Raw genomic sequence first — 57,671 nt, forward strand, 5'->3', positions numbered from 1 at the left:
ATGTGGGGGACGACCGGGGCGCGCAGCGGCTCGACCGTGCCGGGCCACTCGTCGAGGCCCTCGGTCTCGACGCCGTGCTCGATGCCGCGCTCGAAGAGGATCTGCATGCCCACGCAGATGCCCATGACGGGGCGGCCGCCGGAGAGCCGGCGGCCGATGATCCAGTCGCCGCGGACGTCCTTGAGGCCCCGCATGCAGGCGTCGAAGGCTCCTACGCCGGGGACGAGGAGGCCGTCCGCGTCCATGGCCTTGTCGTAGTCGCGGGTGATCTCGACGTCCGCGCCGACGCGCGCGAGGGCGCGCTCGGCGGAGCGGACGTTGCCGAAGCCGTAGTCGAAGACGACGACCGTCTTGGTGGGGCGGGCTGCGCTCATTCCCAGATTCCTTGGATTCGCAGGACTCCGGCGGCGAGACACATCGCGGAGCCGATGGCGAGCAGGATGACGACCGATTTCGGCATCTGCTGCTTCTGGAAGGAGTAGACGCCGCCGGCCAGGAACAGGCCGACGACGATCAGGATGGTGTTGAGGCCGTTCACGACTAGAGGGCGCCCTTCGTGGAGGGCAGGATCCCGGCCGCGCGCGGGTCGAACTCGGCGGCGTAGCGCAGGGCCCGGGCGAGGGCCTTGAACTGGCACTCCACGATGTGGTGGGCGTTGCGGCCGTACGGGACGTGGATGTGCAGGGCGATCTGGGCCTGCGCCACGAAGGACTCGAAGATGTGCCGCGTCATCGTCGTGTCGTACGAGCCGATCATCGGCGCCATGTTCTCGGGCTCGGTGTGCACGAGGTACGGGCGGCCGGAGAGGTCGACGGTCACCTGGGCGAGGGACTCGTCCAGCGGGACGGTGCAGTTGCCGAAGCGGTAGATGCCCACCTTGTCGCCGAGGGCCTGCCGGAAGGCGGCGCCGAGCGCGAGGGCGGTGTCCTCGATGGTGTGGTGGGTGTCGATGTGCAGGTCGCCGTCGGTCTTGACCGTGAGGTCGAAGAGGCCGTGGCGGCCGAGCTGGTCGAGCATGTGGTCGTAGAAGCCGACGCCCGTCGAGACGTCGACCTTGCCGGTGCCGTCGAGGTTTATCTCGACGACGACCGAGGTCTCCTTCGTGGTGCGCTCGACCCGTCCGATGCGGCTCATGCCTGCTGCTCCTTCTTCAGTGCGCGAACCGCTTCCAGGAACGCGTCGTTCTCTGCCGGGGTGCCCGCGGTGACCCGCAGCCAGCCGGGTACGCCGTTGTCACGGACCAGGACGCCCTGGTCGAGGATCTTCTGCCAGGCGGTGTGCGCGTCCTCGAACTTCCCGAACTGGATGAAGTTCGCGTCGGACTCGGTGACCTCGTAGCCGATGGCCCGCAGCTCGGCGACGAGGCGGTCCCGCTCGGCCTTGAGCTGCTCCACGTAGCCGAGCAGGGTGTCGGTGTGCTCCAGGGCGGCCAGCGCGGTCGCCTGGGTGACGGCCGACAGGTGGTACGGCAGGCGCACCAGCTGGACGGCGTCGACCACGGCGGGGTGCGCGGCCAGGTAGCCCAGGCGCAGTCCGGCGGCGCCGAAGGCCTTGGACATGGTCCGGGAGACCACCAGGTTCGGGCGGCCCTCGATCAGCGGGAGGAGGGAGTCCCGGTGGCTGAATTCGACGTACGCCTCGTCGATGATGACCAGGGAGGGTTTGGCCGCCTGCGCGGCCTCGTAGAGGGCGAGGACCGTCTCCGCCTCGACCGCGGTGCCCGTGGGGTTGTTGGGCGAGGTGATGAAGACGACGTCGGGCGCGTGCGCGGCGATCGCCTGCTCCGCCGCCTCCACGTCCACGCGGAAGTCCTCCCGGCGCGGGCCGGAGATCCAGTCCGTGCCGGTGCCGCGCGAGATCAGCGCGTGCATGGAGTACGAGGGCTCGAAGCCGATCGCGGTCCGGCCGGGCCCGCCGAAGGTCTGGAGCAGCTGCTGGATGATCTCGTTGGAGCCGTTGGCGGCCCAGACGTTCTCCGTCGCCACCGGGTGCTTGCCGGTCCGGGTGAGGTAGGCGGCCAGCTCGGTCCGCAGCTCGACCGCGTCCCGGTCGGGGTAGCGGTTGAGGGTGCGGGCGGCGTCGGCGACGCGCTCGGCGATGCGGCGCACCAGCTCCTCGGGGAGCTCGTACGGGTTCTCGTTGGTGTTCAGCTGGACGGGCACGTCGAGCTGCGGGGCGCCGTACGGGGTCTTGCCCCGGAGTTCCTCGCGGATGGGGAGGTCGTCGATGCCGGTCATGACCGCGGGACCTTCCATCCGAAGCGCGCCTTCAGGGCGGCGCCGTGCGCGGGCAGGTCCTCGGCCTCGGCCAGGGTGACCACGTGGTGGGTGACCTCGGCGAGGGCGTCGCGCGTGTAGTCGACGATGTGGATGCCGCGCAGGAACGACTGGACGGACAGGCCGGAGGAGTGGCAGGCGCAGCCGCCGGTGGGCAGCACGTGGTTCGACCCGGCGCAGTAGTCGCCGAGCGAGACGGGGGCCCACGGGCCGACGAAGATCGCGCCGGCGTTGCGCACCCGGGCGGCCCAGGCGGCGGCGTCGGCCGTCTGGATCTCCAGGTGCTCGGCGCCGTACGCGTCGACGACCTTGAGCCCGGCCTCCAGGCTGTCGACCAGCACGATCGCGGACTGCTTGCCCGCGAGCGCCGGCTTGATCCGGTCCTCGACGTGCTTGGTGGCCGCGACCTGCGGCTCCAGCTCGCGCTCGACGGCGTCCGCGAGCTCCGCGGAGTCCGTGACGAGGACGGCGGCGGCCAGCGGGTCGTGCTCGGCCTGGCTGATCAGGTCGGCGGCGACGTGCACCGGATCGGCCGTGGCGTCCGCGAGGACCGCGATCTCGGTGGGGCCGGCCTCGGTGTCGATGCCGATCTTCCCGGTGAAGTAGCGCTTGGCGGCGGCGACCCAGATGTTGCCGGGGCCGGTCACCATGTTGGCGGGCGGGCACTCTTCGGTCCCGTACGCGAACATCGCCACGGCCTGGGCCCCACCCGCCGCGTACACCTCGTCGACCCCGAGCAGCGCGCACGCGGCGAGGATCGTCGGGTGCGGCAGGCCGCCGGCCGGGTCTCCTTCGAAAGCGGGCTTCTGCGGCGGGGACGCGAGCGCGATCGACTCGACGCCCGCCTCCTGCGCCGGGACGACGTTCATGACGACCGACGACGGGTACACGGAACGGCCGCCCGGGGCGTACAGCCCCACGCGCTCGACCGGAACCCACTTCTCGGTCACGGTGCCGCCGGGGACCACCTGGGTGGTGTGCTCGGTGCGGCGCTGCTCGCGGTGCACGATCCGGGCCCTGCGGATGGACTCCTCCAGGGCGGCGCGGACGGCCGGGTCCAGCTCTTCGAGGGCGGTCTTCAGCGCCTCGGCGGGCACCCTGACCTGCTCCAGCTCCACCCCGTCGAACTTCCGCGCGTACTCGATCAGCGCCGCGGTGCCACGATGATGGACGTCCTCGCAGATGGGCCGCACCTTCTCCAGGGCAGCTTCTACGTCGAACTCGGCACGGGGCAGCAGATCGCGCAGGGCGCCGCCCTCGGGGAGGGCGTCACCGCGCAGGTCGATACGAGAGATCACCTCCCAATTCTCTCAGACCGCCTCGCGCCACCGTCCGCCCGTATCACTGGCTGATACACGCCCCGGGTGTCACTGCCGCCCGTTAGCGTTCCCGTACACGCAGGTGGAGCGGAGGGGGGCCGCGATGACCGAGGCGCGCGCGGGCGAGGAACCGGCGGACCTCACGGACGCCGAGCGGCTGATGTGGCGCTCGTACCGGACCGGTGACGTCTGCGACCTCACCGCCCGGGAACGGGAGCGCGGCGGCGCGGCGGACCGCGACCGGAGCCCGGAGGCCGACGATCCGCATGGGCCGCGGGTCTGGGGGCCCGAGCGCGCCGTGCGCGCCCGCGTGGTCGCGCTGCTGCTGCTCCACGGCCCGCCGCCGGTGCCCGGCCGGGTGGCCTCGCTGAAGCTGCGAGGTGTGCGGATCAGCGGGAGGCTCGACCTGTCCGGCGGCACGGTCCTGCCGTACGTGGAGTTCCAGTCCTGCCGCTTCGACAGCGAGATCCAGCTGTCCGAGACCCGGTTCGCCACCCTGCGGATGGTGAACTGCGCGATACCCCGGCTGGACGCGGCCCGGCTGCACACCGAGGGCGACCTGCACCTGCCGCGCTGCCGGGTGGCGCGCGGGATCCGCCTCACCGACGCGCAGATCGGCACGGACCTGCTGGTCAGCCAGGCCCAGGTGCGGCAGGACGGCAAGGGCCGGGCGATCGCCGCCGACGGCCTGTCGGTCGCGCAGGACTTCCAGGGCGAGCTGCTGGAGACGTACGGGGAGATCAGCCTGCGCGGGGCGAGCGTCGGCGTGTCGATGAACCTGCGCGGGGCCCGGCTGCGCAACCCGGGCGGGCGGCGCGCGCTGAACGCCCCGCAGCTGACCGTCGGGCGGACCCTCTACCTGACCTCCATCGCGATGGACTACGTACCCGGTGGCTCGGGCTCCTCCACTCCTCCGTACGGGATCACCCAGACCCCGGTGCCCGGGCAGCGGACCCAGCGCTTCGAGTGCCGGGGCGGGCTGCGCCTGGACGACGGCCGGTTCGGCGACGCCGTCGACTTCTACGGGGCCCGGTTCACCCTGGCGCAGGAGCAGGAGGTGTCGCTGCGCCGGATCCAGACACCGGAGCTGCGGTTCGTGGGCGAGCGGCCCGAGCGGGGCCGGGTGGTGCTGTCCGGGGCGAAGGTCGTCAAGCTCGTGGACACCTCCACGAGCTGGCCGGGCCCGGGCGGGGTCTCGATCGAGGGATTCGCCTACGAGAACCTCGCGCCCCGGGGACACTTCCCGCTGGCGCGCCGGGTGGCGTGGGTGGAGGCGGCCACGCCCGAGTACTCCCCGGAGCCGTACGAGCGGCTCGCGGCGGTGCTGCGGGCCAGTGGCGAGGACGCGGACGCCCGCGAGGTGCTGCTCGCCAAGCAGCGCCGTCGGCGGGCGACGCTGCCCCCGGCGGCGAGGGCGTGGGGCCACCTCCAGGACTGGACGGTGGTCTACGGCTACCGCCCGGGGCGGGCCGCGCTGTGGATGGCGGTGCTGTGGGCGGCGGGGTCCCTGCTGTTCTCCCAGTACGACCCGCCGCCGATCAAGGCGGACGAGCACCCGCGGTGGAGCGCGGCGCTGTTCGCGCTGGACCTGCTGCTGCCGGTGATCGATCTGGGGCAGGAGGGCCAGTGGCGGCTGGAGGGCGGCTGGCAGTGGGGCGCGGCGGCCCTCGTCCTGCTGGGGTGGATCCTGGCCACGACGGTGGCGGCGGGAGCCTCACGGCTGCTGAGGCGGGGGTGACGGGGTCCGGGTCCTGGCCATTACCCTGTGCCTCGTGACCACCGTTCGCCTGCCCCTCTTCCCGCTGAACCAGGTGCTGTTCCCGGGCCTCGTGCTACCGCTGAACATCTTCGAGGAGCGTTATCGCGCCATGATGCGCGAGCTGCTGAAGGCGGGCGAGGACGAGCCGCGGCGTTTCGCGGTCGTCGCCATCCGCGACGGCCGGGAGGTCGCGCCGACCGCGCCCGGCCTGCCCGACCCGACGGCGCTGCCCGAACGCGGGCCGGCGGCGGGCTTCGGCGCGGACCCGATCCAGGCCTTCCACCGGGTGGGCTGCGTCGCGGACGCGGCGGCGATCCGCGAGCGCGAGGACGGCAGCTTCGAGGTGATGTCGACGGGGACGACGCGGGTCCGCCTGCTCTCCGTCGACGCGTCGGGCCCGTTCCTGGTGGCCGAGCTGGAGGAGCTGCCCGAGGACGCGGGCGAGGGCGCGGGCGCGCTCGCCGAGGGGGTGCTGCGGGCGTTCCGCACCTACCAGAAGCGGCTGGCGGGGGCCCGTGAGCGGTCCCTGGCGGGCACCGAGCTCCCCGACGAGCCTTCGGTCGTGTCGTACCTGGTGGCGGCGGCGGCCGTGCTGGACATCCCGGCGAAGCAGCGGCTGCTCCAGGCCCCGGACACGGCGACCCGGCTGGCGGAGGAGCTGAAGCTGCTGCGCGCGGAGACGGCGGTGATCCGCCACCTGCCGTCCCTGCCGGCGGTTGACCTGACGCGCACACCGACGAGCCCGAACTGATGGCGAAGAAGAAGCAGCCGGCGGGCACCCCGGCGATCGTGGCGCTGACCGCAGCCGCGGCGGAGTTCACGGTCCACGCGTACGAGCACGACCCGGCGCACCCCTCGTACGGCGAGGAGGCGGCGCAGGCGATGGGCGTCTCCCCCGACCGGGTGTTCAAGACCCTGATCGCGGAGGTGGACGGGGCGCTGGTGGTGGCGGTGGTCCCGGTGTCGGGCAGCCTCGACCTGAAGGCGCTGGCGGCCGCGGTCTCCGGGAAGCGGGCGGCGATGGCCGATCCGGCGCTGGCGGAGCGCACCACGGGTTACGTCCGTGGCGGGATCTCCCCGCTGGGGCAGCGCAAGCGGCTGCGTACGGTCCTGGACGCGTCGGCGGCCGCCCACCCGACCATCTGCGTCTCGGCCGGCCGCCGGGGCCTGGAGGTCGAACTCCCCCCGGCCACCCTGGCGGCCCTCACCTCGGCCACGACGTCCCCCATAGCCCGCCCCTAGCCTGGCCGGCTCCCAAGCGTCCGAGGCGCAGCCCCGGATGATTCAGCCTCGCCGGCGTTTGAGGCGCGGGTCCGGGCAGGGCCCGGCGAACGGTGGAAGGGCGGGGAGGGGACAGCCCCGCGCAGCGGCGGGTCCCGGGCGGGAGCACCCCGACGGCACCCTCGCGGGGTCAGTCCTGCGGAGGCCGCGGCAGGAGGCCGTCCGGGGTGGTGTAGGCCCCGGCCCAGGGCTCGGCATCGGCGGCCGGCGGGTCCTTCGGACCCCAGACGGCCGTGAGCCCCAGGTGCACCAGGATCGCCACCATCGGCCACCCCAGCAGCACCCCGTACGCCAGCAACTGCATCGGCGCGTCGAAGGGCACCCCCTTGCCCGCCTTCCCGGCCGCCACCACCAGGTCGGACGTCGGGCCGAGCCACAGCCCCACCCGCCACCCCACCAGCGCGGCGAACACGGAGCCCACCCCGAGCCCGATCACCAGCGGCACGCCCCCGCGGCGCCGCCACAGGAACACGGCCACCGCGCTCAGCGCGCCCAGTCCGGCCGAGAGCATCAGGAACGTCCCGTCGGACCCGATCCGCCCCTCGCTCTCGGTGTTCCGCAGGAAAACGGCCTCCCCGTTGGAGACGTACTGCACCCGCGGCGCGAGCCACACCCACAGCGCCCCGAGGAGCACCCCGGCGACACCCACCAGCAGGGCCACGGCGGCCCCGTCGCGGATGTCCGCGGGAGTGATCGCGTTCTCGGCGGAGGCGGAGCCAGCGGCGGAGTCAGAGCCGGAGTCGGCGGCGGAGCCGCCCGGCTTCTCGGGCGGCAACGCCTCCGACGGCGGGTCGGACGGAGAAGGAGACGGCGGGGTCACGGCTTCGGTCACTCCCACATCGTGCCAGGTGTTCGGGGCGGCGGGTCTGCCGGCATCCGCGTCAGCCGACCGCCGCCCGCCGGTAGGCCCACGTGGCGACGGCCAGGGACAGTACGCCCACGGCCCCGCAGACCCCGAGGTCGAAGGCGACCGTCGCCCAGTCCGGATGCGGCGCGAAGGTCCGCGCGAACGCCTCCACCCCGTACGTGGACGGCAGCAGGTCCCGCGCCCATACGATCACGCCCGGCATCCGCTCCGGCGGCAGCACGCCCAGCAGCAGCGCCGCCGACATGCCCAACTGCCCGGCCAGCGTGGCCAGCTCCTGCCGCGGCGCCAGCAGGCCCAGCGCCGCGCCCAGCCCGGCCAGCGCGGCCCCCGCCAGCGGCACCACCGCGGCCAGGATCCACAGGCCGCCCATCGGCAGCCCGAACAGCAGGCACCCGAAGACGGCCGTCACCAGCGTCCCCGGCAGGGTGAAGGAGGCGTACGCGGCGGCCGCGCCCAGCACCACCGACGCGGGCGGCACCGGCAGGGTCGCGTAGTGGTCGAGCCCGCCGCTCGCCCGCAGCTGCCCGAAGTACTGGGCGAGCAGGTTCAGCGCGACGAACGCGACGACCAGGACCGACGATCCGGCGACGACGGCCCGCGCCTCCGAGCCCCCGTCCACGACGCCCCGCATCAGGATCATGATCCCGACGGACTGGAAGGTCGCCACGAACAGCAGCGGGATCCGCGCGACCCGCGCCCGGGACAGCTGTGCCCGGTACACGGCCGCCAGCGCGGGGAAGAAGCGCGCCCGCGGGGCGAGCTCGGCAACGGCAACGGCACCGGCGCTCACGCCTTGACCAGCCCCTTCATCCGGCCGCCCAGTGCGAGGTACACGTCCTCCAGGCTGGGCGTGGCCAACGTGAAATCGTCGAGCGCGGCGAACGCCGGGCCCCCCGTGACGGCCGCCACGGCCGCCCTCGCCTCGTCCGGCGGCAGCCGCAGCACCCACCGGCGCCCCGACGCGACGGCCAGCGGGGCCAGCGCCGCGACCTCGGGCACCTCCCGGGGCGCGCCGGTCCGCCACACCAGTTCCAGCCGGACCTCGCCGGAGACCTTGGCCTTGAGCCCGGCCGGGGTGTCGCAGGCGATGACCTTGCCCTGGTCGACGACGGCGACCCGGTCGAGGACGGTCTCGGCCTCGATGACGTTGTGGGTGACCAGCAGGACCGTGGCCCCGTGCCGCTCGCGCCGCCGGTCCACCGCCGACCAGACGGCGCGCCGTGCCACGGGGTCCATGCCGGTGGTGGGTTCGTCGAGGACGAGGACGGGCCGTTCGCCCACCAGCGCGGCGGCGAAGCAGGCCAGCCGCCGCTGCCCGCCGGAGAGTTTCTTCAGGGGCCGCCCGGCGATCTCGGTCAGTCCGAGTTCCTCCAGTACGGCGTCCCGCGCGGCCCGCGCCTGCCGGGCGCCGAGCCCGCGCAGCCGTCCCGTGGTCTCGGCGGCCAGCGCCACCGTGAGCTCGTCCAGGGCTGTGGACTCCTGCCCCAGGTACGCGAGCAGCCGGGACGCCCGCTCGGGGTGGCGTACGAGGTCGTGGCCGAGCAGGGTCACGGAGCCGGTGTCGGGCCGCAGCAGCCCGGTGAGCTGGCGGACCAGGGTGGACTTGCCGGCGCCGTTCGGGCCGAGCAGGCCGAAGATCTCGCCGCGCCGGACGTCCAGGGAGATCCCGTCGGTGGCGCGGGTCTCGGGCATGGCCGGAGCCCCCCGCCGGCCCCGTACGGCGGGGTAGGTCTTGACCAGGTCACGTACCGCGCAGACCACGTCCGAGGCCGCTTCCGCGGCCGCTGCCGTGTGCTGATCCGCTGGTGCTGTGCCCGTACTCACGAGGGAGCAGCCTACGCGTCTTCCACCCTCACCCGGCCGCCGGGGTCTCCCGGCACTCCGGGTACGGGGGCCGGTGCACCACCCACGTGCTCGGCCGCGGCACGGACGTCGATCTCCCGCCAGAACCCGGCGCGGATGGCGTAGCGGTCGTGTTCGTCGATCTGGTCGTCCTTGTGCGCGAGCAGCCCGAAGCGGGCGGCGTAGCGCAGCAGCTCCCCGTCGATGCGGTGCGGGATCCGCGGGTACATCGTGGCCAGTTTCTGCAGGTGGACGGTCTCCGGGAGGCGTTCCATCCAGCGCCTGGCGAACACCTGCCCGACCTCGAACGGGTCACCGCCGACGGTGGTGATGTCCTCCTCGCGGTCGGCCCAGCGCTGCTCGGCGCTGGTGAGCTGGGCGAGGGTGGGCAGGGAGGCGGTCTCGGCGGGCTCTCCCAGCGGCCCGGCCCGGTCGATCCAGCCCTTGTCGGAGGACCACCGCAGGGCGCTGCTGCCGGCCGGGGCGTGGGAGGGCTGCGCGGGGGTGAGCGGCTGCCCGGGCGCGCGCAGGGTGGCGAGGTCCTTGGGGGTGGGTACGGGCTTGGCCCCCTCGTTCGCGGGCGCCGGTACGGGGGTCCCGTGCTCGGTGGTGTCCGGCGCGGCCTGGGCGGAGGAGCCGTTGCGGGCGGCCTCGGCCAGCGCGGCCTCGGGGAGCGGGGCGGAGAGGATGGCGGCGATCTCGGGACGGGGCGCTGGCGGCGGCGGGCAGAGCCCGGCGAGGTCCTTGGCGCGGACGGCCCGGGTGATCCAGGCACGGTCCAGGACCCGGCGTTCGTCGGCTTCGGCGACGAGGTCCTCGGACTGGTTGTAGTCCCCGTCGGCGGCCTGGACGGCCCAGAGGTGGACGGCGACCCCGTGTTCCTTGGCGGACATCAGCCCGGGGAGCAGGTCCCCGTCGCCGGTGACGAGCACGACGTCGGAGCAGGCGCGGTTGCGGGCCAGTTCGGTGAGCTCGGCGTGCATCGCGGCGTCCACGCCCTTCTGCGCCCAGCGGCCGTCGCTGCGGGTCAGGGCGCCGAGCCGGACGGTGACGCGGGGCATGACGCGCAGCCGCCGGTGTTCGGGCTGCGGTACCCGGTCGGGGGCGCCGTCGAACCAGTAGATCCGCAGCAGCGGCTGCTCGGTGTCGGCCTCGGCCCGCTCGCGCAGGCCCTGGATGAGGGCGGCATGGTCGACTGTGATGCGGGAGCGTGAGGGCTCCCCCGCGAGAAGGCTTGCGGCGGCGCCCAGCAGATAGCCGGCGTCCACCAGGACGACGCAGCGGTCCACGCGTTCCACCCTCTTCCGTGGGGGTCCTCTGGTTTTCCCCGAGTCTGCCCGACCGCAAGGGTGTTGACGGCCGGAACTCGATCATCGGCGTGGCGGATCTCACGACGGGGCCGGGAAGAGTCCCTCGGCTACGCGCAGTAATGATCCAAAATGCGCGTTTTGTGGTGCTGTGTGAGTGTGAAGGCGGTCCTGGCACCTAGACCCTCACGGAGGCTCCACCATGGCCAAGAACAAGAACCGCCAGCAGCCCGCGAAGCAGCAGCCGCGCTCCGCGCAGGAGCCGGCCAAGGGTTCGACGGAAACCGAGTCGATGTCCTCGTCGACGTCGCCGAGTCCCATGGACATGGCCCACAAGCGCAAGGAAAAGAAGTTCGGCCACAACTGACCTTCCCCCGCACGAGCACGGAAGGGCGCACCCGGCTGCCGGGTGCGCCCTTCCGTGGGTGCGACGACATGTGCGAAGGCCGTGCGACGGCTGCCGTCGTGGCCGCTATCCGGCCAGGCAGGACGGTCCGAGGAGCACCTTGAGGTCACCGAACAGCGCCGGGTCGGGCTGCACCCGGTGCCGGTCGAGCCGCAGCACGGTCGTGGTCCGGGGCCCCTGGAGCTTGATCCGCACCTCGGTGTTGCCCTTGTGGTGGCGCAGGATCTCCCCCAGTCGGGTCACCATCGGCGGAGTGACCTTGACGGTCGGGATGGTGAGCACCACGGGGGCGTTCGTTCCGGCCGACGAGAGGTCGGGGACCATCATCTCCATGGCGACCAGGCGGGGCACGTCCTCGCGCTTGTCGAGGCGGCCCTTGACGAACACGACGGTGTCCTCGACGAGCTGGGTGGAGACGAGCTGGTAGGTCGCCGGGAAGAACATGCACTCGATGGAGCCGGCCAGGTCCTCGACGGTGGCGATGGCCCAGGCGTTGCCCTGCTTGGTCATCTTGCGCTGGAGGCCGGAGATGATGCCGCCGATGGTGACGACCGCGCCGTCGGAGTGCTCGCCGCCGGTGAGCTGGGAGATACCGGCGTCCGTCTTGTCGGACAGTACGTGCTCCAGGCCGAACAGCGGGTGGTCCGAGACGTACAGGCCGAGCATCTCGCGCTCCTGGGCGAGCAGGTAGGACTTCTCCCACTCCACGTCGGAGAACTCGACGTCGAGCCCGAAGCCCGGCTCGTCGCCGCCGGCCTCGTCGCCCATCGCGCCGAAGAGGTCGAACTGTCCCTCGGCCTCCTTGCGCTTGACCGCGACCACGTTGTCGATCATCGGTTCGTGGTGGGCGACCAGGCCCTTGCGGGTGTGGCCCATCTCGTCGAAGGCGCCGGCCTTGATCAGCGACTCGACGGTCCGCTTGTTGCAGACCACGGCCTCGACCTTGTCGAGGAAGTCGGGGAAGGACGAGTACTTCCCCTTGGCCTTCCTCGTCTTGATGATCGAGTCGACGACGTTGTTGCCGACGTTGCGGACGGCGGTGAGGCCGAAGAGGATCACGTCGTCGCCCTGGGCGGCGAAGTTCGGCTCGGACTCGTTCACGTTCGGCGGGAGCACCTTGATGCCCATGCGGCGGCACTCGTTCAGGTAGATCGCGGACTTGTCCTTGTCGTCCTTGACCGAGGTCAGGAGCCCCGCCATGTACTCGGCCGGGAAGTTCGCCTTGAGGTAGGCGGTCCAGTAGGAGACCAGGCCGTACGCCGCCGAGTGGGCCTTGTTGAAGGCGTAGCCGGCGAAGGGCACCAGGACGTCCCACAGGGCCTGGATGGCCTTGTCGTTATAGCCGTTCTTCCGGGCGCCCTCCTGGAAGATGGTGAAGTTCTTCGCCAGCTCCTCGGGCTTCTTCTTGCCCATCACGCGGCGCAGGATGTCGGCCTCGCCGAGCGAGTACCCGGCGATGATCTGGGCGGCCTTCTGCACCTGCTCCTGGTACACGATCAGGCCGTAGGTGACCGCGAGCACCTCTTCGAGGGGCTTCTCCAGATCCGGGTGGATCGGGGTGATCTCCTGCTGCTTGTTCTTGCGCAGGGCGTAGTTCGTGTGCGAGTTCATGCCCATCGGGCCCGGCCGGTACAGGGCCGAGACGGCGGAGATGTCCTCGAAGTTGTCGGGCTTCATCAGGCGCAGCAGGGAGCGCATGGGCCCGCCGTCGAACTGGAAGACGCCGAGGGTGTCGCCGCGGCCGAGCAGTTCGAAGGTCTTGGGGTCGTCGAGCGGGAGGCCGAGGAGATCGATGTCGATCCCCTTGTTCGCCTTCACCATCTTGACGGCGTCGTCCATGATCGTGAGGTTGCGCAGGCCGAGGAAGTCCATCTTCAGCAGGCCGAGCGACTCGCAGCTCGGGTAGTCCCACTGGGTGATGGTCACCTGGTCCGTGTGCCGTACCCAGACGGGCACGTGGTCGGTGATCGTCTCGCTGGACATGATCACGCCGGCGGCGTGCACGCCCATCTGGCGGACCAGACCCTCGACGCCGCGCGCGGTGTCGATGACCTTCTTGACGTCCGGCTCGTTCTCGTACATCCCGCGGATCTCGCCGGCCTCGCCGTAGCGGGGGTGCTGCGGGTCGAGGATGCCGGAGAGGGGGATGCCCTTGCCGAGGACGTCGGCGGGCATGGCCTTGGTGAGCCGGTCGCCCATGGCGTACGGGTAGCCCAGGACGCGCGCGGAGTCCTTGATCGCGTTCTTGGCCTTGATCGTGCCGTAGGTCCCGATCATGGCGACCTTGTCCTGGCCGTACTTCTCGGTCACGTACCGGATCACCTCGACGCGCCTGCGCTCGTCGAAGTCGATGTCGACGTCGGGCATGGAGACGCGCTCGGGGTTCAGGAAGCGCTCGAAGATCAGACCGTGGGTGAGCGGGTCGAGGTCGGTGATGCCCATGGCGTACGCGACGATCGAACCGGCCGCGGAGCCTCGGCCCGGGCCCACCGCGATGCCCTGGTTCTTGGCCCACATGATGAAGTCGGCGACCACGAGGAAGTAGCCCGGGAAGCCCATCGAGATGATCGTGTCCATCTCGTACTCGGCCTGCTTCAGCCGGTCGTCCGGGATGCCTCCGGGGTAGCGGCGGTGCATGCCGCGCATGGTCTCCTCGCGGAACCAGCTGACCTCGGTGTGGCCCTCCGGGATGTCGAACTTCGGCATCAGGTTCCGGAACTTGAACATGCCCTCGGTGTCGATCTGGTCCGCGACCAGCTTCGTGTTGGCGCAGCCCTCCTGCCAGGCGTCCGAGGAGTCGATGGCGTACATCTCGTCCGTGGACTTCAGGTAGTAGCCGGTGCCGTCGAAGCGGAAGCGGTCCGGGTCCGAGAGGTTCTTGCCGGTCTGGATGCAGAGCAGGGCGTCGTGGGCGGTGGCCTCGCTCGCGTACGTGTAGTGCGAGTCGTTCGTGACCAGCGGCGGGATGCCGAGCTTCTTGCCGATCTCCAGCAGCCCGTCGCGGACCCGGCGCTCGATCTCGATGCCGTGGTCCATCAGCTCCAGGAAGTACCGGTCCTTGCCGAAGATGTCCTGGTACTCGGAGGCCGATTTCAGGGCCTCGTCGAACTGGCCGAGGCGCAGCCTGGTCTGGAGCTCGCCGGAGGGGCAGCCGGTGGAGGCGATGAGCCCCTCGGACCACTGGCTGATGGTCTCCTTGTCCATGCGGGGCCACTTCGTGAGCCAGCCCTCGGCGTACGCGTCGGAGGACAGCCGGAAGAGGTTGTGCAGGCCGGTGGAGTTCGCCGCCCAGATCGTCTTGTGGGTGTAACCGCCGGAACCGGAGACGTCGTCCCGCTTCTGGTGGGGCTGGCCCCACTGGATGCGCCGCTTGTTGCGCCGGGACTCGGGGGCGACGTACGCCTCGATGCCGATGATCGGCGTGACGCCCGACTTCTGCGCGGTGTGGAAGAAGTCGTACGCGCCGTGCAGGTTGCCGTGGTCGGACATGGCGATGTGCGTCATGCCCATCTCGTTGCACGCGTTGAACATGTCCTTCAGCCGCGCGGCACCGTCCAGCAGCGAGTACTGGGTGTGGACGTGCAGGTGCGTGAACGGCGTCTTGGTCACGGTGGGAGTCCTCCGGCGGGGAGAGAGGGGGGGCAGCCCCGAAGTCTACGTCGGGCGAGTGACAGGAACCGGGCACCGACGGGTACGGTCATCCGTTGCAGACCCAAGGACACCTGTCCGGAATCCGGTCAGCAGAAGATCCAGACAAGCGCCACCAGGAGGCACCCGCCATGGCGGTTCCCGAGACGTCGAACGAACAGCGCGCCGAGCAGATACTCGATGTGTTCAACACCGCTTTCGGTGAGCTGTTCGCCGCCGACCCCGCTGCCTTCCAGGTCAAATTCCGCAAGATGGCGGCCTCCGCGTTCGCGTTCTACCGCGGTACGGCCTGTCTGTTCTACGCCGACCTGGAGCACGACCGGCACGGCGGCCCGTACCTGGACGAGCGGACCGGCCGGGTCTGGATCCACGGCGATCTGCACGCCGAGAACTTCGGCACGTACATGGACTCCAACGGCCGGCTGATCTTCAACGTCAACGACTTCGACGAGGCCTACGTCGGCCCGTTCACCTGGGACCTGAAGCGCTTCGCCGCCTCCGTCGCCCTGATCGGCTACACCAAGGCCCTCAGCGACGAGCAGATCAGCGAGCTCGTGCGGATCTACGCGGCCGCCTACCGGGAGCGGATCCACGCCCTGGCCACCGGCGCGGGGGACCGCTACGAGGACGCGGTGCCCTCCTTCACCCTGGACACCGCCGAGGGCCCGCTGCTGGGGGCGCTGCGCTCGGCCCGCTCCCGCACCCGCTTCGCCCTGCTCGACTCGATGACGGAGATACGGGACTACGAGCGCCGCTTCGCCTCGGGCGGCGGCGCCATCGAGCTGGACGCGGCGACCCGGTACAAGGTGCTGGCCGCCTTCGACGGGTACCTGGAGACCCTGCCGGAGGAGTCGCTGGTCCGCCCCGACTCGTACCGGGTCAAGGACGTGGTGGGCCGCCGGGGCATCGGGATCGGCTCGGCCGGCCTGCCCTCGTACAACATCCTGCTGGAGGGGCACAGCGACGCCCTGGAGAACGACGTCGTGATCTACCTCAAGCAGGCGCAGACCCCGGCGGTGTCCCGGCACATCACCGACCGGGCGGTCCGGGAGTACTTCCAGCACGAGGGACACCGCACGGTGATCTCCCAGCGGGCCCTGCAGGCGCACGCGGACCCGTGGCTGGGCTGGACGGAGCTGGACGGCTCCGGGCAGCTGGTGGCCGAGGTCTCCCCGTACGCGGTGGACCTGGACTGGTCGGACCTGGACGACCCGGAGGAGATAGCGACCGTGGTCGCGGACCTGGGCCGGGCGACGGCGACCATGCACGGCGCGGCCGACGCGGCGGAGAGCGGGCAGACGCTGGTCCCGTTCTCCACCGAGCGGGCCATCGACGCGGCGATCGCGGCCGACGAGGCGGGCTTCGCGGAGCTGCTGGTGGACTTCGCCCACGCCTACGGGGCCCGGGCGCGCGCCGACCACCAGATCTTCGTGGACCTGTTCCGCAACGGCCGGATCATGAACGAGCGCGCCCTGGCGTGATTCCGTGGCCCTCCGGGGCCCAGGGCCGGGTTTCACAGGGAGTCATGGCACACTCGCGGCGATGGACATATCAGCTGTAGGGCTTCGGGGGCTGCGGGCCGCGCTGTTCGGCGCGCTCGTCGTGCTGCTCTCGGCCGGCTCCCACGTGCTGATGTCCCAGGCACCGCTGCCGCCCGCCATGGTGGGCGGGGCCTTCGCCGGGGTGTTCCTGATCGCCTACGCGCTGGCCGGCCGGGAGCGGGGCTTCGGCCCGATCGCCGGGCTGCTGGTGCCGCTGGAGCTGGCGGCCGACACCGTCTTCACCGCCGGGCAGCACGTCTGCTACGGCCCCGCGGGCGGCCCGGTCTCCGGCCCGCTGCGCGCCCTGGGCCTGGCGGAGCTGTGCGGCGGTACCCCGGTGGGCGGCCCGCTGACGGCCCCGGCGGGCGGTCCGGCGGCCGCGCTGGCGGTCGCGCCCGGGCCGTGGACCCCCTGGCTGCTGCTGGGGGCGCACGTCTCGGTCGGGCTGCTCGCGGCGCTGTGGCTGCGGCACGGGGAGCGGGCCCTGGGCCGGCTGGTGCGCGCGGTGGCCGCCTTCGCGTTCCGGCCGCTGCTGCTGGTGGCGGCCTCGGTGACGGCGGCCGCGGGCCCGGCGCGGCGGATGCCGTCGCCGGTCCGCCCGGGCGCGGGGGCCCGTACCCGATTCCCCGCACACTCCGTGGGACGGCGGGGACCTCCCGTACGCGCGGCGCTCGCGAGCGCCTGAGACGCGTACGTACGGCAGTCCCCCTCTTTCACACGTCACGGAGATCACCATGAGTTCACGCAACAGCCAGGCGAACAAGGCGGCGGCCCGCGACAAGCTGCGCGCGGAGCGCGAGCGGCAGGCCAAGAAGGACCGGGTGCGCCGCCAGGTCATCGTGGCCGGCGCGGGTGTCCTGCTCCTGGCCGTGGTCGGCGGCGTCGCCTACCTGGTCAAGCAGGCCAACGAGCCCACGTACTGGGAGAAGGCCGCCAAGGCCGAGCTGGTCAAGCCGAAGAACACCACGGGCGACGACGGCACCACCGTCGTGCTCGGCAAGGCCGACGCGAAGAAGACCCTGGAGCTGTACGAGGACTCGCGCTGCCCGGCGTGCGCGGCGTTCGAGCAGGCGGTGGGCGAGCAGGTCAAGAAGGACGTCGACGCGGGCAAGTACAAGCTCCGGTACATAGGCGCGACCTTCATCGACAACGCCGCCAAGGGCGAGGGCTCGAAGAACGCGCTGAGCGCGCTCGGCGCGGCGCTGAACGTCAGCCCGGAGGCCTTCCTCGACTACAAGGCGGCCCTGTACTCCAAGGAGCTGCACCCCGAGGAGACCGTCGACACCTTCGCCAAGGACGACTACCTCATCAAGGTCGCGGACACCGTCCCGGCGCTGAAGGGGAACGCCGAGTTCAAGAAGGCCGTCGAGGACGGCACGTACGACCGGTGGGCGATGGAGATGTCGAAGTCCTTCGACAAGTCCGGGGTGACGGGTACTCCGACGCTGAAGATGGACGGCAAGAAGATCGACACCCCCTCCACCCCCGACGCCTTCACGACGGCGATCGACGCGGCCCTGAAGGGCTGACCGGCGCCGGACGCTGACGGCCCGCCAGGGACCGTCTTCCGGCCACCGCTTCACGGGCGGGCGAACTCCCAGAGTTCGTCCGCCCGTTGCCTTCCCAGGGATGTACCGGCGGTTATACCCGGCAGTAATATCATCGCCCGTGACCAGTCATCTCTCCCCCGTTCCGGCCAACCCGGCGGCTCCGCGCCGCCGTACGGTCGTCCTGGCCGCCGCGGCCACGGCCGCGCTGGCCCCGCTCGCCGGACTCGGCGCCTCGGCCGCCCACGCGGCGGCCGCCGCCCCCGCCCCCGCCTTCCTGCACGGTGTCGCCTCCGGCGACCCGCTGCCCGACGGGATCCTGCTGTGGACCCGCGTCACCCCGGTTCCCGAGGCGGCGCCGGGCTCCGGCCTCGGCCCGGCCACCGAGGTGGCCTGGGAGGTCTCCGAGGACAAGGCCTTCTCCCGGGTCGTCGCGCGCGGCTCGGTGACCGCGACCGCCGCCGCCGACCACACGGTCAAGGCGGACGTGCGCGGCCTGCGCCCGCAGACCCCGTACTGGTACCGCTTCACCGCGGGGGACACCGTCTCCCCTGCCGGGCGCACCCTGACCGCCCCGGCCCACGACGTGAGCACCGCCGGGGTCCGGTTCGGCGTGGTCTCCTGCGCCAACTGGGAGTCCGGCTACTTCTCGGCGTACCGCCACCTGGCCGCCCGCAGCGACCTGACCGCCGTCCTGCACCTGGGCGACTACATCTACGAGTACCAGAGCGGGGGTTACCCGGAGGCGAAGTACGTCGTACGCCAGCACGAGCCGAAGCACGAGATCGTCTCGCTGGCGGACTACCGCGTCCGGCACGGCAAGTACAAGACGGACGCCGACCTCCAGGCGCTGCACGCGGCCCACGCGATCATCGCCATCTGGGACGACCACGAGTTCGCCAACGACGCCTGGGCGGGCGGGGCGGAGAACCACACCCCCGGCGCCGAGGGCGAGTGGGCGGCCCGCGCGGCCGCCGCGAAGCAGGCGTACTTCGAGTGGATGCCGGTGCGGCCCTCCGTCGCCGGCACCGTCTACCGGCGGCTGCAGTTCGGCACCCTCGCCGACCTGCACCTGCTGGACCTGCGCAGCTTCCGCTCGCAGCAGGCCAAGGTGGGCAGCGGCTCGGTGGACGACCCGGAGCGCACCATCACCGGGCGCGCCCAGCTGGACTGGCTCAAGTCGGGCCTGGCGAGCTCGAACGCGGCCTGGAAGCTGGTCGGCACCTCGGTGATGATCTCGCCGGTGGCGTTCGGCTCGCTGCCCGCGCACCTGCTGAAGCCGCTCGCCAAGCTGCTCGGGCTGCCGGAGGGCGGCATCGCGATCAACGTGGACCAGTGGGACGGGTACACGGACGACCGCAAGGAGCTGCTGGGCCACCTGAAGGACCGGAACATCAAGAACACGGTGTTCCTGACGGGTGACATCCACATGGCGTGGGCCAACGACGTCCCGGTGAACATGGCGACCTACCCGGGCTCGGGCACGGCGGCGACCGAGTTCGTCGTCACCTCGGTGACCTCCGACAACCTCGACGAGATGCTGCACGTCCCGGCGGACACCGCCTCACTGGTGGCCGAAACGGCCATCAAGGCCGCGAACTGGCACGTGAAGTGGCTGGACATGGATGCCCACGGGTACGGCGTCCTGGACGTCACGGCCGAGCGTTCGCAGATGGACTACTACGTGGTCTCGGACAAGCGCCGCCAGGACGCGACGGCCGCGTGGGCGCGCTCGTACCGCACGCTCAGCGGCACGCAGAAGGTGGAGCGGGTGACTCAGCCGGTGCGCTGACATACCGTCAATTTCGCTGCGAGAAGGGGCGTTTGGTTCACACCAGACGCCCCTTCAGTCACTTCGGCAACAAATCTTTTACCTACGAGATCTTGCCAATCGGCTGACATGGACACGTAAGCTTCGCGCCAGCGTGAGGAGAACCTCACCCCCCACACCACGCTTCGCGAGGAGTCAACGTGCGCGCTTCCGCCCGCATATCCCCCCTGCTCCGCCGCCGCCTCATGGGTACGGCCGTCCTGGCCGGAACCCTGGCGTTCGCCCCGATCGCGGCCCCCACGACCGTGGCCGCGGCCAAGACCCCCGCCGAGGTCTGCAACGAACAGGCCGCCACGGCCTCCACCTCCGCCGCCGCGCGCGTCGCCCGCCCCCAGGGCACCACCGCCGCCGACCCCAACGAGGTGACGGACGCCCAGGTCAAGGCCATGGACGCCGACCTGAGCAAGAAGCTCGGCCAGATCGGCCCGCAGAGACTCATGCGCGCCGGCGAGAGCGCCGCCGCGACGAGCATCCCGGTGTACGTCCACGTCATCCACTCCGGCAGCACCGGCAAGCTGACGGCCACCGACATCAGCAAGCAGCTGACCGTCCTGAACGCCGCGTACGGCGGCCAGGGCAGCGGCAACGTTAACTCCGGCTTCCAGTTCACCCTGGCCGGCACGGACTACACGGACAACGCCGCCTGGTACAACCTCTCGGACGGCACCAAGGCCGAGAAGGACATGAAGACCGCCCTGCGCAAGGGCGGCAAGAACGCGCTGAACCTCTACACCGCCAACCTCGGCGGCGGGCTGCTCGGCTGGGCCACCTTCCCCAGCTCCTACGCCTCGCAGCCCAAGATGGACGGCGTGGTCGTGCTCAACACCTCGCTGCCGGGCGGCTCCGCCGCCAACTACAACCAGGGCGACACCGCCACCCACGAGGTCGGCCACTGGCTCGGCCTGTACCACACCTTCCAGGGCGGCTGCACGGGCAGCGGTGACTCCGTCGCCGACACCCCGGCCGAGAAGACCGCCGCGTTCGAGTGCCCGACCGGCCGCGACTCCTGCACCGCCCAGTCCGGGGTCGACCCGATCCACAACTTCATGGACTACACGTACGACTCCTGCATGTACCAGTTCACGGCCGGCCAGGTGTCCCGCATGAAGACCATGTGGAGCTCCTACCGCGCCTGACGCGCACGCACGAACGCACGAACGCATCAACGCACGAGGGCGCGGCCCGGCGAATCCGCCGGGCCGCGCCCCGTTTCCCGCTCCGGCTACAGGCTGTCCAGGAAGCCGAGCGCGACCTTCCAGGTCTGCTCGGCGGCCTCCGCGTCGTAGTCGTCGAGGTCCGGGTCGGTGAACAGGTGCCCGGCGCCCGGGTAGCTGTGGACCTCCACGTCCGCCCCGGCCCGCCGCATCCGCAGGTACCAGGCCGTCAGCCAGTCGTGCGGCTCGAACTGGTCGGGGTCCGCGATGTGCAGCTGCACCGGGAGCTCGTCCGCCGAGGCGTTCTCCTCCAGGTCCGACGTGCCGTGCAGGAGCAGCAGCCCGCGCGCCTTCTCGTCGTGCAGGGCCAGGTGCTGCGCGACGGACGCGCCGAAGGAGAAGCCCGCGTACACCAGGCCCCGGTCCGAGTAGGGGGCCGCGGCCAGCACCGCGCGCCTGAGCAGCTCGTCGCGGCCGATCTCGTCCCGGTGGGCCATGCCCTCCTCGACGGTCTCGAAAGTGCGCCCCTCGAAGAGGTCCGGTACCTGGACCTGGTGTCCGGCCGCGCGCAGCCGGTCGGCCGCCGCGTGCACCGCGGGCCGCAGCCCGTACGTCGAGTGGAAAAGCATGATGTTCATGGACCCCATCGTGCCAGTTTCCGGACTCCCCTTCCGGTTACGTTCATACCCATGGAGATGGAGTCCGTCCTGCGCCCGCTGACCGTCATCGGCGGCTCGGTCGTCGTCACGCTGCTCGCGGCATGGCTGCTCGACCTGCTGTTGCGCCGCGCCGACGCCCGGCACAGCGAAACCCCGCTGTGGGGGCTGCTGCGCCGGTGCCGCCTGCCCTTCCAGGTCACCCTGTGCACGTTCCTGCTGAGAGGCTCGTACCGCCAGGCGCGGGTGCTGCCGGACCATCCGGTCGGCGTCGCCCGCGCCCTCACCCTCGTCCTGATCGCCGGAACGGCCTGGCTGCTGGTGCGGATCGCGGCGGCCGTCGTCGACTCCGCGTACGCGCGCTACGCCGCCGGCGCCCTCGATCCCGCCCGCGTCCGCCGGGTCCGCACCCAGGTCGCGCTGATCCAGCGGGCGGTGACGGCCGCCGTGGCCGTGGTGGCGGTGGCCGCGATGCTGCTGACGTTCCCCGCGATGCGGGCGGTCGGCGCCTCGATGCTGGCTTCCGCCGGCGTCCTCGGCATCGTGGCGGGCATCGCCGCCCAGTCCTCGCTGAGCAACCTGTTCGCCGGGCTCCAGATCGCCTTCGGCGACACCGTCCGGATCGGCGACACGGTGGTCGTGGACAAGGAGTGGGGCACCGTCGAGGAGATCACCCTGACCTTCCTGGTGGTGCGCACCTGGGACGAGCGCCGCATCACGATGCCCGTGTCGTACTTCACGAGCAAGCCGTACGAGAACTGGTCGCGCGGCGGCGCCGAGCTGACGGGCACGGTGTTCGTGCACCTGGACCACTCGGCGCCGGTCGCGCTGCTGCGGGAGTGGCTGGCGGACCTCCTGAAGGAGACCCCGGAGTGGGACGGCCGCGCCGCCGGCCTGGTCGTCACGGACACCACCCCGAACACCATGCAGATCCGGGCGATGGTCACCGCGAAGGACGCCGACGACCTCTGGACCCTGCGCTGCCTGGTCCGCGAGCGCATGATCGCCTGGCTGGTGGAACACCACCCGTACGCCCTCCCCCGCGTCGCCACCTCGGAAGCCACCCGCCCGCCCCGCGTGTGACGAGAATCACCCGCGACCGGGGTCAGCTGCGCAGGCTGCGCACGTCCAGGTGGCGCAGCACCCGGTCCACGATCTCCGGGTCCGCGCCGGGTTCGCTGCGCGCCGAGAGGACCTCGTGGCGGGCGGCCGACATCATCTCCCGCTGGATGCGCTGGATGTCCCGGATCCGCTCCACCCGCTTCGCGTACGCCTCGCGGCGCTCCTCGTCCACCATCTCGGGGCTGATCCTGGCCCCCACGTCGTACGCGCGCCGGTACAGGGTCTCGACCAGGTCCTCCGGAAGGTCCTCCACCCCCTCGATCTCCTTCAGCCGCCGCTTCGCGGCCTTGGCGGCGCGGATCGCCAGCTGCCGCTCGGTCTCCCGGTCCGCGTCCACGTCGGCCTCGACGCCGAGCCGCCCCACCAGCCAGGGCAGGGTCAGCCCCTGGCACACCAGGGTCACCATGATCACCGCGAAGGCGATGAACACCATCTGGTCACGGCCGGGGAAGGGGTCCCCGGCGTCGGTGCGCAGCGGGATGGCCAGCGCCAGCGCCACCGAGGCCACGCCGCGCATCCCGGCCCACCACATGACCACCGACTCCCGCCAGCTCAGCGGGATCTCCTCGTCGTAGTCGCGCCGGTCGTGCAGCTTCTTCGCCAGCCAGCCGGCGGGCAGCAGCCACACCAGCCGGACGCCGACCACCACCGCGACCACGATCGCGGCCCACCCGGCCATCTCCCACTCCCGGCCGCGCGCGACCCCGAAGACGTGGTGCAGCTCCAGCCCGATCAGGCCGAACGCGACCCCGGTGACCAGCATGTCGACGATCTCCCAGAAGGTGTGCCCGGCGAGGCGCCCGAGGACGTCGTCCGCGTCGTTGGCGTACTCGGCGAGGAACAGGGCCGTCGTCAGCACGGCCAGCACCCCCGACCCCTGGAGCTCCTCCGCCACCACGTAGGCCACGAACGGCACGAGCAGCGTCAGCCCGATCTGCAGGGTGGCTTCGCCGAGCCGCCCCATGAGCCGGTTCGTGGCCCAGCCGAGGGCGAGGCCGACGGCGACGGCGACCACGGCCGACAGCACGAACTCCACGAGGGCGCCGGGCCAGGAGAAACTCCCGCTGACGGCGGCGGCGATGGCCACGTGGTAGAGCACGATGGCCGTGACGTCGTTGAAGAGGCCCTCGCCCTCCAGGATCGACACCATCCGCCGCGGCAGCCCGAGCGATCCGGCGACGGCCGTGGCGGCGACGGGGTCGGGCGGCGCGACGAGCGCCCCGAGCGCGACGGCGGCGGCGACGGGCAGCCCGGGCACGACGGCGTTCGCGGCGAAGGCGACGGCGGCGGTGGTCACGAAGACCAGCGCGACGGCGAGGAGCAGGATCGGCCGGACGTTCGCCGCGAACTGGCGCCAGGAGGTGCGCTGCACCGAGGCGTACAGCAGCGGCGGCAGTACGAGCGGCAGGATGTACTCGGGCGGGATGTCGACGTTCGGCACCGCGGGGAGGAGCGCGAGCACCACCCCGCCGATGGTCATGAGCACCGGCGCGGGCAGCCGGAGCCGGTCCCCGAGCGGGACGGTGACGACCGCACCGAGCAGCAGTACGAAAAGCAGAGCGAGCTGATCCACTCCACCACCCTGCCGTACCACCGGCCGCGGGCACCAACGCCCCGCCGCTTCCAGGGGCTCCGCCCCGCGCCCCGGACCCCGCGCCGGCAGCGCCGGCGGGCCCGTCGATCAGCCGGCGAGGGCTACGGCAGGCGCCGCCGCATCGCGCGGTGCGGGATGCCCGCGTCCTGGAACTCCGGCCCGTAGGCCTCGTACCCGAGGCGCTCGTAGAAGCCCAGCGCATGCGTCTGCGCGCCGAGGTCGACCGCGGCCAGCCCCAGCCGCCCGGCCTCCGCCTCGATCGCCCGCACCAGCGCCACTCCGACGCCCAGCCCGCGCGCGGCCTTGGTCACGGCCAGCCGGCCCAGCGATCCGACCTCGGGGGACCCCGTCTTGGCCAGGGCCCCCGGCCCGTACAGCAGCCGGCCGGTGCCCAGCGGCGTCCCGTCCGGCCCCTCGGCCAGCACGTGCACCGCCACCGCGTCGTACGCGTCGTACTCGATCGACTCCGGCACCGACTGCTCGATCACGAACACCTCGGTCCGCACCGCGAAGCACGCCGCCCGGTCGGCCTCGCAGACCGCGACCCTGACGGTGAAGGCGGTCACTCGCTCTCCGCCCGGATCACATCCAGCGCGTGCTGAAGGTCGGCGGGGTAGGTGCTCTCGAACTCCACCCAGCTGCCGTCCGCGGGGTGCTCGAAGCCCAGCCGCACCGCGTGCAGCCACTGCCGGGTCAGCCCCAGCCGCTTCGCGACGGTCGGGTCGGCGCCGTAGGTGAGGTCACCGACGCACGGGTGCCGGTGCGCGGACATGTGCACGCGGATCTGGTGCGTGCGCCCGGTCTCCAGCTTGATGTCCAGCAGCGAGGCCGCGCGGAAGGCCTCGATCAGGTCGTAGTGGGTGACCGACGCCTTGCCGTCCTGGGTCACGGCCCACTTGTAGTCCGCGTTCGGGTGCCGCCCGATCGGCGCGTCGATGGTGCCGCTCATCGGGTCCGGGTGCCCCTGCACCAGCGCGTGGTAGCGCTTGTCCACGACCCGCTCGCGGAACTGGTTCTTCAGCGAGGTGTACGCGCGCTCCGACTTGGCGACCGCCATCAGACCGGACGTGCCGACGTCGAGGCGGTGCACGACGCCCTGGCGCTCGGACGCGCCGGAGGTGGAGATCCGGTAGCCGGCGGCGGCCAGGCCACCGATGACGGTGGTGCCGGTCCAGCCGGGGCTCGGGTGGGCGGCGACGCCCACCGGCTTCATGACGACGACGATGTCGTCGTCGTCATGGACGATCTCCATGCCGGGGACGGGCTCGGCGACGAGCTCGACCGGCCGCGGCGGCGCGGGCATCTCGACTTCGAGCCAGGCGCCGCCGTGCACCCGCTCGGACTTCCCGACGACACTGCCGTCGACCGACACCTTCCCCGCGGCCGCGAGTTCGGCCGCCTTCGTCCGGGAAAATCCGAACATACGGGCGATGGCGGCGTCGACGCGCTCGCCCTCAAGGCCATCGGGAACGGGCAGGGTGCGGATCTCGGGAATCGTACTCACCTGTCGAGTATGCAGGACTCGACGGAGGAGCCGTCCCGCTCAAGGCCCGCTCAAGGCCCGCGATCAGTCCTTGTGGACGGTGCCGTCCGGGTCCAGGCCCTTGAAGGAGAGCAGGACGATCAGGATCCCGCCGCACACGATCGCCGAGTCCGCGAGGTTGAAGACGGCGAAGTGGGCCGGGGCGATGAAGTCCACGACCGCGCCCCGGAACACGCCCGGCGAACGGAAGATCCGGTCGGTCAGGTTGCCCAGCGCACCGCCGAGCAGCAGACCGAGCGCGATCGCCCACGGCAGGCTGTACAGCTTGCGGGCCAGCCGGACGATCACCACGATCACGCCGGCCGCGATGCAGGTGAAGATGATCGTGAAGGCCTCGCCGAAGCCGAACGCGGCGCCCGGGTTGCGGACCGCCTCGAACTTCAGCAGGTCGCCGATGATCTCGATCGGCGCCTGGTGCTCCAGCTTCGCGACGACCAGCATCTTGCTGCCGAGGTCCAGCAGGTACGCGAGGACCGCGACCACCAGCAGCGCCACGATCCGCCGCCGCCCCTTGGGCAGCGCGGGCTCCGGCTCCGGCTGGGTGTCGTCCCCGACCTCGGGCGTACCGATGATGCGCTCCGCCTCTGCCACGTGAGTCCCTCGAACTAGCTCGAACCAGGTTGCCGAAGTCAGCCGTGCCAGGTTCCTGGACCCTGACGAGACACGAGAGTACGTCAGGCCGCCCGGCCGGCGCCTGCCCAGTACCCCGCCGCCCCGCCCGCGCTGGGGCCTGTCTTTCGGATCATGCCGGGCTCGCGGGTCCCGGCACGCACGCTCGCCGCGTTGTCGTCGGTCGCCAACGCTCCGCGTCGACTCCCTCCTCCGCCTTGCGATCGCACGCACCAGACCCCGCTCCCTGATCCGGCCCGATCCGATCCGAGGGGCAGGCCCTAATGGCGCCGCTCCTGCTTCTGCTTGCAGTCCACGCACAGCGTGGCCCGCGGGAAGGCCTGCATCCTGGCCTTGCCGATGGGCTGCCCGCAGTTCTCGCAGAGCCCGTACGTGCCCGCGTCCAGCCGCTCCAGGGCCCGCTCGGTCTGCTCCAGCATCAGCGTGGCGTTCGCGGCGAGGGCCAGCTCCGACTCCCGGGTGATGTTCTTGGTGCCCGTATCGGCCTGGTCGTCGCCCGCGCCGTCGCCCGAGTCCCGCATCAGGCCGGCGATGGCCTGCTCCGAGGCGTCCAGTTCGGCGCGCAGCCGCAGCACCTCGCTGTACAGCTCGGTACGGGCCTCCGTGACCTCCGCCGGGGTCCAGGGGTCCTCCCCGGGCCGTACGGCGAGCTCGCCGGGCGCGAGGCCCGCCGTCGCCGCCTTGCCCGCGGTCTTGCCCGCGGCCTTGCCCGCCGTCTTGGGCAGCCCGCTGGTGGCGACCGCCGCCGTCTTCCTGGCCGTGCCCGTGCTCTTCTTGGCAACCACTTTCCCGGCTCCCGTCTCTTGCGCGGCCTGGGCCGCCCCCTCGGCCCAGGCCGCCTTGGCCGTGACCTTCCCCGCGGTCGTCCTGCCGACGGCGGTCGCCTTCTTCTTCGCGGCCGGCGCCTTCTTCGCCGGGGCCTTCTTCGCGGCGGCGGCCGTCTTGGCGGGCGCCGCCTTCCCGGCCGCGGCCTTGGCGGCCGGGGCCTTCTTCGCCGCCTTCTTCGGCGCGGCCCGCTTCGCCGCGGTCTCCTGCGCCACGATCTCCTTCACCACGGTCTCCTTCACCGCGGCCGGAACCCCGGTGGGCTCCCCGTCAGCCTTCCCGACGGCCTTCCTGGCAGTCCTCCCGGCAGTACTCCCGGCGGTCTTCTTCGCCACCATGGCCGCGGCCCCTTCACATACTGTGATATTGCTCGCGAATCGTGCCGGAACGATAAATCGCCTCCGGCCCGGCGGCAACGGGGCACGCGTCCCTCACCATCAACCTGCATCCGTTGTGCCCAGCGGGAAGCCCGGTAACCCGCCCCACCGGCCCCACCGGATCCCGTACCGGCCCGTCGGCCCATTCGGGTCACGGCGCGGCCCGGCCCGCGCCACGCCCGCGGCGCCGGGAAACCGGTCTGCCGAGCGGCGCCCCGGCCCGTACACTGGCCCCAGCGAAAGGCATGGATGGGGACGAGTAGCCTCGTACGCGGCCAGGAGCGACCCGGGGACGGTGAGAGCCCGGGGGCGAGCGCGATGTGAAGGATCACCCCGGAGCCGCCGGAAGAAAGCCCGTACGGAGTCCCGTCGGGCGAGTAGAACCGGCTTCGCGCCCCAATGAGGGGGCCCCCGGACCCGTCCGGAGGCCAAGGAGGGTGGTACCGCGGGAGCAGCACGTCCCTGATCGGGGGCGGCTCTCGTCCCTCCGGACGGAAGTGACATCCCGCCGGAGGAAGAGTTCAGCCTCATGACCACACCGCCGCAGTACCGCCCGGTACCCGCCCAGGTCGACCTGCCTGCCCTTGAGCACGCCGTCCTCGACTTCTGGCGGGAGAGCAAGACCTTCGCCAAGACCCTGGAGCAGTCCGAGGGCCGCCCCGAGTGGGTCTTCTACGAGGGCCCGCCGACCGCGAACGGCATGCCCGGCGCGCACCACATCGAGGCCCGCGTCTTCAAGGACGTCTTCCCCCGGTTCCGCACCATGCGCGGCTACCACGTGGCCCGCAAGGCCGGCTGGGACTGCCACGGCCTGCCCGTCGAGCTCGCCGTCGAGAAGGAACTGGGCTTCAACGGCAAGCAGGACATCGAGGCGTACGGCATCGCCGAGTTCAACGCCAAGTGCCGCGAGTCCGTGACCCGCCACACCGACGCGTTCACCGATCTCACGACCCGGATGGGCTACTGGGTCGACCTGGACGACGCCTACCGCACCATGGACCCCGAGTACGTCGAGTCCGTGTGGTGGTCGCTCAAGGAGATCTTCAACAAGGGCCTGCTGACCCAGGACCACCGCGTCGCCCCCTGGTGCCCCCGCTGCGGCACCGGCCTCTCGGACCACGAGCTGGCGCAGGGCTACGAGACGGTCGTGGACCCCTCCGTCTACGTCCGCTTCCCGCTGACCTCCGGCCCCCTCGCGGGCGAGGCCGCCCTGCTGGTCTGGACGACGACCCCCTGGACCCTGGTCTCCAACACGGCCGTGGCCGCGCACCCGGGCGTCACGTACGTCGTCGCGCGCCGTACCGGCGTAGCGGACTCGGAGAAGCTGGTCGTCGCCGAGCCGCTGCTGGAGAAGTCCCTGGGCGAGGGCTGGGAGGCCACCGGCCAGACCTTCACGGGCCAGGAGATGGAGCGCTGGACGTACGAGCGTCCGTTCTCCCTCGTCGAGTTCCCCGAGCCCGCCCACTACGTCGTGAACGCCGAGTACGTCACGACCGAGGACGGCACCGGTCTGGTCCACCAGTCCCCCGCCTTCGGCGCCGACGACCTCGCGGTCTGCCGCGCGTACGGCCTGCCGGTCGTGAACCCCGTCCGCCCCGACGGCACCTTCGAGGAGGACGTCCCGCTGGTCGGCGGCGTCTTCTTCAAGAAGGCCGACGAGAAGCTCACCGCCGACCTGGACGCGCGCGGCCTGCTCTTCAAGCACATCGCCTACGAGCACAGCTACCCGCACTGCTGGCGCTGCCACACCGCGCTGCTGTACTACGCGCAGCCGTCCTGGTACATCCGCACCACCGCCGTCAAGGACGCGATGCTGCGGGAGAACGAGAAGACGAACTGGTTCCCGGACTCGGTCAAGCAGGGCCGCTTCGGCGACTGGCTGAACAACAACATCGACTGGGCGCTCTCCCGCAACCGCTACTGGGGCACCCCGCTGCCGATCTGGCGCTGCGAGGAGGACCACCTCACCTGTGTCGGCTCGCGCGCGGAGCTGAGCGAGCTGTCCGGCACGGACCAGTCCGCCCTGGACCCGCACCGCCCGTACATCGACGACGTCACCTTCCCCTGCACGCACGAGGGGTGCTCCCTGACGGCCGTCCGCGTGCCGGAGGTCATCGACGCCTGGTACGACTCGGGCTCGATGCCGTTCGCGCAGTGGGGTTACCCGTACAAGAACAAGGAGATCTTCGAGAAGCGCTACCCGGCGCAGTTCATCTCGGAGGCGATCGACCAGACCCGCGGCTGGTTCTACACCATGATGGCGGTCGGCACGCTGGTCTTCGACAAGTCCTCGTACGAGAACGTCGTCTGCCTGGGCCACATCCTGGCCGAGGACGGCCGCAAGATGTCCAAGCACCTGGGCAACATCCTCCAGCCGATCCCGCTCATGGACCAGCACGGCGCGGACGCGGTGCGCTGGTTCATGGCGGCCGGCGGCTCCCCGTGGGCGGCGCGCCGCGTCGGCCACGGCACGATCCAGGAAGTGGTCCGCAAGACCCTCCTCACGTACTGGAACACGGTCGCCTTCCAGGCGCTGTACGCCCGTACGTCGAACTGGGCGCCGTCCGCGGCCGACCCGGCCCCGGCGGACCGCACGGTCCTGGACCGCTGGCTGCTGTCCGAGCTCCACACCCTGGTGGCCGAGGTCACCGAGGCCATGGAGTCGTACGACACCCAGCGCGCCGGCAAGCTGCTGTCCTCCTTCGTGGACGACCTGTCCAACTGGTACGTCCGCCGCTCGCGCCGCCGCTTCTGGCAGGGCGACGCCTCGGCGCTGCGCACCCTGCACGACGTGGTCGAGACGGTGACCCGCCTCATGGCCCCCCTCACCCCCTTCATCACGGAGCGGGTGTGGCAGGACATGGTCGTCCCGGTGGCCCCGGACGCCCCGGAGTCGGTGCACCTGTCGTCCTGGCCGGAGCCGGACGCCGCGCAGGTGGACCGCGAGCTGTCCCGGGACATGCTGCTGGTGCGCCGCCTGGTCGAGCTGGGCCGCGCGACGCGTGCGGAGTCGGGCGTCAAGACCCGCCAGCCGCTGTCGCGCGCGCTGGTCGGCGCGGTGGGCTTCGACGCGCTGTCGCCGGAGCTCCGGTCCCAGATCACGGAGGAGCTCAACGTCTCCTCCCTGGCCTCGCTCTCCGAGGTCGGCGGGTCCCTGGTGGACACGACCGCGAAGGCGAACTTCCGGGCGCTGGGCAAGCGGTTCGGCAAGGGCGTGCAGGACGTGGCGAAGGCGGTGGCCGCGGCCGACGCGGCGGCGCTGTCCCTGTCCCTGCGCGGCGGCTCCGCCGAGGTCCAGGTGAACGGCGAGGTCGTGACCCTGACCCCGGACGAGGTCATCATCACCGAGACCCCGCGCGAGGGCTGGTCGGTGGCGTCCGACTCGGGCGCGACGGTCGCGCTGGACCTGGAGATCACCCCGGAGCTGCGGCTGGCGGGCCTGGCCCGTGACGCGATCCGTCTGATCCAGGAGGCCCGGAAGAACTCCGGCCTGGACGTCGCGGACCGGATCGCGCTGCGGTGGTCCGCGTCGGACCCGGAGCTGGTGACGGCCCTGACCGACCACGCGACCCTGATCGCGGACGAGGTCCTGGCGACCGACTTCGCCGCCGGCGACGCCGACGCCGCCTACGGCGACCCGTTCACGGACGAGCCCCTGGGCCTCACCTTCCGCCTCCGCAAGGCGTAAGCCCCGGCCCCGTGGCCCGGCCCCTCCCCACCGGAGGGTGCCGGGCCACAGCTGTTTCCGCTCCCCCCCGCCCCTTCCCGAAACCGGGGCTCCGGCCCCAGACCCCGCGCCTCAAACGCCGGCGGGGCTGGCCTTACAGCCCCGCGACCGGGGCCCGGGTACGGGAACGGGCCGGGCCCGGCACCCCCGAAGGGGAACCGGGCCCGGCCCGAACTGCTGCTGCCGCCGACAGGCGTACGGCGCTTAGTTGTCGTCCTCGTCGATCAGGAAGCCCCGCATCGGCGACGGCGCCTGCATCGGCTGCGGCGCGGCCGGCCGGACCGGAGCCATCGGCTGGGTCATCGCCGGGGACATCTGCTGCTGGCCACCGTAGGAGGGACCGGCGCCCATCGGCGACGGGCCACCCATCGGGGACGGACCACCCATCGGCGACGGAGCGCCCATGGAGTGCCCCATCGCACCGGCCGGAGCCATCGACGGGGTCGGCGACGGCGGCAGCGCCGGGCCGGCCGGGTTCCGCGGCGGAGCCAGGGAGTCGTCGGCCTGGGTCTCCAGCTGGCGCAGCTGCGACTCCAGGTAGGACTTCAGACGCGTACGGTACTCGCGCTCGAAGCCCCGCAGGTCCTCGACCTTGCGCTCCAGCGTGGCGCGGGCGGACTCCAGGGAGCCCATCGCGACGCGGTGCTTCTCCTGCGCGTCCCGCTCCAGGGCGTCGGCCTTGGCGCGGGCGTCCCGCTCCAGACCCTCGGCACGGCTGCGCGCCTCGCCGACGATCTTGTTGGCCTCGGAACGGGCCTCCGCGATCGCCTGGTCGGCGGTCTGCTGCGCGAGCGAGAGGACACGGGCGGCGCTGTCGCCACCGGGGCCCTGCTGCGGGAGCTGCGGCTGCTGCATCTGCTGCTGCTGCATCTGCTGGCCCATGGGCTGCATCTGCTGCCCCATCGGCTGCATCTGCTGGCCCATCGGCTGGCCGAGCTGGTTCTGGCCACCCATGGACTGCTGCTGCATGCCCTGCTGCTGCTGCATCCCCTGCTGCATACCGGGCTGGCCGCCCATGGTGTGCTGCTGCATGGGGCCACCCATCGGGCCCTGACCCTGCGGTCCGAGTCCGCCGGGGCCGGGGGGGAGCTGCGGCTGGCCGCCGGGCAGCTGGGGCGGGCCCATCTGCGGCTGCTGCTGCTGCGGCGGGCCGGATATGGCGGCGGGCACCGGGGCGCCGGGCCCACGCTGGTCCTGGGGCTCGGGCTTGCGCATGCCCTGCTGCTGCTGCTGCTGCTGGTTCTGCGCGGCCGCGCGCGTGGCGGCTGCCAGCTTGGCGCGCAAGTCCTCGTTCTCGCGCAGCAGGCGCGTCAGTTCGGACTCGACCTCGTCGAGGAAGGCATCGACCTCGTCCTCGTCATAGCCTTCTCGAAGGCGGACGGTCGTGAACTGCTTGTTCCGCACGTCCTCGGGAGTCAGCGGCATGTCTTCTTCACCTCTACGTAGTCGTCGGCAGTCGGCAAGACCGTATCGGGACTGTCCCCGCGCCCGCGGGGAAGCACATCGTTCACACGCTTCTCGCAGCGGTGCTCACGAAACTGATGAGGATGTAAACGATGATCATCAGAACGAAGAAGGACAGGTCGAGTGCCACGCCCCCGAGACGCAACGGCGGGATGAACCGCCGGAGAAGCTTGAGCGGTGGATCGGTAAGAGTGTAGGTGGCCTCCAGAACGACCACCATCGCCTTGCCGGGTGTCCATGAACGTGCGAACTGGAACACGTAGTCCATGACCAGTCGGAAGATCAGCACGATAAGGAAGCACATCAGCGCGATGTAGACGACCTGTAGTGCGACACCCATCCCGCGCTTCCCTCTCCCCTGACCCTCGTTCTGTCCCGGCCCCGTATCTGACGGATCGGTCTAGCTTTGGTTGAAGAACCCGCCCTCCGCGATGCGGGCCTTGTCCTCCGCCGTGACATCGACGTTAGCAGGCGACAGCAGGAACACCTTCTGTGTCACCCGTTCAATGCTGCCGTGCAGACCGAACACGAGCCCGGCTGCGAAGTCGACGAGACGCTTCGCATCCGTGTCGTCCATCTCCGTGAGGTTCATGATCACCGGAGTGCCCTCACGGAAGTGTTCCCCGATGGTACGGGCCTCGTTGTAGGTCCGCGGGTGCAGCGTCGTGATGCGGTACGGCTCCCGCTCGGAGACGACCTTGGGCATGATCACGGGGGCGTTCTTCTCCAGGTTTGTGCGGTCAGGTGTGATGGATGCCACGGGGGCGATTCGCGCCGGACGTCCGTTTTCCACCGGCATCGGGGTGGGTTCCCGTTGCGCTGGGGGCTGGGGGACTCGTACCGGTTCGTCCGGTACGGGCGATTGATGCACGGGCTGCTGTCGCCGGCGATCCCGCTCCGGCTCCGGCTCGGGCTCGAACTCGTCGTCGGGGTCGTACCCCGGGTTGTCGTACCGGTCGTCCTCCACGAGGCCGAGGTAGACCGCCATCTTGCGCATCGCGCCGGCCATTCTCCGAGTCCTCCGCTCTGTGGTGGATCGCCCTGCCGCAGGTGTGTCGCCGTGTCACCAAAGTCACCAACTGCCCGCGATCCACGTGGTCTGCCCGCTCATCGACGGGAATGACCATATTTTCTGCTGTGGTCCGACTTTCTTCGCGACGTTACCCGAGCCGGGGTCTCGCGCCGAGTACCGCAGTGCCGACGCGTACATGTGTCGCACCGGCCGCAACGGCCTGTTCCAGGTCTGCGCTCATCCCGGCCGACACCATCGTGGCAGCCGGATGGTCCGCGCGCAGGCGGGATGACAATTCCACCAGCCGCTCGAAAGCGGCCTGTTCGCGGCCCGCGTACGGACCGGCCAGCGGGGCGACGGTCATCACGCCGTCGATCCGCAGTCCGGGAGCCGCGGCCACGAGGTCCGCCAACTCCGCGAGCTGCTCCGGCGCCGCCCCGCCGCGGGTTCCGCGCCCGCCGGACTCGGCGTCCAGAGCGATCTGGACGAGGCAGCCGAGTTCGCGCCCGGCGCCCGTCGCCGCCGCCGAGAGCGAGGTGACCAGCTTCGGCCGGTCGACCGACTGCACCACATGCGCGTATCCCGCCACGGAACGGACTTTGTTCGTCTGCAACTGGCCCACGAAGTGCCAGCCGAGCGGCAGATCCGCGCAGGCCGCGGCCTTGGGGGCGGCGTCCTGGTCACGATTTTCCGCAACATGACGGACACCCAGCTCCGCCAGTAGTCGTACGTCACTCGCGGGGTAGGTCTTGGTGACCACGATCAGGGTCACCTCGTCCCGCGCGCGCCCCGCGGCCGCGCAGGCCGACGAGATGCGTTCCTCCACCCGCGCCAGGTTCTCCGCGAGTTCCGACTTACGATCCGTCATTCCCTAGTCCAACCAGACATATCCGGCAAGCCGCCCGGTCACCCGGTCACGGCGGTACGAGAAGTGGTCCCGCGACTCCAGTGTGCAGACAGGGGAGCGGTGCGCGTTCGTCACCCCCGCCTCCGCGAGCTGGGCGTGCACCCCGGCGACCACGTCGACGGCCGGCGTCCCCCAGCTGGTTTCGGAGTACGCGGCCGGAACCACCCCCGCCACCTCGTCCCGCATCCCGGCGGGCACCTCGTAGCAGCGGCCGCAGACGGCCGGTCCGGTGCGGGCGACGATCCGCCCGGGCTCCGCCCCGAGGCCCGCCATCGCCTCGACCACCGCGGGAACCACCCCGGCGACCAGCCCGGGCCGCCCCGCGTGGGCCGCGCCCGCGACCCCGGCGACGGGGTCGGCCAGCAGGACCGGGGTGCAGTCCGCGGTGAGCACCGCGAGGGCGAGTCCGCGACGGGTGGTCACCACCGCGTCCACGGAGGGGACCTGTCGGCCGGCGCCCCAGGGGCCGTCGACCACCGCGACGTCCCGCCCGTGCACCTGGTTCATCCAGACCACCCGGTCCGCGTCGATGCCCAGGCCGGCGGCGGCGGCCGCCCGGTTCGCGAGAACGGCGGCCGGGTCGTCTCCGACCGCGCCGCCGAGATTGAGCTCCTCGTACGGAACGGCGCTCACCCCGCCCCACCGGTCGGTGAAGGCGAAGTGGGCGCCGTTCTCGCTGTGCTGCCCCAGTGTCACTTCAAGAAGTCCGGTACATCCAGCTCTTCGGCCGGGCTGTCCTGGTACGGACGGGCCGTCGGAACCTGCGGGGGCGCCGGGATCGCGGCCTCGGCCGGGGCCTGCTCGACCGGGATCTGGATGTCCTCGCGCGGGGTGACCGAACCGAGTCCGCCGAAGGCCGGGCGGACCGGCTCGGGCGCGCGGGCCGGCGCCGGGGCCGGCTCCTCGCGCTTGGTGGACGCGGCGCCGATGACGTTGTCCCGGCGGGCCGGGGGCTGTCCGCCGTCGAACCCGGCCGCGATGACGGTGACCCGCACCTCGTCGCCGAGCGCGTCGTCGATGACGGCGCCGAAGATGATGTTCGCCTCGGGGTGCGCGGCCTCGCTCACCAGCTGCGCGGCCTCGTTGATCTCGAAGAGACCGAGGTCCGAGCCACCGGAGATGGAGAGCAGCACGCCGCGGGCGCCGTCGATGGACGCCTCCAGCAGCGGCGAGGAGATCGCCATCTCGGCGGCGGCCACCGCGCGGTCGTCGCCGCGGGCCGAGCCGATGCCCATCAGGGCCGAGCCGGCCTCGGACATCACGGACTTGACGTCGGCGAAGTCGAGGTTGATCAGACCCGGGGTGGTGATCAGGTCGGTGATCCCCTGGACGCCCGAGAGCAGGACCTGGTCGGCCGACTTGAAGGCGTCGAGCACGCTGACCTGGCGGTCCGAGATGGACAGCAGTCGGTCGTTGGGGATGACGATGAGGGTGTCGACCTCTTCGCGGAGCTCGGCGATGCCGTCCTCCGCCTGGTTCGCGCGACGCCGGCCCTCGAAGGTGAACGGCCGGGTGACCACACCGATCGTCAGGGCGCCCAGCGAGCGCGCGATGTTGGCGACGACAGGTGCGCCGCCCGTGCCGGTGCCGCCGCCCTCACCGGCGGTGACGAAGACCATGTCGGCCCCCTTGAGGACCTCCTCGATCTCCTCGCGGTGGTCCTCTGCCGCCTTGCGACCGACGGCCGGGTTGGCTCCGGCGCCGAGGCCCCGGGTGAGTTCGCGGCCGACGTCGAGCTTGACGTCGGCGTCGCTCATCAACAGCGCCTGGGCGTCCGTGTTGATGGCGATGAACTCGACGCCCTTGAGACCGACCTCGATCATTCGGTTGATGGCATTGACACCACCGCCGCCGACACCGATGACCTTGATGACTGCGAGGTAGTTCTGCGGTGCTGCCACGTCGAAGGCCTCTCGCCTCGAGTTACGTGTCGCCGCCTCGCGGGCCTGCGTTGCGACGACTGATGCCGAAATAGGGACGGTCCGAACGCGCCGACCCGAACCCTAACCCTGAAGTTTAGGGTTAAGTATGTGTCTGTTCCTTGGACTCTCCGAACAGGACACTAAGTCGACAAGTAGCGCGTGTTCAACGAACACGCCGAACCTCCCGTTTTTCTTTTCACCCTATGTGATCACCCGTATCGCTGGCCAACCAGGGTGCTTCGGTGTTGGATCCGGCGTCAACTCCCGGACACCGACGGGGCGGTGGGGACGCTCACGTCAAAGTGGTCAGCCTTGGGCGCGGCTTTCAGCAGGGCGGTCAGCGCTCGGCCTTTTGCCTCGCCCAGTTCGCCGCTGCCCCACACCACCGTCCGGCCCTTGGTGAGCTCCAGTACCACCGAATCGTACGACCGCACCTTGACCTGCACGGTTTCCTTCGCGACCGGCGCCGGGAGGCCGCCGGCGATGCGCACCGCCTCGTGCAGCAGCCGGTCCTCGTCGAAGCGGCGGCCGCTGGGCGACCGCTCGGCGTCCAGTTCGAGGACCGGAACGCCCCCGGGTGCTTTCGCGACCGTGTCGAATCGCACACCGGTCGCGTCCACTTCGACGAACTCGGCGCCCTTCTTGACCAGAAGGACGGGTTTGCGCTCCGTCACCTTCAGCCCGATCCCGTGCGGCCAGGCCCGCACCACATCGACCGAATCGATGCGGGGCAGCCTGCCGCGCAGCCGGGCGGCGATCTCGTCGGTGTCGACGCTCACCAGCGGGGCCCCGAGCGGTACGGCCGCGGCGGCCAGCACCTGCTCGGAGGTGAGCACCTCGGTTCCGTCGGCGCTGACCTTCTCCACGCGGAGCCAGGAGGACCCGTAGAGCACCCAGGTGACGCCGGCGCCGAGCAGCAGCACGGCGACGGCGAGCAGGGCCAGCGCGGGGCCCCGGCGCAGGCGTACGCCGGGGCCCCGCGGGCCGGAGCCCTTCGACGACTTCGGGGGCTTGGCGGAGCCGGAGCCCTTGCGGGCCGCCCCGGGTCCGCCGCGCTGCGCTGTCGTCGCTCCGGCCACTGCTGTGCCTCCTGGGCTGTGCTGTCCCGACTCAGCGGGCTCTGTTGGCCGCGATCGCCTCGTACACCAGGCCGACGAGCAGGTCGTCGGCGTCCCGGCGGCCGAACTCGGCGGCGGCACGGGACATCTCGTACAGGCGGTGCGGGTCGGCGAGCACCGGGAGGACCTGGCCGAGCACCCAGTCGGGCGTCAGTTCCGCGTCGTCCACGAGCAGGCCGCCGCCGGCCTTGACCACCGGCTGGGCGTTGAGCCGCTGTTCGCCGTTGCCGATCGGCAACGGTACGTAGGCGGCGGGCAGCCCGACGGCGGAGAGTTCGGCGACGGTCATCGCGCCCGCGCGGCACAGCATCATGTCCGCGGCGGCGTACGCGAGGTCCATCCGGTCCACGTACGGTACCGGCACATACGGTGGCATCCCGGGCATGTTGTCGACACGCGGCAGTTCGTTCTTCGGCCCGACGGCGTGCAGGATCTGGATCCCGGAGCGCTGGAGGGTCGGAGCGACCTGCTGGATGACCTCGTTGAGGCGCCGGGCGCCCTGCGAGCCGCCGGAGACCAGCAGCGTCGGCAGGTTGGGGTCCAGACCGAAGGCGGCGCGCGCCTCGGGGCGGACGGCGGCCCGGTCGAGGGTGGAGATCGACCGCCGCAGCGGGATGCCCACGTAGCGGGCGCCGCGCAGCTTGCTGTCGGGGGTGGAGACCGCGACGGCGTGCGCGTACCGGGAGCCGATCTTGTTGGCCAGCCCGGGCCGCGCGTTGGCCTCGTGGACGATGATCGGCACCCCGAGCCGCTTGGCGGCCAGGTAGCCGGGCAGCGCCACGTAGCCGCCGAAGCCGACGACGCAGTCGGCCTTGGTGCGCGTGAGGATCTCCTCGGCCGCCTTGATCGTGCCGCGCAGCCGTCCTGGGACGGTGATCAGCTCGGGGGTTGGCTTGCGGGGCAGCGGTACGGCGGGGATCAGTCCCAGCTCGTAGCCGCGCTCCGGTACCAGACGGGTTTCGAGCCCGCGTTCCGTGCCGAGGGCGGTGATGCCCACGGAAGGGTCCTGCCTGCGCAGGGCGTCCGCGAGGGCGAGCGCCGGCTCGATGTGGCCGGCGGTCCCCCCACCGGCGAGTACGACATGCACCGAAATTCACCGCTCTCCGGACGGACGCTTCTTGACGCGCCGTCTCATCGACTTCCATATCGGCCCGGTCCGCTTCCAGCCGGCTTTCGGCTGTCGCATCGCGAGCGCCGCTCGCGCCGCCGGCTCCTCACGCGCGAAGGCGATGAGCAGTCCGACGGCGAACATGGTCGGCAGCAGGGCCGACCCTCCGTAGGAGAACAGCGGGAGCGGGACCCCGGCGATCGGCAGCAGACCGAGCACCGCACCAATGTTGATCACGGCTTGCGCCGTGATCCAGGTGGTCACGCCTCCCGCGGCATACCGTACGAAGGAGTCCTCCGTGCGTCCGGCCACGCGGATACCCGCATAGCCTAGAGCCGCGAACAGGGCGAGCACCGACAGCGTCCCCGCCAGGCCCAGTTCCTCCCCGGTGATGGCGAAGATGAAGTCGGTGTGGGCTTCTGGCAGTTGGCCCCATTTTTCCACACTCGCACCCAGGCCGGAACCAAACCATCCGCCGGATGCGAGGGCATAGATTCCGTGCACGGCCTGCCAGCAGAGGTCGTTCTTGCCCGGCTCGGTGGCCCCCAGGCAGGCCAGCCGGTCCATGCGGTGCGGGCTCGTCTTGATGAGAAGTGCGACGATCACACCCGCGAACGCCAACACTGCCACGAACATCCGCGTCGGGGCGCCGGCCAGCCACAGCAGGCCGAACAGGATGGCGCCCAGGATCATCGCGGTGCCCATGTCCCCGCCGAGCATGATCAGCCCCAGCAGCAGGAACGCCACCGGGACCAGCGGCACCAGGAGGTGCTTCCACTGGCTCAGCAGGCCCTTGTCGCCCTTGCGGGCCAGCAGGTCGGCGCCCCACAGGATCAGGGCCAGTTTGCCGAACTCGCTGGGCTGCAGCATGAACGGGCCGCCGAGGGAGATCCAGTTCTGGTTGCCATTGATCGCGACCCCTATCCCGGGGACCTGGACCAGGACCATCAGGAACAGGGTGCCGGCGAGCACCGGGTAGGACAGCGCCCGGTGCAGCTTCACGGGCATCCGGGAGGCCGCGAAGAGCAGCCCGCCGCCGATCAGGGCGGCCAGGAACTGCTTCTTGAAGAAGTACGCGTCGCCCAGACCGAGCTGGAGCGCCTTGATCATGGAGGCCGAGTAGACCATCACCAGACCGAGCACGGTGATGAGCAACGAGCTGCCGAAAATCAGGTAATACGCGGTCAGGGGCCGGTCCCAGGCCTTGCGCAACCGCAGTTGGGTACGCCGGAGCCGGGTCAGCGGCCCGCGCCGGGCGGGCCGCTTCGCAGTCGCCGCGGGGCGCCCACGGCCCTGTGCCTTCACGGCAGGCGGGCGCCGCCCCGGCAGCACTTGTCTGGCCGGCATCTGTGATCATCCCCTCCACTCGTGCGAGGCGAGCGGCCGGCCGTCCGGCCGGAGGGAGCCCGGCCTGGACCTAGGCCTTCCCGGCGGCCAGTTCGCGCACCGCGTCGGCGAACGCGTCCCCACGCTTGTTGTAGTTCGCGAACATGTCCATCGAGGCGCAGGCGGGTGCCAGCAGGACCGTGTCGCCGGGCTCGGCGAGCCGGGCCGCTTCCCGGACCGCCGCGAGCATCGCCCCAGTGTCGGTCCGTTCGAGGTCGACCACAGGGACCTCGGGGGCGTGTCGCGCCAGCGCCTCGCCGATCAGCGCCCGGTCGGCGCCGATCAGCACCACGCCGCGCAGGCCCTTCGCGGACTTCCGCACGAGCTCGTCGAAGGTCGCGCCCTTGGCGAGGCCCCCGGCGATCCACACGACCGTCTCGAAGGCCGCCAGGGAGGCCTCCGCGGCGTGCGTGTTGGTGGCCTTGGAGTCGTCGACGTAGACGACCCCGCCGACCTCGTCCACGTGCGCCACGCGGTGCGCGTCCGGGCGGAAGTTCCGCAGCCCGTCACGGACCGCGCGGGGCTCCACGCCGAAGGCGCGGGCCAGCGCCGCCGCCGCGAGGGCGTTGGCGATGTTGTGCGGGGCCGGCGGGTTGACGTCCTTGACCTCGGCGAGCTCCTGGGCGTTCTTCTGCCGGTTCTCGACGAAGGCGCGGTCCACGAGGATGCCGTCGACCACGCCGAGCATGGAGGGTCCGGGCGCGCCGAGGGTGAAGCCGATCGCCCGGCAGCCCTCCTCGACGTCCGCCTCGGCCACCAGGTCCTCGGTGGCCCGGTCCGCGACGTTGTAGACGCAGGCCACGGTGTTGCCCTCGTAGATCCGGCCCTTGTCGGCGGCGTACGCCTCCATCGAGCCGTGCCAGTCGAGGTGGTCCGGGGCCAGGTTCAGCACGGCCGCCGAGTGGGCGCGCAGCGAGGGCGCCCAGTGCAACTGGTAGCTGGAGAGTTCGACGGCGAGGACGTCGTACTCCTCCTCGCCGGTCACCACGTCGACGATCGGGGTGCCGATGTTCCCGACGGCCGCGGTCCGCAGGCCGGCGGCCTTGAGGATCGAGGCGAGCATCTGGGTGGTGGTGGTCTTGCCGTTCGTACCGGTGATCGCGAGCCAGGGGGCCGCCTTCCTGCCCGGCGTGGACTCGCGCAGCTGCCAGGCGATCTCCACGTCGCCCACGACGTCCACGCCCGCCTCGGCGGCGGCCGCGAACAGCGGGCTGTCGGGCTTCCAGCCCGGCGAGGTGACGACCAGTTCGGTGCCCTCGGGCAGGACCTCACCCGCGTGAGCGCCGTCGGCCAGCCAGCCGAGGCGGACCTCGATGCCCTGCTCGGCCAGCTCGGCGGCCCGCGCGCGGTGCGCGTCGCCGTCGCCGTTGTCGACGACGGTCACGACGGCGCCGAGGCCGGCCAGGACGCGGGCGGCACTGATGCCGCTCACGCCGAGGCCGGCGACGGTGATGTTCTTGCCGTGCCAGGAGGTCACTTGTCGGCTGCCCATCCCGCGTAGAAGAGACCGAGACCCACGATCACGCACATGCCCTGGATGATCCAGAAGCGGACCACCACAAGGACTTCGGACCACCCCTTGAGTTCGAAGTGGTGTTGCAGCGGGGCCATCCGGAAGACGCGCTTCCCGGTCAGCTTGAAGGAGCCGACCTGGATGACCACCGACATGGTGATGAGGACGAAGAGGCCGCCGAGGAGGGCGATCAGGAACTCCGTGCGGGAGCAGATCGCGAGGCCGGCGAGCGCGCCGCCGAGCGCGAGCGAACCGGTGTCACCCATGAAGATCTTGGCCGGCGAGGTGTTCCACCACAGGAAGCCGAAGCAGGCACCCATCAGGGCGGACGCGACGACCGCGAGGTCCAGCGGGTCGCGCACCTCGAAGCAGGCGTTGGGGTTCGTCAGCGTGATCGCGTTGGCACAGGACTCCTGGTGCTGCCAGACGCCGATGAACGTGTAGGCGCCGAACACCATCACCGCGGCGCCGGTCGCGAGACCGTCGAGGCCGTCGGTCAGGTTCACGCCGTTGGACATCGCGAGGATCATGAACAGCGCCCAGACGACGAACAGCACCGGTCCGATCGACCAGCCGAAGTCCGTGACGAACGACAGCCGGGTGGAGGCCGGGGTCAGTTCGCGCGAGTCCGAGAACTGGAGCGCGAGGACCGCGAAGGCGATGCCGACGATCAGCTGGCCGGCCATCTTGGCCTTCGCCCGCAGACCCAGCGAACGCTGCTTGACGATCTTGATGTAGTCGTCGAGGAAGCCGACCAGGCCCATGCCCGCCATCAGGAACAGCACCAGCAGACCCGAGAAGGTCGGCTCGCTGGACGTGATCACCTTCGTCAGGGCGTACGCGATGAGCGTCGCCAGGATGAAGGAGATGCCGCCCATGGTGGGCGTGCCCTTCTTGCCCGCGTGGCCGCGGGGGCCGTCGTCGCGGATGAACTGGCCGTAGCCCTTGCGGGCCAGCAGCTTGATCAGCAGCGGCGTGCCGATGACCGTCAGGAACATGCCGATGACACCGGCGACCAGAATCTGCCTCATCGGTCGGCGACCTCGCCCTCGCGCTCAAGGAGCGCCAGCGCGACCCGCTCCAGGCCGATCGACCTGGAAGCCTTCACCAGCACGACGTCCCCCGGGCGCAGTTCACTGCGCAACAGGTCGACCGCCGCCTGCGCGTCGGACACGAGCACCGACTCCTCACCCCACGAACCCTCGTTATATGCGCCCAGTTGCAGCCAGGACGCTTCCCTGCCCCCGACTGCGACGAGCTTGCTCACGTTGAGCCGGACGGCAAGCCGTCCCACCGCGTCGTGCTCCGCCAGCGACGCGTCACCGAGCTCGGCCATGGGGCCCAGCACCGCCCACGTACGTCCCCCGGTGGCCCTGGCGGCGCCGCCCATCGCGACGAGAGCGCGCAGGGCGGCCCGCATGGACTCGGGATTCGCGTTGTAGGCGTCGTTGACGATCGTCACGCCGTCCGCGCGCTCGGTGACCTCCATCCGCCACCGGGAGAGCGTTCCCGCCCCGGAGAGCGCGGTGGCGATCTCCATGGCGGACATGCCCAGGACATGGGCGACGGCGGCCGCGGCGAGCGCGTTCGACACGTGGTGCTCACCGTACAGCCGCAAGGTCACATCACTGCACCCGGTCGGTGTGTGGAGTGTGAAGGCGGGCTGCCCCCCCGGTGTCATCCGCACCTCGGTGGCGCGAACGTCGGCGTCCTCGGCCTCGCCGAACAGCACCGTACGGGCCTTCGTACGGGCGGACATGGCACGCACGAGGAGGTCGTCGGCGTTGAGTACGGCGACTCCGCCGTCGGCCTCGGCGGGGAGGGCCTCGACCAGCTCCCCCTTGGCCTGGGCGATCTGCTCGCGGCCGCCGAACTCGCCGATGTGGGCGGTGCCGACGTTGAGGACGAGCCCGATGCGGGGCGGGGTCAGGCCGGTGAGGTAGGCGATGTGGCCGATGCCGCGGGCGCCCATCTCCAGGACCAGGTGGCGGGTTTCCGCGGTGGCCTGGAGGGCGGTGAGCGGCAGGCCGATCTCGTTGTTGAGGGAGCCGGGGGTCCACACGGTGGGCGCGTGGCTCTGCAGCACCTGCGCGATGAGGTCCTTGGTGGACGTCTTCCCGGCCGAGCCGGTCAGCGCCACCACGTCGGTGCCGAGGCGTTCGACGACGGCCCGGGCGAGGGCGCCGAGCGCCTTCTCCACGTCCGGGACGACGATCGCGGGTACGCCGACGGGCCGGGCCGCGAGAACGGCCGCGGCTCCGGCCGCCACCGCCCGCTCCGCGTACGCGTGGCCGTCGACGTGCTCACCGGCGAAGGCGGCGAACAGGCTGCCCGCCTCCACCTTGCGGGAGTCGATGACCACGGGCCCGCTGATCCGCACCGACGGATCCGGTATGTCGTGGGGCCGCCCGCCGGTGATGTCGGCGATCTCGGCGAGGGAAAGGGCGATCACTGGTTCACCTCGGCCTGTCGGGCATGGTGCTGCCGGTTCTCGATGGCCGCGCGGAGCACCGCGCGGTCGTCGAAGGGACGTACGACGCCTGCCGTGTCCTGGCCCTGCTCGTGCCCCTTGCCGGCCACCAGCACGGTGTCCCCGGCCTCGGCGCGCGCGACGGCCGCGGCGATGGCCGCCGCCCGGTCGGCGTCGACGAGGACGGTGCCCCGCTCGGCGGGCGGTACGGACACGGCGCCTTCGAACATCGCGGCGAGGATCGTGAGGGGGTCCTCGGAGCGCGGGTTGTCGGAGGTCAGGACGGCGGTGTCGGCGAAGCGGGCCGCGGCGGCGCCCATCGGGGCGCGCTTGGTGGTGTCGCGGTCGCCGCCGCAGCCGAGGACGATGTGCAGCTTGCCGGTGGTGACCTCGCGCAGGGCCCGCAGGACCGACTCGACGGCGTCCGTCTTGTGCGCGTAGTCGACGACGGCCAGGTAGGGCTGCCCCGCGTCCACCCGCTCCAGCCGGCCGGGCACCCCGGGGACCGCGGCGACGCCGTCGGCGGCGGTCTGCGGGTCGAGGCCGGCGGCGGCGAGCGTGACGATCGCGGCGACGGTGTTGGCGACGTTGAACGGGCCGGGCAGCGGGGCGGTGGCCCGGACGCGCTGGCCTTCCGGGCCCACCAGGGTCAGGGTGGAGTCCATGTGGCCGAAGACCACGTCCTCGGCGCGCCAGTCGGCGGCCGGGTCGCCGGCGGCGGAGAACGTGACGACCGGGATCGACGCCTCCTTGGCCAGCCGGCGGCCGTACTCGTCGTCGAAGTTGACCACGCCGAGGCGGGCGCGGCGCTCGGTGAAGAGCCGCGCCTTGGCCTGGAAGTAGTCCTCCATGTCGGAGTGGAACTCCATGTGTTCCGGGCTCAGGTTGTTGAAGACGGCGACGTCGAAGACGCAGCCGTCGACCCGGCCGAGCACGAGGGCGTGGCTGGACACCTCCATGGCCACGGCCTCGACGCCGCGTTCGCGCATGACCGCGAAGAGGGCCTGGAGGTCGGTGGCCTCGGGGGTGGTGCGCTCCGACTTGATGCGCTCGTCGCCGATGCGCATCTCGACGGTGCCGACCAGTCCGGTGCTGCGGCCGGCGCCGCGCAGACCGCCCTCGACGAGGTAGGCCGTGGTGGTCTTGCCGGAGGTGCCGGTGATGCCGAGCTGGAGCAGGCCCTCGCCGGGCCGGCCGTAGATCTCGGCGGCGAGTTCGCCCATCCGGCCGCGCGGGTCGGCGACGGCCAGCACCGGGAGCCCGGTGGCGGCGGCGCGGTCGGCGCCGGCCGGGTCGGTCAGCACGGCGGCGGCGCCGAGGGCGGCCGCCTGGGCGGCGAAGTCCGCACCGTGCAGCTTGGCACCGGGAAGGGCCGCGTACAGGTCGCCGGGGCGTACGGCACGGGAGTCGTGCGTGATGCCGGTGACCGGCGGTCCGGTCGGGCCGGCCGCGGCGTCGAGGCCGGCCAGGGCCGCGAGCTCGGACAGCGGGACCGGCCGTACGGACGCGGGACGCGGCGCTCCCGGCGGCGTCGCCGGGGCGTCTTTCTGGGTGGTTCTGGGCTGATCAGCGTGGGACACGGCGGTGAGCGTACCGGGCGCGGCGGGCGCGTTGCGAAGCGAGGGCCCGGCCGGGGCGTCCTGGGCCGTCCGGTTCCCGGGTTTCGGGGTGATCGTTGTCACTGATGGTGCCTCACGGTTTTCCGGCGGGCTGCCGGGCGGTCGGGTAGCTGGGCGGGCTACGAGCCCTGTTCGTAGGTGACGGGCAGTCCGGCGGGGGCGGTTCCGGTGGGGGCGACCTGAAGCGTCTTGAGGGCGAACTCCATGACCTTCTTGTAGATGGGGCCGCAGATCTGGCCGCCGAAGTAGCTGCCCTTGGTGGGGTTCTGGATGGCGCAGTAGACGGTGACGCGGGGGTTGTCGGCGGGCGCGAACCCGGCGAAGGAGGCGGTGTACCCCTTGTAGCGGCCGGTGACCGGATCCACCCGGTTGGAGGTGCCGGTCTTGCCGCCGACCCGGTAGCCGGGGATGCGCGCCTTGGTGCCGGTGCCCTCCTGGTCGTCGACCACGGATTCGAGCATCCCGGCGAGGGTCTTGGCGGTCGCCTCGCTGATCACGCGGTTCTTGTCGGGCGCGGGGGCCGGGGTGAACCGGCCGTCGGGGCCCTTGGTGCCGCGGACCAGGGTCGGCTCGATCCGGACCCCGGCGTTGGCGATGGTGGAGTACACGGAGGCGGCCTGCATGGCGTTGAGGGACAGGCCCTGGCCGAAGGGGATCGTGTACTGCTGGGAGGTGGACCAGGCCTCGGGCCTGGCCAGGATCCCGCGGGACTCGCCGGGGTAGCCGAGGCCGGTGGGCTGCCCGATGCCGAACTTGGTCAGGTACGAGTACAGGACCCGGTTGGCCTCGGGCTGGGTGGCGCCGAGCTGGCCGGTGGCCAGGATGGTGCCGATGTTGGAGGACTTGGCGAGGACCCCGTTGAGGGTCAGGTACCAGGTCGGGTGGTCGATGTCGTCCTTGAACAGCCGGTCGCCGCGGTGCAGCCGGTTGGGGACCTCGACGTGGGTCTCGGGGGTGGCCTTCTTCTCCTCCAGTACGGCGGCCATCGACATCACCTTGGCGGTGGAGCCGGGCTCGTACACGTCCTGGAGGGCGGCGTTGCCCATGGCGGCGGAGCTGGCCCGGGAGAGGTCGCCCGGGTCGAAGCCGGGGGCGTTGGCCATGGCGAGGACCTCGCCGGTGCGGGTGTCCTGGACGATGACGTAGCCGCGGTCGGCCCCGGACTTCTCGACCTGCTCGGTGATGGCGCTCTGCGCCGCCCACTGGATGTCGCGGTCGATGGTCAGCTCGATGTCCTCGCCGGGCACGGCGGGCTTCTCGCTGGAGCCGGCCGTCGGGACCCGGCGGCCGCCGGACTGGGCGTAGGTGAGCTCGCCGTCCTTGCCGGCCAGCTTCTTGTCGAGGGCGGACTCCAGGCCGCCGCCGCCCTTGCCGTCGGCGTTGACGTAACCCAGTATCCCGGCGGCCAGGTCGCCGCCCGGGTACACGCGCTTGCTGCTGTCGTCCTTGAACACGCCGGCGAGGACGTTGGCGCCGGGGCCGTTGTTCTTGCGGTCCGCGGTGGCCTTCTGGGCGAAGACCCGCTGGAGGTCCTTGATCTGGTTCCAGACCTGGGGGGTCTGGCGGCGGGCGAGGACGACGTAGCGGGTGTTCTTCGTCTTGAGGAGCCCCGCGATCGTCTTGGCGTCCTTGCCGAGGATCGGCGCGAGGAGGGCCGCGGCCTGCTCGGGGGCGTCGGGGGCCTTGCTCTCCTGCGGGGTGAACATCTTGGGGTCGGCCGTGATGTCGTACGCGTCGACGCTGGTGGCGAGGGCGACGCCCTTGCGGTCGGTGATCTCCCCGCGTTCGGCGGCCAGGGTGTGGCTGGCGAAGCGGTTCTCCGTGGCCTTGGCGGAGTACGCGGACGCGTCCACGGCCTGGACCTGGAGGAGGCGCACCACGAAGGCGAGCATGACGAGGGTCAGGCCGACGCTGACGAGCCGCAGCCGGGGCCTCGGGCTGCCGAGCCGGATCGTGTGCGGCACCCGCGCGGGGGCGGGCCTGCGGGGAGCCGCCGGCTTCTGCGGCCGGCGCCCGGCCGGGCCGGGCACCTTGCGCCCCGGCCCGCCGCCGCTCACGCCGCCACCGCCGGCCGTGCGGCGCGGCTGCCGGGGGCGCCGCCCCCGGACCCTCTGCACCGCCGGGGGCGTCCGGCGATCACGTCGCGGGGGTGGGTCACGGCGTCACCTTCCAGGGGTCTGGCTGGGGGCGGAGCTCGGGGCGGGCGCGGGCGCGGACGGCGAGGCCTGCGCCGGGGCCTGCGCGCCCGCCGCGGCGGAGGGCGCGGTGGAAGCCGCCGCGGACGACGCGGCGGAGGGTGCGGGGGACGGCGGGGCGGACGGCGGCGGGGGTTCCGACGCGGCCGCGGCGGACCCGGCGACCTTGCCGTCCGGCCCGATGAAGACCGGGCTGCCGCCGGGGACCAGGCCCAGCTCGTGGGCCCGGCGCTGCAACGCGTCCGGGGCGGAGTACCCGTCCACGTCCCGTTGCAGCGCCTGCTCCTCGTCCGTCAGCGCGGTGGTCTCCCTCTTCAGCTTCGTCAGCTGGAAGGAGCCCTCGTTCAGCGCGGAGTTCAGCAGCAGCAGGCTGATCAGCCCGCCGCCCAGCAGCGCCACCACCAGCAGGACGAACGGCATCCGGGCGGCCTGCCCGGCCGCCGCCTTCCCCGGCCGACCCCCGCGCTTGGTCACAGCCGCGCCTCCCGGATGCGTTCGACGCCGCGGAAGCGGGCCGGGGCGGCCCGCCGGTTCTCGGCGATCTCCTCCTCCGTCGGCAGTTCCGCGCCCCGCGTCAGCAGCTTCAGCTTCGGCTGGTACTTCTCGGGGACCACCGGCAGCCCGGGCGGCGCCGTCGAGGTCGCGCCCGCCGCGAAGACCTGCTTGACGAGCCGGTCCTCCAGCGAGTGGTACGACAGCACCGCGATCCGCCCGCCCACCGCGATCCGGTCCACGGCCGCCGGGATCGCCCGCTCCAGGCCCGACAGCTCGCCGTTGACCTCGATCCGCAGCGCCTGGAAGGTCCGCTTCGCCGGGTTGCCGCCCGTCCGCTTCGCCGCCTGCGGCAGCGCGTCGCGGATCAGCTCGACCAGCCGGGCACTGTTGGAGAAAGGCTCCTTCTCCCGCTCGCGCACGACCGCCGACACGATCCGCTTGGCCTGCTTCTCCTCGCCGTACTGGCGCAGGATCCGCACCAGCTCGCCGGGCGCGTACGTGTTGAGGACCTCGGCGGCGCTGATGCCGGTCGTCTGGTCCATCCGCATGTCCAGCGGCGCGTCCTGCGCGTACGCGAACCCGCGGTCGGCCTCGTCCAGCTGCATGGAGGAGACGCCGAGGTCGAAGAGGATGCCCTGGACGGCGGGGATGCGCAGGCCGTCGAGCACCTCCGCGAGGTCGGCGTAGATCGCGTGGACCAGGGTGACCCGGTCGCCGAAGGGCGCGAGCCGCTCGCCGGAGAGCCGCAGGGCCTCCTTGTCGCGGTCGAGGCCGATCAGGTGCGCCTCGGGGAACCGGGTGAGCAGGGCCTCGCTGTGGCCGCCGAGGCCGAGGGTGCAGTCGACGACGACGGCCCCCGGCTTCTGCAGCGCCGGGGCCAACAGGTCCAGGCACCGCTGGAGCATCACCGGGACATGTCGGGACTCGCTAGTCAAAGCGCCCTCTCAGATAACGGCGCGGCAGGCGTACGCCGCGCCGCGCACGCGGAGTTTTACCAGGATTACCAAGGGCCGGAAGGCCCGTGGGGCCGGGCTCCGGCCGGTTCGCGCCACTTTAGTGCAACGGTCGCCGCGGTCAACGAACCGCACCCGCGCGCCGTGCGGCGCCCTCCCAGTGAACCGGCGAATGCCGCGAATCACCCCATCGGGTGCACCCGCCTCACTCCTGTGGGGTAGCTCACAACAAGGCCGGTTGACCTTCTTTGTCGACCTTCGCTCCATGCCCGGACGAGCTGTGACCACTAACGTCGTACCCATGACGACCTCCGCATCCCTGCCCGCCGACCCCGCTCCCCCGGCATCCGGCGGCCGTTCCGTCACGGACCGGCTGGTAGAGGCCAACCGGCAGTACGCCGCGCGGTTCGCCGATCCGGGCATGGACGCCCGGCCGGTCCTCCACGTCGCCGTCGTGGCCTGCATGGACGCCCGCCTCGACCTGCACAAGGCCCTCGGCCTGGAACTCGGCGACTGCCACACCATCCGCAACGCCGGCGGGGTCGTCACCGACGACACCATCCGCTCGCTCACCATCAGCCAGCGCGCCCTCGGCACTCGCGCGGTGATACTCATCCACCACACCGGCTGTGGTCTCGAAAGCCTGACCGAGGACTTCCGGCACGAGCTGGAGGACGAGGTCGGCCAGCGCCCCGCCTGGGCCGTGGAGGCCTTCCGCGACGTTGACCAGGACGTTCGCCAGTCCATGCAGCGCGTGCGGACCAACCCCTTCCTCCCCCACACGGACGATGTGCGAGGCTTCGTCTTCGACGTGCACACCGGGCTCCTGCGGGAGATCGATCCGGCCTCTTGAGTGACACGGGCCCGTGACGCCGTCAAGAATGCGGGGATGACGTCACCCGGAGAGCCTCCGGGGCGACGTCGTATCCGTTGGGTGCGTTGGGGTGGGCCGTGCATGCGCCGAGGGCGTCGGCCCTGAGGAAGGGCCGAGGAGAACCAGGTGACGACGTACGACGACAGAGCGAGCCTCGCGGATCTGACCAGCACGGCGGAGCGGGTCCGCCACTCGGTCGAGAGCGTGATCGAGGGCAAGCCCGAGGTCGTCCGCCTGGCGCTGACCGTGCTCCTCGCCGAGGGCCACCTGCTCATCGAAGACGTCCCCGGCGTCGGCAAGACCATGCTGGCCAAGACGCTCGCCAAGTCCATCGACTGCTCGGTGCAGCGCATCCAGTTCACCCCGGACCTGCTGCCCTCGGACATCACCGGCGTCAGCATCTACGACCAGCAGCGCCGCGAGTTCGAGTTCAAGCCGGGCGCGATCTTCGCGCAGATCGTCATCGGCGACGAGATCAACCGCGCCTCCCCCAAGACCCAGTCCGCGCTGCTGGAGTCGATGGAGGAGCGGCAGGTCACCATAGACGGCACCACCTACACGCTGCCCAGCCCGTTCATGGTCGTCGCCACCCAGAACCCGGTGGAGATGGAGGGCACCTACCCCCTCCCCGAAGCCCAGCGCGACCGCTTCATGGCCCGCGTCTCCGTCGGCTACCCGAGCCCCGAGGCCGAGCTCCAGATGCTCGACGTGCACGGCGGGCTGTCCCCGCTCGACGACCTCACCGCCGTGGCGCACGCGCACGACATCGTCAAGCTCATCGAGGCCGTCCGCGAGGTGTACGTCGCCGAGCCCGTCCGGCGCTACGTCGTCGACCTGGTCTCCGCCACCCGCACCCACCCGGACCTGCGCCTCGGTGCCTCGCCGCGCGCCACCCTGCACCTGCTGCGCGCCGTGAAGGCCTCCGCCGCCCTCGCCGGCCGCGAGTACGTGCTGCCCGACGACGTCCAGGCACTGGCCGCCCCCGTCCTCGCGCACCGGCTGCTGCCCACCGCTCAGGCCCAGCTGAACCGGCGCACCGCCGAGCAGGTCGTCCACGACATCCTCCAGCGCACCCCCGTCCCGGCCGCGCACGCCCGCGGCGAGATGCCGCCCGGCGCGGGCACCCGGGGCTTCTGATGAGCGCCGGTGCCCCGAGCGGCGCCGGCGGCGAGGGCCGGCCCGCCGGCGGGCTGCGTTCGTCCCTGTCCGGGCTCACCACCCGCGGCCGCTCCTTCGTGGCCGCCGGGATCGCCGCCGCCGTGTGCGCCTACGTCCTCGGCCAGGAGGAACTCCTGCGGGTCGGGCTGCTGCTCGCGGCGCTGCCGCTGATCTGCGTCCTCGCCCTGCACCGCACCCGCCACCGGGTCACCGGCAGCCGCCGGCTCACCCCGACCCGGGTGTCCGCGGGCGGCGAGGCCCGGGTGCAGCTGCGGATGGACAACACCTCGCGGGTGCCGACCGGCCTGCTGATGCTCCAGGACCGGGTGCCCTACGTCCTCGGTCCCCGGCCCCGCTTCGTCCTGGACCGGGTCGAGCCGGGCGGGCGCCGCGAGGTCTCCTACCGGGTCCGCTCCGACCTGCGCGGCCGCTACCCGCTGGGCCCGCTCCAGCTGCGCCTGTCCGACCCCTTCGGCCTGGTCGAGCTGACCCGCTCCTTCAGCGCGTACGACACCCTCACCGTCATCCCGCGCACCGAGGCCCTGCCCGCGGTCCGCCTCACCGGCGAATCCTCCGGCTACGGCGACGGCAGCCGCCGCTCGCTGGCCCTGTCCGGCGACGACGACGTGATCCCCCGCGGCTACCGGCGCGGCGACGACCTGCGCCGGGTGCACTGGCGCTCCACGGCCCGCTACGGCGAGCTGATGGTGCGCCGCGAGGAGCAGCCGCAGCGCAGCCGGGCCACCGTCCTGCTCGACACCCGCCAGCTCGCCTTCGAGGGCGCCGGACCGGATTCCGCGTTCGAATGGGCCGTCTCGGGGGCCGCCTCGACGCTGACGCACCTGCTGGAGCAGGGCTTCTCGGTGCGGCTCCTCACCGACACCGGCGATTCGGTGCCCGGCGGCGAGGGCGGCGGCGGTTTCAACGGGGGCTCCTCCGGCGGGCAGGAGTCCGCCGTGGCCGCGGGGCTGATGATGGACACCCTCGCGGTGGTCGGCCACTCCGACGGGGCCGGGCTGTCGCGGGCCCACGACGCGATACGCGGCGCGGGCGGGGCGCTCGGCGGAGCCGGCTCCGACGGGCTCCTCGTCGGCTTCTTCGGCGATCTGGACGACGTACAGACGGAGCTGGTGGCGAAGATGCGCCAGCGGGCCGCCGGCGCCGTGGCGTTCGTACTGGACTCCGAGACCTGGGCGGGACGGCCCGCGCGGGAGACCGCGCTGCCGCCGCTCCAGGAACGGCTGCGCAGGCTGCGCGACGCGGGCTGGACGGCACTGGCCGCCCCGCCCGGGGTGGCCTTCGGCGAGCTGTGGCGGCAGGCCGGGAACGCTCCGCTCGGCACGGGAACTTCCGGAGGTTGGGGATGAGCGGGCGCGCGAGACTGACGGTTTTCGCGGCGCTGGCGACGCTGCTGACCTCCTGGTCACTGGCCGGGCTGGTCGAGTCGAGCGGCTGGATCGCGCAGGCCGCGGCGCTGCTCGCCGTACAGGCGGCGGTGGGCGCGGGAGCCCGGCGGGTGCCGCTGGCACGGTCGCTGACCGTGGCCGCGCAGCTGCTGGTGTCGCTGCTGATCCTCGTGTTCATGTTCGCGGGCCGGGGCGAATCCACCGGGGACGGGCCGCTGGCCTACCTGGTGACCGACTTCGGCGCGCTGTTCGGACAGGGCGTCCGGGACGTCGGCGAGTTCGCGATACCGGCACCGCTGACGGACGGCATCCAGCTGCTGCTGCTCGCCGGGGTGCTGCTGGTCGGGCTGCTCGTGGACATGCTGGCGGTGACGCTGCGCACGGCCGCCGCGGCCGGGCTGCCGCTGCTCGCGCTGTACTCGGTGGCCGCCGGGCTGGCCACCGACGACTCCGGAACCTGGTTCTCGTTCCTGCTGGCCGGGACCGGCTACCTGCTGCTCCTGCTCGCCGAGGGCCGCGACCGGCTCGCCCAGTGGGGCCGGGTCTTCGGCGCCGCCCCGCGCGGCCGGGTCTCGGCCGCCTCCGGGTACGGGGGCGGCGCGGCCGGCGGCCAGGCGGTGGCGCCCGTACGCACCGGGCGGCGGATCGGCGTGGTGGCGCTGGGCCTGGCACTGGCCGTGCCGATGGCGCTGCCGGCGCTCGGTGACGGGCTGCTCGGCGGCCGGGGCACCGGCGACGCCGACGGCAGCGGCGCGGGCGGCGGCACCATCTCGGCGGTCAACCCGCTGGTCTCGCTGCAGAGCAGCCTGAACGCGCAGGACAACCGGGTGGTGCTCAAGTACCGCACGGACAGCACCCAGGTCGCCGACCAGTACGTGCGGATCCTGGCGCTGGACGAGTTCAACGGCGTCAAGTGGGAGGCCTCCGGGCGGCCGCTGAGCGACGTCCCGGCGCGGATGCCGAACCCGCCGGGGCTGGGCGACCAGGTCCGGGCCGGCGCGAGCGAGGTGCGCACCACCTTCTCGGCGGCCGACACCTACGTACAGCGCTACCTGCCGATGCCGTACCCGGCGACCGGGGTGGACATCGGCGGGAAGTGGCGGTTCGAGCCGGCCGGCCGGACCTTGGTCGGCGACCAGCTCGGCAAGGACAAGTTCCAGAACGTGCAGGGCGCCCAGTACACGGTGCGGAGCATGCTGCTGCGGCCGACGGTGCGCCAGCTCCAGAGCGCGCCCGCGCCGGGCGACGCGATCCGCGCCGACTACACGAAGCTGCCGGACAACCTCCCGCCGGTCGTCGCGGACACGGCCCGCAAGGTGACGCAGGGCTCGAAGGACGACTACACGCGGGCGGTGAAGCTTCAGGACTTCTTCGCCGTGAGCGGTGGGTTCCGGTACAACACGCGGACCGCCTCGGGTACGGGGCCGCAGGCCGTCGCCCGCTTCCTTGAGGACAAGGAGGGCTTCTGCATCCACTTCGCGTTCTCGATGGCGGCGATGTCCCGGTCGCTCGGGATCCCGGCGCGGGTGGCGGTCGGGTTCACCCCCGGCGAGCGGCAGTCGGACGGCACGTGGAACGTCTCGATGCGGGACGCGCACGCGTGGCCGGAGCTGTACTTCGAGGGCGTCGGCTGGACCCGGTTCGAGCCGACGCCGCGCTCCGGGATCTCGATCCCCGACTACAGCCAGGCGCAGACCCCGTCGAGCCGACCGTCCGCGCCGTCGGCGCTGCCGTCGGCGAGCGCGACGGAGCCGAACGCGGCCCCGTCGAAGGCGGACGACTGCCCGCCGGAGCTGAAGAAGCTGGGCGAGTGCGGGGGTCCGGCGGCGGCGCAGAAGGCCGGTCCGGGTGCGGGCGGGCCGTCCGTGCTCGCCGTACTGGGCTGGGTCGCGGGCGCGGTGGCGCTGCTCGGGCTGCCGCTGCTGCCGATGCTGTGGCGGGCCCGGGTGCGCGGGCGGCGGCTGGCGGCCGGGTCGGGGGCGGGGGCGGTGCTGTCGGCCTGGCGGGAGCTGGGAGACGCGGCGTGGGACGTGGGCATCGCCCCCGACGAGTCGCTGTCGCCCCGGGGAGCCGCGGCGCGGGTCGTGGAGCTGGGGCGGCTGGAGCCGGACGCGACCGACGCGGTGCGGCGGGTCGCCGGGGCCGTGGAGCGGGCGCTGTACGCCCCGGCGGGGGCGGACGCCGCGTACCCGGGGCTGGCGCAGGACGTCCTGCTGGCCCGCGCGGGGCTGCTGGCCGGGGTGTCGCGGGCGGCGCGGCTGCGGGCGCGGCTGGCGCCGCGGTCGGCGGCGCGGGTGGTCTGGGCGGCATCGGCCCGCTGGTCCGCCGCCTCCGCGTCGGCCGCGACCCGCCTCTCCGCCGCCCGCCTACGCCTCCCCTCCCGCCCCCGAGGCTGACCGGGCCCGCCGGCCGCCCGGCCCCGCCGGCAACCCCCGGCCTCGCCCGCACCCCGGGCCTGGCCGGGGCCGGCAACCCCCGGCCCCGCCGGCACCCCGGGCCTGGCCGGCACCCCCCGGCCCCGTCGGCAAACCCGGCCTCGCCGGCCATTCCAGCCCGTCCGGCGTTTGAGGACCGGGGGTCCGGGGGCTGGCCCCCGGCGACCGCCCTGCGGGGCTGTCCCCTACCCGCCCTTCCACCGTTCCCTGGGCTCCGCCCAGACCCGCGCCTCAAACGCCGGCGAGGCTGAATCGTCCGGCGCGGGGCCGCGGTGGCGGGGCTGAATCGTCGGGCCCGGGGCCACGTCGACGGGGCTGAATCGTCCGGCGCGGGGCCACGTCGACGGGGCTGAATCGTCCGGCGCGGGGCCACGCCGACGGGCTGGATCGTCCGGCGCGGGGCGGCGGTGGCGGGGGGTGTGGAAAAACGCCGGGCGGTGAGGCTCGTTCCCCCTGGAGCCTCACCGCCCGGCGTCTTCGCGTAGCCGGGCCCCCGTACCTTCCCGGCGAGGGACGAGGCCCTGGGCCGCTCCGCGGCCCCGTGTCCGCGGTGCGGCCCGAGGGCCCCTGTCCGTCGTCCCCCAGTCTGCTGTTTCCGCAGGTGGGAGCCCATCCGTACGCGTACTCATTTCCGCGCCTAGGTACGGGTACTCAGTTCTACGCGCCCCCACCACCCCCGCGGCACCGCCGACCGGGGGTACCTCACCGGCTTCCGCTCACCCGGCCCCGCAACAGCAGCGACAGCGCCGAGTGCACGTCGTCCAGGGAGCGTTCGCTCTGGAACGACTGCCAGTCCAGCGCCGCGACCAGCACCATCCCCACCATCGCGGCAGCGGTCAGCGGCACGTCGATCTCGGGGCTGAGTTCGCCCCGCTCGACCCCCTCCCGCAGCACGGTCTCCACCACCGCCACCGCCTCCCGCCGGACCACCATCAGCGTGGACTGCCACGCCCGGTTGGTGCGCCACAGCTCGGCGACGTACAGCTGTGTGAAGGCCGGATACCGGTCGATGAACACGAGGCCCGCCCGGATCATCGCGTCCAGCGCCTCCACGCGGGTCCCGCCCCGGGCCTCCGTCTCCTGCGCCGCCGTCCGCAGGGACTCGGTCAGGAGACCGACCCCGTGCCTCAGCAGTTCCTCGAAGAGGTCGGTCTTGCTGGCGAAGTTGTAGTACACCGTGCCTTTGGCTACCCCCGCCCGCTCGGCGATCTCGTCGACCGTCGTGGCCGAGAAGCCCTGTTCCGCGATGAGGGTGACAGCCGCTTCATAGAGCTTCTGCCGGGTGGCCTGACGACGGCCGCTGCCGGTACCCGTACCGGTGCTGCTGCTTTCCATGGCGCTGATTCTCACAGGTCAACGCCTCCTTACAGGCTCAGTTCCGGGTGGAGCCGGTCCATCGTCCACACCTGCTTGCCGCGGGCGGCGAGGGCGGTGAGGGCGAGCGCGCCGAACGTGAAGGCCGTCAGGACCGCGCAGCCCTGCCACACGGGGCCGAGATCGCCGCCCGTGATGAGCTTGCGCAGGCTCTCGACGACGTACGACATCGGCAGGTACGGGTGGATCGCGTTGAAGAAGCCCGGGCTGGTCTGAACGGGGTACGTACCGCCCGCCGAGGTCAGCTGGAGCATCAGGACGGCCAGCACCAGGATCCGCCCGGCCGCGCCGAACTTGGCGTTGAGCCACTGCACGATCGCCGCGAAGCAGGCGGTGACCAGCATCAGGAAGGCGATGGTCAGGGCCGGCCGGGCCATGTCCAGGCCGAGCCCCCAGTGCAGTACGGACATCAGCATGGCCACCTGCGCCGCGCCGAGGCCGGCCACGGGCAGCCAGCCCGCGAGGGCGATCCGCCAGGGCGAGGCACCGGCGGCCAGGGCCCGCTTGTTCATCGGCGCGATCAGCATGTACGCGACCATCGCGCCGACCCAGAGGGAGAGCGGGATGAAGTACGGGGCGAAGCCGGTGCCGTAGTTGGGCGCCTTGTGCAGGGATTGGTTGGCGAGCTTGACCGGGTCGGCCATGACCTCGGTGCGGGCGTCGCGCTGCTTCTCGTCGTAGTCCGGGATCTTGCCGGCACCGTCGTGCAGGCCGTCGGCGAGGGTGCCGCTGCCGTCCACGAGCTTGAACATGCCGCCTTGCAGGGTGTGCGCGCCGTCGCCGAGCTTGCCGACGCCCTCGCCGAGCTTGCCGGAGCCGCTGGTGGCGGTGCCCAGACCGGTGTGGAGCGTGGCCATGCCGGAGGCGACCTTGTGGGCGGCGTCGTTGAGGGCGTTGACCTGGCTGACGGCGGTCTTGAGGTCAGAGCCCAGCGCGGGGGCCTTCACGGCGATCGCGCGGGCGTCGTTCTCCAGCTCGGTCAGCTGCTTGCGGAGCTTGTCGATGTCCC

At 72.0% G+C, this 57,671-nt stretch carries 49 protein-coding genes (2 of these 49 running past the window's edge); 15 read left to right on the top strand and 34 right to left on the bottom strand.

Annotated features, from left to right (window positions below):
* The 5 genes in view from hisH to hisD are tightly spaced (at most 2 nt apart) and all read right to left on the bottom strand, a layout consistent with a single transcriptional unit that may run on beyond the window.
* Positions 1–374: the 5' portion of an imidazole glycerol phosphate synthase subunit HisH gene (gene hisH / locus EES41_RS11175; RefSeq protein WP_073774413.1), read on the bottom strand. The gene continues 277 nt to the left of window position 1, outside the view; the window shows 374 of its 651 coding nt (coding positions 1–374); it begins with the start codon at positions 372–374; the stop codon falls past the left edge of the window.
* Complete coding sequence (locus EES41_RS41360; protein WP_037791482.1) at positions 371–538, bottom strand: hypothetical protein; 168 nt, start codon at positions 536–538, stop codon at positions 371–373. Before EES41_RS41360 ends, hisH begins: the two co-directional genes overlap by 4 nt.
* 2 nt (positions 539–540) lie before the next feature.
* Positions 541–1,134 carry an imidazoleglycerol-phosphate dehydratase HisB gene (gene hisB / locus EES41_RS11180; protein WP_008738630.1) on the bottom strand — a complete coding sequence of 198 codons (594 nt, stop codon included), beginning with the start codon at positions 1,132–1,134 and terminating at the stop codon, positions 541–543.
* Positions 1,131–2,237 carry a histidinol-phosphate transaminase gene (locus EES41_RS11185; protein WP_123077713.1) on the bottom strand — a complete coding sequence of 369 codons (1,107 nt, stop codon included), beginning with the start codon at positions 2,235–2,237 and terminating at the stop codon, positions 1,131–1,133. Before EES41_RS11185 ends, hisB begins: the two co-directional genes overlap by 4 nt.
* Positions 2,234–3,574, bottom strand: a complete 1,341-nt coding sequence (hisD, locus tag EES41_RS11190; protein WP_123077715.1) for a histidinol dehydrogenase — start codon at positions 3,572–3,574, stop codon at positions 2,234–2,236. The genes EES41_RS11185 and hisD overlap by 4 nt, the downstream gene beginning before the upstream one ends.
* A 124-nt stretch (positions 3,575–3,698) precedes the next feature.
* Between hisD and EES41_RS11195 the strand changes: the two genes are divergently transcribed.
* The 3 genes from EES41_RS11195 to ybaK are packed head-to-tail and all read left to right on the top strand — an operon-like array spanning position 3,699 to position 6,596.
* Entirely contained in the window at positions 3,699–5,333 is a 1,635-nt protein-coding gene (locus tag EES41_RS11195; protein WP_123077717.1) for an oxidoreductase, read from the top strand.
* Between the two features lie 34 nt (positions 5,334–5,367).
* Positions 5,368–6,105, top strand: a complete 738-nt coding sequence (locus tag EES41_RS11200) for an LON peptidase substrate-binding domain-containing protein (RefSeq protein WP_123077719.1) — start codon at positions 5,368–5,370, stop codon at positions 6,103–6,105.
* Entirely contained in the window at positions 6,105–6,596 is a 492-nt protein-coding gene (ybaK, locus tag EES41_RS11205) for a Cys-tRNA(Pro) deacylase (protein WP_123077721.1), read from the top strand. The genes EES41_RS11200 and ybaK overlap by 1 nt, the downstream gene beginning before the upstream one ends.
* Positions 6,597–6,765: 169 nt before the next feature.
* Here ybaK and EES41_RS11210 read toward each other — a convergent pair whose 3' ends face one another.
* From EES41_RS11210 to EES41_RS11225, 4 genes are all read right to left on the bottom strand, one after another.
* Positions 6,766–7,467 (bottom strand): DUF2567 domain-containing protein, encoded by a 702-nt coding sequence (locus EES41_RS11210; RefSeq protein WP_254211405.1) that lies wholly within the window; start codon positions 7,465–7,467, stop codon positions 6,766–6,768.
* A 49-nt stretch (positions 7,468–7,516) separates the two neighbouring features.
* A complete protein-coding gene (locus EES41_RS11215; protein ID WP_037791488.1) occupies positions 7,517–8,293 on the bottom strand; it encodes an ABC transporter permease in 777 nt (258 codons plus the stop codon).
* The gene (locus tag EES41_RS42925; protein ID WP_254211751.1) at positions 8,290–9,195 is read right to left on the bottom strand and encodes an ABC transporter ATP-binding protein; all 906 of its coding nucleotides are present in this window, start codon (positions 9,193–9,195) and stop codon (positions 8,290–8,292) included. The genes EES41_RS11215 and EES41_RS42925 overlap by 4 nt, the downstream gene beginning before the upstream one ends.
* Before the next feature lie 143 nt (positions 9,196–9,338).
* Positions 9,339–10,643 (bottom strand): NYN domain-containing protein, encoded by a 1,305-nt coding sequence (locus tag EES41_RS11225; RefSeq protein WP_123077727.1) that lies wholly within the window; start codon positions 10,641–10,643, stop codon positions 9,339–9,341.
* 211 nt (positions 10,644–10,854) lie between these two features.
* Between EES41_RS11225 and EES41_RS41365 the strand changes: the two genes are divergently transcribed.
* Positions 10,855–11,019, top strand: a complete 165-nt coding sequence (locus EES41_RS41365; RefSeq protein WP_164495806.1) for a hypothetical protein — start codon at positions 10,855–10,857, stop codon at positions 11,017–11,019.
* 105 nt (positions 11,020–11,124) lie between these two features.
* Here the strand turns inward: EES41_RS41365 and dnaE are convergent, their stop codons facing one another.
* A complete protein-coding gene (gene dnaE / locus EES41_RS11230) occupies positions 11,125–14,667 on the bottom strand; it encodes a DNA polymerase III subunit alpha (RefSeq protein ID WP_123077729.1) in 3,543 nt (1,180 codons plus the stop codon).
* Between the two features lie 170 nt (positions 14,668–14,837).
* Here dnaE and EES41_RS11235 point away from each other — a divergent pair, with 170 nt between their 5' ends.
* From EES41_RS11235 to EES41_RS11255, 5 genes are all read left to right on the top strand, one after another.
* A complete protein-coding gene (locus EES41_RS11235; RefSeq protein WP_008738653.1) occupies positions 14,838–16,187 on the top strand; it encodes a DUF2252 domain-containing protein in 1,350 nt (449 codons plus the stop codon).
* 61 nt (positions 16,188–16,248) lie between these two features.
* Complete coding sequence (locus EES41_RS11240) at positions 16,249–16,932, top strand: hypothetical protein (RefSeq protein ID WP_073774423.1); 684 nt, start codon at positions 16,249–16,251, stop codon at positions 16,930–16,932.
* A gap of 49 nt (positions 16,933–16,981) precedes the next feature.
* Positions 16,982–17,776 carry a DsbA family protein gene (locus tag EES41_RS11245; protein ID WP_123077731.1) on the top strand — a complete coding sequence of 265 codons (795 nt, stop codon included), beginning with the start codon at positions 16,982–16,984 and terminating at the stop codon, positions 17,774–17,776.
* A gap of 139 nt (positions 17,777–17,915) precedes the next feature.
* Positions 17,916–19,586 (top strand): alkaline phosphatase, encoded by a 1,671-nt coding sequence (locus EES41_RS11250; protein WP_254211406.1) that lies wholly within the window; start codon positions 17,916–17,918, stop codon positions 19,584–19,586.
* A 224-nt stretch (positions 19,587–19,810) separates the two neighbouring features.
* A complete protein-coding gene (locus EES41_RS11255; RefSeq protein ID WP_123082392.1) occupies positions 19,811–20,761 on the top strand; it encodes a zinc metalloprotease in 951 nt (316 codons plus the stop codon).
* 86 nt (positions 20,762–20,847) lie between these two features.
* Here the strand turns inward: EES41_RS11255 and EES41_RS11260 are convergent, their stop codons facing one another.
* The gene (locus EES41_RS11260) at positions 20,848–21,426 is read right to left on the bottom strand and encodes a dienelactone hydrolase family protein (RefSeq protein ID WP_078489019.1); all 579 of its coding nucleotides are present in this window, start codon (positions 21,424–21,426) and stop codon (positions 20,848–20,850) included.
* Positions 21,427–21,474: 48 nt separating this feature from the next.
* Between EES41_RS11260 and EES41_RS11265 the strand changes: the two genes are divergently transcribed.
* The gene (locus EES41_RS11265) at positions 21,475–22,518 is read left to right on the top strand and encodes a mechanosensitive ion channel family protein (protein ID WP_123082393.1); all 1,044 of its coding nucleotides are present in this window, start codon (positions 21,475–21,477) and stop codon (positions 22,516–22,518) included.
* 22 nt (positions 22,519–22,540) lie between these two features.
* Here the strand turns inward: EES41_RS11265 and EES41_RS11270 are convergent, their stop codons facing one another.
* The 5 genes from EES41_RS11270 to EES41_RS11290 all read right to left on the bottom strand — a co-directional run bounded on the left by EES41_RS11270 (position 22,541) and on the right by EES41_RS11290 (position 27,487).
* Positions 22,541–24,130, bottom strand: coding sequence for a Na+/H+ antiporter (locus tag EES41_RS11270; RefSeq protein ID WP_123077737.1), 1,590 nt, complete (start codon positions 24,128–24,130; stop codon positions 22,541–22,543).
* Between the two features lie 122 nt (positions 24,131–24,252).
* Complete coding sequence (locus EES41_RS11275) at positions 24,253–24,717, bottom strand: GNAT family N-acetyltransferase (RefSeq protein ID WP_123077739.1); 465 nt, start codon at positions 24,715–24,717, stop codon at positions 24,253–24,255.
* Entirely contained in the window at positions 24,714–25,655 is a 942-nt protein-coding gene (locus EES41_RS11280; protein ID WP_008738672.1) for an RluA family pseudouridine synthase, read from the bottom strand. Before EES41_RS11280 ends, EES41_RS11275 begins: the two co-directional genes overlap by 4 nt.
* A 63-nt stretch (positions 25,656–25,718) precedes the next feature.
* The gene (gene lspA, locus EES41_RS11285; RefSeq protein WP_073774429.1) at positions 25,719–26,285 is read right to left on the bottom strand and encodes a signal peptidase II; all 567 of its coding nucleotides are present in this window, start codon (positions 26,283–26,285) and stop codon (positions 25,719–25,721) included.
* Positions 26,286–26,584: 299 nt separating this feature from the next.
* A complete protein-coding gene (locus EES41_RS11290; RefSeq protein ID WP_123077741.1) occupies positions 26,585–27,487 on the bottom strand; it encodes a TraR/DksA family transcriptional regulator in 903 nt (300 codons plus the stop codon).
* A gap of 568 nt (positions 27,488–28,055) precedes the next feature.
* Between EES41_RS11290 and ileS the strand changes: the two genes are divergently transcribed.
* Positions 28,056–31,214: an isoleucine--tRNA ligase gene (ileS, locus tag EES41_RS11295; protein WP_123077743.1), complete on the top strand. Its 3,159-nt coding sequence runs from the start codon at positions 28,056–28,058 to the stop codon at positions 31,212–31,214.
* 243 nt (positions 31,215–31,457) lie between these two features.
* Here ileS and EES41_RS11300 read toward each other — a convergent pair whose 3' ends face one another.
* The 16 genes from EES41_RS11300 to rsmH form a co-directional block, all read right to left on the bottom strand.
* On the bottom strand, positions 31,458–32,678 hold the full coding sequence (locus EES41_RS11300) for a DivIVA domain-containing protein (protein WP_123077745.1): 1,221 nt from the start codon (positions 32,676–32,678) through the stop codon (positions 31,458–31,460).
* An 82-nt stretch (positions 32,679–32,760) separates the two neighbouring features.
* Positions 32,761–33,057 carry a YggT family protein gene (locus tag EES41_RS11305; RefSeq protein ID WP_073774433.1) on the bottom strand — a complete coding sequence of 99 codons (297 nt, stop codon included), beginning with the start codon at positions 33,055–33,057 and terminating at the stop codon, positions 32,761–32,763.
* Positions 33,058–33,117: 60 nt separating this feature from the next.
* Positions 33,118–33,726: a cell division protein SepF gene (locus EES41_RS11310; protein ID WP_008738685.1), complete on the bottom strand. Its 609-nt coding sequence runs from the start codon at positions 33,724–33,726 to the stop codon at positions 33,118–33,120.
* A gap of 151 nt (positions 33,727–33,877) precedes the next feature.
* Positions 33,878–34,597 (bottom strand): YggS family pyridoxal phosphate-dependent enzyme, encoded by a 720-nt coding sequence (locus EES41_RS11315; protein ID WP_123077747.1) that lies wholly within the window; start codon positions 34,595–34,597, stop codon positions 33,878–33,880.
* A gap of 3 nt (positions 34,598–34,600) precedes the next feature.
* Entirely contained in the window at positions 34,601–35,332 is a 732-nt protein-coding gene (pgeF, locus tag EES41_RS11320) for a peptidoglycan editing factor PgeF (protein ID WP_123077749.1), read from the bottom strand.
* Positions 35,329–36,537 carry a cell division protein FtsZ gene (gene ftsZ / locus EES41_RS11325; RefSeq protein WP_008738692.1) on the bottom strand — a complete coding sequence of 403 codons (1,209 nt, stop codon included), beginning with the start codon at positions 36,535–36,537 and terminating at the stop codon, positions 35,329–35,331. The genes pgeF and ftsZ overlap by 4 nt, the downstream gene beginning before the upstream one ends.
* A gap of 278 nt (positions 36,538–36,815) precedes the next feature.
* The gene (locus tag EES41_RS11335) at positions 36,816–37,637 is read right to left on the bottom strand and encodes a cell division protein FtsQ/DivIB (RefSeq protein WP_123077751.1); all 822 of its coding nucleotides are present in this window, start codon (positions 37,635–37,637) and stop codon (positions 36,816–36,818) included.
* A gap of 31 nt (positions 37,638–37,668) precedes the next feature.
* Positions 37,669–38,763, bottom strand: a complete 1,095-nt coding sequence (murG, locus tag EES41_RS11340; protein ID WP_008738695.1) for an undecaprenyldiphospho-muramoylpentapeptide beta-N-acetylglucosaminyltransferase — start codon at positions 38,761–38,763, stop codon at positions 37,669–37,671.
* 6 nt (positions 38,764–38,769) lie between these two features.
* On the bottom strand, positions 38,770–40,131 hold the full coding sequence (gene ftsW / locus EES41_RS11345) for a putative lipid II flippase FtsW (protein WP_123077753.1): 1,362 nt from the start codon (positions 40,129–40,131) through the stop codon (positions 38,770–38,772).
* Between the two features lie 70 nt (positions 40,132–40,201).
* Complete coding sequence (murD, locus tag EES41_RS11350; protein ID WP_123077755.1) at positions 40,202–41,662, bottom strand: UDP-N-acetylmuramoyl-L-alanine--D-glutamate ligase; 1,461 nt, start codon at positions 41,660–41,662, stop codon at positions 40,202–40,204.
* Positions 41,644–42,714: a phospho-N-acetylmuramoyl-pentapeptide-transferase gene (mraY, locus tag EES41_RS11355; protein ID WP_008738701.1), complete on the bottom strand. Its 1,071-nt coding sequence runs from the start codon at positions 42,712–42,714 to the stop codon at positions 41,644–41,646. The genes murD and mraY overlap by 19 nt, the downstream gene beginning before the upstream one ends.
* Positions 42,711–44,135 (bottom strand): UDP-N-acetylmuramoyl-tripeptide--D-alanyl-D-alanine ligase, encoded by a 1,425-nt coding sequence (gene murF / locus EES41_RS11360; RefSeq protein ID WP_123077757.1) that lies wholly within the window; start codon positions 44,133–44,135, stop codon positions 42,711–42,713. The genes mraY and murF overlap by 4 nt, the downstream gene beginning before the upstream one ends.
* Positions 44,132–45,835, bottom strand: a complete 1,704-nt coding sequence (locus EES41_RS11365) for a UDP-N-acetylmuramoyl-L-alanyl-D-glutamate--2,6-diaminopimelate ligase (protein WP_123077759.1) — start codon at positions 45,833–45,835, stop codon at positions 44,132–44,134. Before EES41_RS11365 ends, murF begins: the two co-directional genes overlap by 4 nt.
* A gap of 56 nt (positions 45,836–45,891) precedes the next feature.
* Positions 45,892–47,829: a penicillin-binding protein 2 gene (locus EES41_RS11370; RefSeq protein ID WP_123077761.1), complete on the bottom strand. Its 1,938-nt coding sequence runs from the start codon at positions 47,827–47,829 to the stop codon at positions 45,892–45,894.
* A gap of 105 nt (positions 47,830–47,934) precedes the next feature.
* Complete coding sequence (locus EES41_RS11375) at positions 47,935–48,441, bottom strand: hypothetical protein (protein WP_123077763.1); 507 nt, start codon at positions 48,439–48,441, stop codon at positions 47,935–47,937.
* A complete protein-coding gene (rsmH, locus tag EES41_RS11380) occupies positions 48,438–49,397 on the bottom strand; it encodes a 16S rRNA (cytosine(1402)-N(4))-methyltransferase RsmH (protein WP_073774444.1) in 960 nt (319 codons plus the stop codon). The genes EES41_RS11375 and rsmH overlap by 4 nt, the downstream gene beginning before the upstream one ends.
* A gap of 319 nt (positions 49,398–49,716) precedes the next feature.
* On the opposite strand from rsmH, the gene EES41_RS11385 reads away from it, so the two are divergent.
* The 4 genes from EES41_RS11385 to EES41_RS11400 all read left to right on the top strand — a co-directional run bounded on the left by EES41_RS11385 (position 49,717) and on the right by EES41_RS11400 (position 55,249).
* Positions 49,717–50,268, top strand: coding sequence for a carbonic anhydrase (locus EES41_RS11385; protein ID WP_037791499.1), 552 nt, complete (start codon positions 49,717–49,719; stop codon positions 50,266–50,268).
* Between the two features lie 147 nt (positions 50,269–50,415).
* Positions 50,416–51,426 (top strand): MoxR family ATPase, encoded by a 1,011-nt coding sequence (locus tag EES41_RS11390; protein ID WP_008738714.1) that lies wholly within the window; start codon positions 50,416–50,418, stop codon positions 51,424–51,426.
* On the top strand, positions 51,426–52,814 hold the full coding sequence (locus EES41_RS11395) for a DUF58 domain-containing protein (protein WP_123077765.1): 1,389 nt from the start codon (positions 51,426–51,428) through the stop codon (positions 52,812–52,814). The genes EES41_RS11390 and EES41_RS11395 overlap by 1 nt, the downstream gene beginning before the upstream one ends.
* On the top strand, positions 52,811–55,249 hold the full coding sequence (locus EES41_RS11400) for a transglutaminaseTgpA domain-containing protein (protein ID WP_123077767.1): 2,439 nt from the start codon (positions 52,811–52,813) through the stop codon (positions 55,247–55,249). Before EES41_RS11395 ends, EES41_RS11400 begins: the two co-directional genes overlap by 4 nt.
* Before the next feature lie 741 nt (positions 55,250–55,990).
* Here EES41_RS11400 and EES41_RS11405 read toward each other — a convergent pair.
* Positions 55,991–56,623 carry a TetR/AcrR family transcriptional regulator gene (locus tag EES41_RS11405; RefSeq protein WP_037791502.1) on the bottom strand — a complete coding sequence of 211 codons (633 nt, stop codon included), beginning with the start codon at positions 56,621–56,623 and terminating at the stop codon, positions 55,991–55,993.
* Positions 56,624–56,652: 29 nt separating this feature from the next.
* A protein-coding gene (locus EES41_RS11410; protein ID WP_123077769.1) for a YhgE/Pip domain-containing protein crosses the window boundary here: on the bottom strand, positions 56,653–57,671 show its 3' end. Its footprint extends 1,066 nt past the window's final position; 1,019 of the gene's 2,085 nt are visible here — the last part of the coding sequence; the start codon falls outside the window, past its right edge; its stop codon occupies positions 56,653–56,655.

Source organism: Streptomyces sp. ADI95-16 (assembly GCF_003721495.1).
GTDB classification, from domain to species: domain Bacteria; phylum Actinomycetota; class Actinomycetes; order Streptomycetales; family Streptomycetaceae; genus Streptomyces; species Streptomyces goshikiensis.

What these genes read in the sequence shown, in the direction of transcription:
- hisB (WP_008738630.1), bottom strand. Translation starts at nt 1,134, where the DNA reads ATGAGCCGCATCGGACGGGTCGAGCGCACCACGAAGGAGACCTCGGTC.
- EES41_RS11185 (WP_123077713.1), bottom strand. Translation starts at nt 2,237, where the DNA reads ATGACCGGCATCGACGACCTCCCCATCCGCGAGGAACTCCGGGGCAAG.
- EES41_RS11195 (WP_123077717.1), top strand. Translation starts at nt 3,699, where the DNA reads ATGACCGAGGCGCGCGCGGGCGAGGAACCGGCGGACCTCACGGACGCC.
- ybaK (WP_123077721.1), top strand. Translation starts at nt 6,105, where the DNA reads ATGGCGAAGAAGAAGCAGCCGGCGGGCACCCCGGCGATCGTGGCGCTG.
- EES41_RS42925 (WP_254211751.1), bottom strand. Translation starts at nt 9,195, where the DNA reads ATGCCCGAGACCCGCGCCACCGACGGGATCTCCCTGGACGTCCGGCGC.
- EES41_RS41365 (WP_164495806.1), top strand. Translation starts at nt 10,855, where the DNA reads ATGGCCAAGAACAAGAACCGCCAGCAGCCCGCGAAGCAGCAGCCGCGC.
- EES41_RS11235 (WP_008738653.1), top strand. Translation starts at nt 14,838, where the DNA reads ATGGCGGTTCCCGAGACGTCGAACGAACAGCGCGCCGAGCAGATACTC.
- EES41_RS11240 (WP_073774423.1), top strand. Translation starts at nt 16,249, where the DNA reads ATGGACATATCAGCTGTAGGGCTTCGGGGGCTGCGGGCCGCGCTGTTC.
- EES41_RS11245 (WP_123077731.1), top strand. Translation starts at nt 16,982, where the DNA reads ATGAGTTCACGCAACAGCCAGGCGAACAAGGCGGCGGCCCGCGACAAG.
- EES41_RS11255 (WP_123082392.1), top strand. Translation starts at nt 19,811, where the DNA reads ATGGGTACGGCCGTCCTGGCCGGAACCCTGGCGTTCGCCCCGATCGCG.
- EES41_RS11260 (WP_078489019.1), bottom strand. Translation starts at nt 21,426, where the DNA reads ATGGGGTCCATGAACATCATGCTTTTCCACTCGACGTACGGGCTGCGG.
- EES41_RS11265 (WP_123082393.1), top strand. Translation starts at nt 21,475, where the DNA reads ATGGAGTCCGTCCTGCGCCCGCTGACCGTCATCGGCGGCTCGGTCGTC.
- EES41_RS11290 (WP_123077741.1), bottom strand. Translation starts at nt 27,487, where the DNA reads ATGGTGGCGAAGAAGACCGCCGGGAGTACTGCCGGGAGGACTGCCAGG.
- ileS (WP_123077743.1), top strand. Translation starts at nt 28,056, where the DNA reads ATGACCACACCGCCGCAGTACCGCCCGGTACCCGCCCAGGTCGACCTG.
- EES41_RS11300 (WP_123077745.1), bottom strand. Translation starts at nt 32,678, where the DNA reads ATGCCGCTGACTCCCGAGGACGTGCGGAACAAGCAGTTCACGACCGTC.
- EES41_RS11305 (WP_073774433.1), bottom strand. Translation starts at nt 33,057, where the DNA reads ATGGGTGTCGCACTACAGGTCGTCTACATCGCGCTGATGTGCTTCCTT.
- EES41_RS11310 (WP_008738685.1), bottom strand. Translation starts at nt 33,726, where the DNA reads ATGGCCGGCGCGATGCGCAAGATGGCGGTCTACCTCGGCCTCGTGGAG.
- EES41_RS11315 (WP_123077747.1), bottom strand. Translation starts at nt 34,597, where the DNA reads ATGACGGATCGTAAGTCGGAACTCGCGGAGAACCTGGCGCGGGTGGAG.
- ftsW (WP_123077753.1), bottom strand. Translation starts at nt 40,131, where the DNA reads ATGCCGGCCAGACAAGTGCTGCCGGGGCGGCGCCCGCCTGCCGTGAAG.
- murD (WP_123077755.1), bottom strand. Translation starts at nt 41,662, where the DNA reads ATGGGCAGCCGACAAGTGACCTCCTGGCACGGCAAGAACATCACCGTC.
- mraY (WP_008738701.1), bottom strand. Translation starts at nt 42,714, where the DNA reads ATGAGGCAGATTCTGGTCGCCGGTGTCATCGGCATGTTCCTGACGGTC.
- EES41_RS11385 (WP_037791499.1), top strand. Translation starts at nt 49,717, where the DNA reads ATGACGACCTCCGCATCCCTGCCCGCCGACCCCGCTCCCCCGGCATCC.
- EES41_RS11395 (WP_123077765.1), top strand. Translation starts at nt 51,426, where the DNA reads ATGAGCGCCGGTGCCCCGAGCGGCGCCGGCGGCGAGGGCCGGCCCGCC.
- EES41_RS11400 (WP_123077767.1), top strand. Translation starts at nt 52,811, where the DNA reads ATGAGCGGGCGCGCGAGACTGACGGTTTTCGCGGCGCTGGCGACGCTG.
- EES41_RS11405 (WP_037791502.1), bottom strand. Translation starts at nt 56,623, where the DNA reads ATGGAAAGCAGCAGCACCGGTACGGGTACCGGCAGCGGCCGTCGTCAG.